We start from the raw sequence: 57,671 nt of genomic DNA, 5'->3' as shown, positions 1-57,671 counted from the left end.
TGGAACGGGACATGTTAAGGCTGGTCTGAACTACGCTATGAGCCTTCATGCAATTGTAACTGCTCACGCAGAAGGATATGATGAAAATATGTATCTGGATGCTGCTACGAGAACAAAAGTTGAGGAGACAGGCGGAGCGAACTTCCTGTTTGTGACAAAGGATAACAAAGTGGTAACTCCGAAGTCCTCTACCATTCTTCCATCCATTACAAGACGTTCACTGATGTATGTTGCGGAACACTATCTTGGACTTGAAGTGGAAGAAAGAGAAGTACACATTGATGAGTTAAAAGACTTTGCAGAATGTGGACTCTGCGGAACCGCAGCTGTTATCTCTCCGGTAGGAAAGATCGTGGATCACGGAAAAGAGATCTGTTTCCCAAGCGGAATGGAAGAGATGGGACCTGTGACAAAGAAACTGTACGATACACTGACCGGAATCCAGATGGGACGCATCGAAGCTCCGGAAGGATGGATCTGCAAGATCTGCTAATCAGGGACTGCAGTGATGGAGATTCCGCCTGCGCTGTCTGAAAACGTACAATTTAGAAGGAAGTGTCGCTCTATAACTGAAGAGTCAGCTATGGAGCGGAACTTCCTTTTTTTAATGGAAATATAACAAATATAGAATAAACAGTATAAAACAGTTGACAACAGTTACAAACTGTTATATACTGTTTATAACGAAGGAGGGGTAACATGAATGTGATTATCAATCATTCTTCCATGCAGCCGATCTACGAGCAGATCTGTGATCAGCTCAAGGAAAAGATCATGCACGGGGAATTGCAGGAAGAAACGATGCTCCCGTCAGTTCGTACATTAGCTAAGGAACTCAAAGTCAGTGCACTGACTGTAAAGAAGGCATACGATGCTCTGGAAGAAGAGGGATTCGTGGTCACGGTTCACGGCAAAGGAAGCTTCGTGGCGTGCGCAAATCAGATGACGATGCTGGAGGAGAAGAAAAGAGAAGTAGAAGCTGATTTGGAGATGGCCATCCGAAAAGGCAGAAGCTGTGGAATGAGCAATCAGGAGATTGCAGAATTATTTCAGATTGTTTTGGAGGATTAAGTGCGATGTTGAAAATGGAAAATGTCAGAAAAAACTATCGTGATTTTGAATTAAACTGTTCAATGGAAGTACAAAAAGGATGTATTACCGGTCTGATCGGACCGAACGGCGCCGGAAAAAGTACTGCATTTAAGGCTGCGCTGAACCTGATCCGCACAGATGGGGGCCGGATCATGATCATGAATAAGCCGGCGACGGAGCTGACAGCGAAGGACAGAGAAGCAATCGGTGTGGTCCTTGCAGATTCCGGTTTCAGCGGATACCTAAGCATTGAGGATCTGCTTCCGATGCTTCGGAGCATGTATTCGCAGTTTGAAGAAGTATGGTTCCTGGAGAAATGTAAGGAATTTCAGCTTCCGTTAAAGAAACAGATCAAAGAATTTTCCACCGGTATGAAACGGAAGCTCCAGGTACTTGCGGCACTTTCTCACAATGCCAGACTGCTGATTCTGGATGAGCCGACAGCGGGAATGGATGTGATCGCAAGAGATGCGATCCTGAATCTTCTGCGGGAATATATGGAACAGAACGATCGCACCATATTAATCAGTTCTCATATTTCCAGTGATCTGGAAGGTTTTTGTGATGATCTGTATATGATTGACGGAGGAAATATCGTTCTGCATGAAGAGACGGATGTTTTGCTCAGTGAATACGGAGTGCTGAAGGTAACTCAGCAACAGTTTGAAAAGCTGGATCAGTCTTATATCCTGCGTCATAAAAAAGAGGAATTCGGATATACCTGTCTGACGAATCAGAAGCAGTTTTACAGTGAAAATTATCCGGAGATTGTGATAGAAAAAGGAACTATTGATGAATTGATTATGATGATGATTCGAGGTGAAAAGTAATGAAGGGTTTATTGATTAAAGATTTTAAACTTTTGAAAAATCAGAAACAGTTTTTTCTTATAATTGGGCTGATCACTTTTATGTTTTTGGTCACGAATGACAGTCCTTATTTTACCATTACTTATGCAACTATGATGTTTTCCATGTTCACCATGAGCACGATTTCTTATGATGAGTATGATAACGGAGCGGCGTACCTTTTTTCTCTGCCGATCAGCAGGAAAGGATATGTTGCTGAAAAATATTTATTTGGTGTACTGACGTCATTTCTTGCCTGGCTGATAGTTACGGCTCTGGACTTCGTATTTGTCATGGTCCGCAAGCTGGAGATAGAACCGCAGGAACTGGGAGTAGTCAGTGTTGTCGCACTGGTAGTGGCAGGTATGATCCTTGCGATCAGTATTCCGCTTCAGTTGAAATTTGGTGCGGAAAAGAGCAGAATGGCATTTTTTGCAGTGTTTGCTCTGGCTTTTGTGGTGGCACTTGTTTTTGTTAAGATTGCGGAAGGGACATCCGTCAATTTTACCGCAATATTGGAAAAACTGGATCAGGCAAGCTTCGGTAGTATGACTGCCATATTACTGCTGGTATGGGCACTGATGCTTGGAATATCTGCACTGATTTCGCTGCGGGTTATGGAGAGAAAAGAGTTTTAATATCAGGACATCACATACCGCATGTCGGTTGCATTTTTCTTGCTTATCACTGGAAATACTGCTATAATACACACGAATATACAAATGGATTTACAGGATAAGACAGGAGAAAACAGACATGAATGATTTGGAGATGTACAGAGAACAGCTGGCATTGTGTGATGACAAGATTATTGATGCCCTGGCAGAACGCAATGCAATTGTTGAGAAGATCATGGCATATAAAGAAGAATATGGCATGGCAATTCTGCAGCCTCAGCAGGAGAAGAAGCAGAAAAACAGACTGGAAGAGAAACTGGCGGATAATAAATATAAAGAAGAAATTTTTGATGTATTTCGCTGTATTTTACGTAATAGTAAAAGAATACAGGCGAGAAAACTGTTTGATTATAATATTGTACTGATCGGATTCATGGGAGCGGGAAAGAGTACGATATCCGATTACCTGAGCACGATGTTTGATATGGAGATCGTTGAGATGGATCAGGTGATCGCAGAGCGTGAAGAGATGAGTATTCCGGATATTTTTGCGACTTACGGGGAAGAATATTTCCGGGATCTTGAAACCAGTCTCCTGATCGAGATGCAGGACAGAAAGAATACGGTGATCTCCTGTGGAGGAGGAGCAGCACTTCGGGAACGCAATGTGGAAGAGATGAAGAAAAACGGAAGAGTCGTTCTTCTTACTGCAAGTCCGGAGGTTGTATATGAGCGTGTCAAAGACAGCAATGACCGACCGGTGCTGAACGGAAGAAAGAATGTAGAGGGAATTGCCGAGCTGATGGAACAGCGCCGTGGAAAATACGAAGCGGCAGCAGATATTGTAATTAACACAGATCACAAGACCGTTCTTCAGGTATGCGAAGAACTGGTTCAGCGTTTGCAGGAGATAGAAGAGTAGGATGTTTGATTGTTTTTTCCCGGATAAGTATGTGGCATCCACGTATGTCATTGATTTTGAAAAAATGTATGAAAACGGTGTTCGCGGACTGATCTTTGATATCGACAATACGTTGGTTCCGCATGGAGCGCCGGCAGATCACAGGGCGATCGCACTGTTTGAAAGGTTAAAAGCGATCGGGTATCGCTGCTGTCTGATTTCCAATAATCAGAAGCCAAGAGTTGAGATGTTTAACAAAGATGTTCAGGTGGATTATGTGTATGATGCACACAAGCCTTCCACGAAGAATTATATCAGAGCAATGGAGATCATGGGGACGGACAGAGATACAACGGTCTTTATCGGAGATCAGCTGTTTACGGATGTCTGGGGAGCAAAACGTGCCGGAATCCCGAATATTCTGGTAAAGCCGATCCATCCCAAAGAAGAGATTCAGATTGTTTTGAAGAGATATCTGGAAAAAATTGTATTGCACTTCTATAAGAAGAGCCTGAAGCATGAAAAAAAGGTTGAAAAAAGCCGTAATCTATTATAGAATGAATAGAGCGATAGAACGTTAAGTGCTATTCGGGCACGACTAAGGAGGATTATACTAATGGCAAAGTTTGAATGGAAGACAAACATCACAGTAGAGATCGAAGGGAATGTATATCAGGTAATTGATTTCCAGCATGTTAAGCCAGGAAAAGGCGCTGCTTTCGTACGTGTAAAGATGAGAGATATCATCAAGGGCGGTGTGATTGAAAGAACTTTCAATCCGGATGAGCAGATCACGACTGCACACATCGATAGAAAGAACATGCAGTATCTGTATAATGACGGAACTCTGTACTACTTTATGGACAATGAGACCTATGATCAGATTCCGGTTGGAGAAGAGACAGTTGGCGATTCTCTGAAGTTTGTAAAAGAGAATGAGAACGTAACAGTTGCTTCTTATCAGGGGAATGTATTTGCAATTGAGCCGCCGCTCAGCGTTGAGCTTGTGATCACAGAGGCAGAGCCTGGAGTAAAGGGTAACACAGCTACAGGTGCAACCAAGCCGGCGATCGTTGAGACAGGTGCAAAGGTTAATGTTCCGCTGTTCGTAGAGCAGGGTGAGAAGATCAAGATCGACACCCGTACAGGAGCATACCTTTCCAGAGCATAATTTTGTTTATTCATTATGTGAAAAAAGCCTTGCAATTTCTGCAGGGCTTTTTTATAATTGTAGCTACCATAATATTTCATCATTGTTTCTTAAATTTTCAAAAGGCATAATCTGCCATATTTCCACAAAATCTTGAAATCGCTGCCGGGAAAGGAAGATATATGACATACGATCAGTTTATTCGGGCAGTAGAGAGCATTTTAAAAAAGGAGGTGAGAGATAATATTACAGTACATCTTCACACAAATATGAAGAATAATGGCATCAGGCGATACGGAATTATGCTGGCAGAGCGGGGAATCAATGTATCTCCGACGATTTATCTGGAGGAATATTACCAGCAGTTCCAGAGAGGTGTTTCGCTGGAAGCAATTGTGAGTAATATCCTGAAGCTGTATGAGGAGGTGCGGTTTGAGCGCCCCTGGAAAGGAAATCCAATAAAAGATTATTCTGCGATTCAAAGAAAGCTTGTATATCGCCTGATCAATCGGGAAAAAAATCAGGAGCTTTTAAAGCAGATTCCGTCGGTCGGATATCTGGATCTTGCAGTCGTATTTTACGTACTTCTGGAAACGGGGCCCTTTGGGATTGCATCCGTACTGGTCCGCAATGAGCATCTGAGATCATGGAATGTGTCAAAAGAAATGGTTTATCAGGCGGCACACAGGAATACAGAATATCTGCTTCCGGATGAGTTCTGTACGATGAAGGCTGTGATTGAAGAGTTGACCGGGCATCGGGAATATGAAGGAAGAAATGTAATGTACGTTTTCAGTAACCGGACGCGAAGCTTTGGAGCGTCTGCGATTCTCTATGATGGGCGGCTTGCGAAGATTGCAGAGCGTCTGAAAGAGAATTATTACGTACTTCCGAGCAGTGTACATGAGACGATCATCGTAGCTGAGAGTGATGCGCCGGCAAAGGACGATCTTGATGAGATCATAAGAGAAATCAATGAAACGCAGGTGGATCCGGAAGAAGTCCTTTCGAATCAGGCATATTATTATGACAGGAAAGAGGGAAAACTGCTCCTGTAATTATCTGAAATAAAAGAAAAGTAAAGGAAATGTGAGAAATGTCGAAATCATTTCCTTTACTTTATCCGCTAAATGTGTTAATATTACAAAGGTAATTTCATAAAGAATGTATATGCACCCGTAGCTCAGGGGATAGAGCACCGCCCTCCGGAGGCGGGAGCGGCGGTTCGAATCCGCCCGGGTGTGTACTTTTTTTAAGTGCTTTTCAATGGAGGTAGTCTTATGGAGGGAAAAAGAGATACTTCCGCCGGATACAGAAAGCAGAAAAGAAACAGAGTGGGAATACTGCTGATTTTGTTTTTTCTGGTGTTTCTGGTAGGAACTGTCGGATTTGGCCTTACAGAAGCGAAAGAAGAAAAAGCACAGAAGATAAGTGAAAAGAAGCCGAAAGAAGAAAATTCCGGATGTGAATATATGGAGACGAATCCGCTTCAATCAGCCTTTGCTCCGGAAGTAACCGATGCTGTAGAAGTATATTATGATTCTCTGAAAGATGAAAAGGAATTTGTAGAGTCCTATGATCACATGCAGGTCTATACAAAACTTGGAAAATACAAGGATACATATGTGGCGTTTGTCAGATATGATATGAAGATCAGAGACATCTATACGGAAGTGCCGGGACTGAGTACGGTATACGTGACGAAGGATGAGAATGGAATCTGTCAGGTCAGTGCGAAAGCTGAAGATGATGAAGTTGCATCTTACATTCAGAAGATCGCACAGCACGAGGATGTGCAGGCTCTCATAAGTGAGACGCGGCAGGCGTATCAGGAAGCGGTTCAGTCAGATGCGTTGTTGCAGGAGGCCCTCAGTGATCTGAAAGATGCTTATGAGAATTCCACCGGAAGTTGATATGAGATTCAGAGCCGATTTCTGTAATAAGAAACAGGCTCTTTTTTTGTGCGTTTTCATCCGTCATATGCGGTAGAAAACAGAATTATAAACAGTACAAAGGATGGTATGTGATGTCAGAATATAAATATGCATTTAAAAAAGCATTTCCCTATACGATACCGGTTCTGACCGGGTATCTGTTTATCGGGATTGCATTTGGGGTGATGTTTGCCGAAAAAGGATATTCCTTTCTGTGGGCGATCTTTATGAGTATCATGGTCTATGCGGGATCGGGACAATATCTTGCAGTGAACTTTTTTGCGCCGGGGGTGTCCTTTTTCCAGATGATCTTCATGACACTGATGGTAAATATCAGACATATATTTTATGGAATATCACTTCTGGATAAATTCAATCATATGGGAAAGAAGAGATGGTATATGATCTTCGGCCTTACGGATGAAACGTATTCGCTGTTATGCACGACCAGGATTCCGGAAGGGGTGGATGAGGAAAAGTTCCTTTTTGCGATCTCTCTTATGGATCAGGCTTACTGGGTCATCGGATCTGCCATCGGAGGACTTGCAGGAACATTGATTCCCTTTAATTCAGAAGGGATAGATTTTGCAATGACGGCTTTGTTCGTCGTGATATTTGTGGAGCAGTGGATGGACAAGAAAAACCGGATTCCGGAGATGATCGGTGTTGGAGCAGCATTTATCTGTCTGCAGATCTTTGGGGCAGACCAATTCGTGCTTCCGTCTATGCTCTTGATTATTCTGGTGCTATTTGTTTCCAGAACCAGACTGGATGAAGAGAAGAAAGAAAAAGAAGAAAACGATGCGAGAAAGGAGGGGGTCCGGGATGCCGATCAGTGCAGTTAGATCCTTTTTGATCATATTGGTGGTGGCTGCTGCGACATTTGCCACACGACTGGTTCCTTTTCTGATATTTCCGAAGGGAAAGGAGATTCCAAAGGTTGTACAGTATCTGGGAAAGGTACTGACTCCGGCCGTGATCGGAATGCTTGTAGTATACTGCCTGAAAACAACAACGGTAATTGCTTATCCACACGGAATCCCGGAGCTGATCGCCGTACTGGTGACAGCTGTTCTTCACGTGTGGAAACGAAACAATCTGTTGAGTATCGGAGTTGGAACCGTACTCTACATGTTCCTGATTCAGGCAGTATTCTAGAACAATAAGCGCCTACTGCTTTTGGAATTTGTCTTTGCTCTGTTTACAGATCGGACATACGTAAGTATCCGGGAGTTCTTCAAATGGAACTTCTCCTTCGTATACATATCCACAGATGCCGCATACCCATTTTTCAGATGACGAAGCCCTGGAATCCTCTTCTTCCGGCTGATAGGAAGGAGCGTTTTTCGGGCTTTTTCCTTTGATTACATTGTGGTAGTAAGCATAAGTCATAGCAGGTTCGGACTTCAGGACATCGGCATCGATGACTTCCCCGAGAAATACCGTGTGTGTACTGGTCTCCATCTTGTCGATCACTTTACAGCAGATGTAGCTGCAGGCATCGTTGACGATCGGAAGTCCGCTGTCGGTAAGGGTAAAGTCTACACCTGCAAATTTGAAGGTGTCTTTTCCGGACTGGAATCCGAATCTTCCGATCAGAGACGGGTCAGACTGTTCGGACAGAATGGATACAGAGAATAATCCACTGTCCGCGATACAGGAATTGGTAAAGTTGTCATGGTTCATACTGACCGCGATCGTGGCAGGAGAAGAAGTGATCTGCATCACACTGTTGGCGATACATCCGGTACAGCGGCCATCGTCCAGCGAGGAGATGACATACACACCATAGGATAAATTGCGAAATGCTTTTGTATTCATAGAAAACCTCCATTTATTTAATAATAGTAATTGTTACTGATAATATACCACATACTGGTATTTTTTGCAATATTTGTTTTAAGATATGGTTGTTGCTGTGGAATCCTTGTGTTAGAATAACTAAGATGAATGGAGGGAATCATATGAAGAAAATTATGGACCTGATTGCAGAAGAACTTGCAGAGGCGTTTGAAAAGGCAGGATATGACCGGAAATATGCAAAAGTAACATTATCCAACAGACCGGACCTGTGTGAATATCAGTGTAACGGTGCGATGGCCGGAGCAAAAACGTATCACAAGGCTCCGATTATGATCGCAGAGGATGTGGTTGCACTTTTGCAGGACAGCAGATGTCTGTCAGAGGCGGGTGCTGTGAAGCCGGGATTTATTAATATGAAACTGAAGGAAGAATACGTTGCGGATTATCTGAACCAGATGGAAGAGTCTTCGGATCTGGGACTGGAAAAGACAGAGAATCCGGAGATGATCGTTGTGGATTATGGCGGACCGAATGTAGCAAAGCCGCTGCATGTCGGACATCTGCGCTCTGCGATCATCGGTGAAAGTGTAAAACGCATTTCCAGAAAGATGGGACATAAGGTTCTTGGAGATATCCATCTGGGCGACTGGGGATATCAGATGGGACTGATCATTACAGAACTTAGAGAACGTAAGCCGGATCTTCCGTATTTTGACGATGCTTTTGAGGGAGAATATCCGCAGGAAGCACCATTTACCATAGGAGAGCTGGAGGAGATCTATCCGACTGCCAGCGGCAGAGCAAAAGAGGATGAGGCTTACCGGGAGAATGCATTACATGCGACCTATCTTCTGCAGAATGGACACAGAGGATATACCGCGATCTGGAATCATATCATGCATGTGTCTGTGACGGATCTGAAGAAGAATTATGCGAATCTGAATGTGGATTTTGATCTGTGGAAGGGAGAGTCTGATGCACAGGCCTATATCCCGGATATGATCGAACGCCTGAAGAAAGACGGATATGCGCATCAGGATCAGGGAGCACTGGTCATTGATGTGCAGGAAGAGACGGATACAAAAGAGATTCCGCCATGTATGATCCAGAAGTCCGACGGGGCTTCTTTGTATGGAACGACGGATCTTGCAACTCTGGTACAGAGGGTGGAAGACTATCGTCCGGATCGAATCATATATGTGGTAGACAAGCGCCAGGAACTGCACTTTGTTCAGGTATTCCGTGCTGCAAAAAAGACTGGGATCGTTCCGGAAGAAACGAGTCTTAAGTTCCTGGGATTCGGAACGATGAACGGAAAGGACGGAAAACCGTTTAAGACCAGAGAAGGCGGCGTGATGCGTCTGGAGAACCTGATTGCGGAGATCACTGAAGAGATGTATCGTAAGATCGATGAAAACCGTACGGTAGAAGAGGCGGAAGCAAAGGAAACTGCAAAGATCGTCGGCATGGCAGCAATCAAATACGGGGATCTGTCCAACCAGGCATCTAAGGATTATGTGTTTGATGTAGACCGCTTTACCTCGTTTGAAGGCAATACAGGACCGTATATTCTGTATACGATCGTCCGTATCAAGTCGATTCTGAATAAATATCAGGCATCCGGACATGAGCTGGAAGGGCTTAAGGTTGCTGGAGCAACAAGTGAGAGCGAAAAAGCGCTGATGCTGGAAGTGGTAAAATATAACGAAGTGATGGAAACGGCATTTGAAGAACTGGCACCACACAAGATCTGTGCGTATATCTATGACCTTGCCAATGCATTTAACCGGTTTTATCATGAGACACGGATCCTTGCAGAAGAGGATGAGGAAAAGCAGAAGAGTTACATCGCACTTCTGAAGGTGACAAAGAATGTTCTGGAAGCATGTATTGATGTTCTGGGATTTGAGGCGCCGGAGAGGATGTAAGAATAAGATGACAGAAAAGTTATACTATCAGGACAGTCACAGAAAAGAATTTCAGGCAACGGTTGTGTCCTGTGAACCATACAAAGAGAAGTATCGGATCGTACTTGACCAGACTGCTTTTTTCCCGGAAGGCGGAGGGCAATATGCAGATACCGGCATGTTAGATGATGTGAATATCAGCGATGTCCATGAAAAGGACGGCGTGATCTATCACACGGCAGACGCTCCTGTGGAGGCCGGAAGGAAGGTGACCGGACGGATCCGCTGGGAGGAACGGTTTGAAAAAATGCAGCAGCACACCGGAGAGCACATCGTATCCGGACTGGTGCATAAAAGGTTCGGATATCAGAATGTGGGATTTCACCTGGGAAGTGATTACTGTACCATGGATTTTAACGGTCCGATTACGAAGGAAGAATTAAGAGAGATTGAAAGAGAAGCCAATGAGGCTGTTTTTCAGAATCTGGAGATTCAGGTGCTGTATCCGTCGAAAGAAGAGCTTGCAGGTATGGAATACAGAAGCAAGATCGAGATTGAAGGACAGGTTCGCATCGTTGTCGTTCCGGGATATGATGTGTGCGCCTGCTGTGCACCGCATGTGAATAAGACCGGAGAGATCGGCATGATCAAGCTGGTGAATATGGTCAATTATAAAGGCGGAGAACGTATCACCATGCTGTGTGGAAGAAGAGCACTCCGGGATTATGAAAAGAAAGAGGAAGGTACAAAAGCAATCTCAGCGATGCTGTGTGCAAAGGAATATGAAGTTGCCGAGGCTGTGGAACATCTGAAAGAAGAGCAGGCAAGCCTTAAGAGCCAGTGTGCGACTCTCCGGCAGAAGCTGCTTTCTTATCAGGCGAAAGAGATCGTGATTGCGGAAGAGATTACGGCTGTATTCGATCCTTCCCTCAGCGGGAATCTTCCAAGAGAGATGATGAATCTTCTGCTTGACCGGGGCGCAAAGATCTGTGCGGTATTTGCCGGATCAGATGAAGTCGGATACCGTTATGTGATCGGCAGCCGGACTGAAGATGTACGTCCGTTAAGCAAGAAGCTGAATACGGCTTTTGAAGGCAGAGGCGGCGGAAAACCGGAGATGGTACAGGGATCCATGCAGGGGACAGAGCGTGCGATCCGTGAGATGATCGATTAGAATACAGGAGAAACCGCAGAAAGTGAGCAATAAAAAAGTTTCATTTTCTGCGATTTTTTTGTATCAGAAAAAAATAAATTATTTTTTAACAAATCCTTGACCTTCCTCTTTGTGGAAGGTGTAGGGTAATGTCATGGAGGTGAGGGAATGAGAATTAATGAGGTGGAACAGCTTGTGGATATCACGAAGAAAAATATTCGTTTTTATGAACAGCAGGGACTTCTGAATCCGTCCCGCAATGAGGCGAATCGATATCGTGAGTATTCGGAACAGGACATTGAATGTCTGAAGAAGATCAAGCTTCTTCGCAAACTCGCTGTTCCAATCAGTGAGATCCGGAGAATGGAAGAAGCCAATCTTCCACTGGAGGATTGCCTGAAGCGTCACCTGATCACACTGGAAAGAGAAGAAAAGAATCTGGAGAAGATGAAAGAGCTGTGCCATGATATGGTAGAACAGGGGGAGAATTACACAGATCTGAAGCCGGATGTATATCTTGAAAAAATGGAACAGCTGGAAAAAGGAGGTGTATCATTTGTGAATGCAAAACAGGCAGACATGATCACAAAAAAGAAAAAGGCATTTTTGGCAGGTGGTATCATGATCCTGCTGATGCTCGTGCTGATCGGAATCTTCGCATGGTGTACCTGGGGGATTGCCGAAGATCCCATGCCGGTACCGTTGTTTCTGCTCATGGGAGGAATTCCCGCGGTGATCATCATAGGAATCATATTATCATTAAAAGAACGAATGAAAGAAATTGAAGGAGGAGAGTTGTATGAAGCTTCTAAATATTGATTATATTCCGGGAAAAGAGATCGAAGATCTGGGAATGGTAAAAGGAACGGTTGTAATGAGTAAAAATATCGGAAAGGACTTTATGGCCGGTATGAAAACTCTTGTAGGAGGAGAACTTGTCGGATATACGGAAATGCTTAATGAAGCACGGCAGATTGCGGTTAAACGCATGGTGGACGAGGCGGAAGCGTTGAACGCAGACGCAGTTCTCAACATTCGTTATGGATCTTCTTCCCTGATGCAGGGAGCGGCGGAAGTTCTTGCATATGGAACTGCAGTGAAAATTAAGGAATAATAAATAAGAAATAAGAAAGAAGGACTGCTGCAAAAGAGAGATTGAACTCTGTTTTGCGGCAGTCCTTTTGCAAACGGATATTACTTCTGATCAGATGGGGTGACGCGGTGACTTGCAATGATCAGGCGTACAGTCCGGTACAGAAATGGCTTGTACTCCTCAATTGGAAGCGGTTCTCCGTACAGGATGGAGTTATAGCAGGTGGATCCTGCCAGTTCCACAATGGTAAACAGCATCACATTCACATCTTCGTATTCATAAGGATCCTGACGCACCATTTCCAGATATCTGTCATTAAAGGATTCGTCGGAATCTTCCTCTTCAGACCAGAAGGCCGTTTTCAATGCTCCCATGACCAGATTTTTGGAAATGAAATTCAGGAGCGGGAGGTCACTTTTCAGAAGATCGAGAATGTAGTCGATGATGAAGACCAGCTGGTCCTCCAGGCCTGTTTTCCCGGAAGCGTCCAGAGCCTTCCAGGCAGCATCGAACAATTCCTTGGTTTTGTGTGCGATCAGTTTGTTTTTGATATCATACTTGTCCTTAAAATAAAGATAGAATGTTCCTTTGGCAACACCTGCTTCATTGACGATGTCTGAAATGGCAGTTGCATGAATGCCCTTTGTGGTAAACAGTCGATAAGCCGTGTTAAAAAGAGCTTCTTTCTTTTTTTTCTTATTTTCTTCTAATTTTCCCATAATATATCGTCTCCTGTTGTGGACAGATTACCATGTTTTTCTGGATTTTACAATAGTATAACGAAAAAATGACCAATAGTCAAAAAAAGTATTGACTATTGGTCATTTTTGTAGTATATTGCTTACAGTAAAAATGACTAACGGTCATAAATGAAAGGAAGCATACAGTTATGGTGAAGTTTGGAAAGAAAATCGTAAAGTACAGAGTAACGATTCTGATACTCAGTGTCTTACTTCTGATTCCGTCTGTATGGGGATATGTACACACCAGAATCAACTATGATGTACTGACATATCTTCCGGAAGATATTGAAACCATGCAGGGACAGGAGATCATGACGGAGGACTTTGGAATCGGCGCTTTTTCCATGCTGATGGTAGACGGTATGGAGGATAAGGATGTTGCAAAATTAAAAGAACAGGTAGAGCAGGTTGACGGGGTTGCGAAAGTGATGTGGTATGACTCTGTCGCAGATGTTTCGGTTCCGCAGAGTATGCTGCCGGATACTCTCTATGATATATACAATACGGATCAGGGTACGATGATGGCGGTGTTCTTTGAAGGAGGTACCTCTTCCGATGAGACCATGGAAGCCGTTACGCAGATCCGGAAGGTGACGGGAGAACAGTGCTTCTTAAGCGGAATGTCGGCAATCGTGCAGGATACCAAGGAGCTTGCGGAAAAGGAGACTCCTCTGTATGTGCTGATCGCAGTTCTGTTGTCAGTTCTGGTGCTGGCGCTTACCATGGATTCCTTCTTTGTGCCGATTCTTTTTCTGCTCAGTATCGGAATGGCAATTATCTACAACCTGGGCAGCAATGTGTTCTTTGGAGAGATCTCTTATATTACAAAGGCGCTGGCCGCAGTCCTGCAGCTTGGGGTTACGATGGATTACTCCATTTTCCTGATGCACAGCTATGAAGAGCAGCAGGTGCGATATGACGGAGATAAAGAGCGGGCAATGGCACATGCGATCTCGCAGACATTTTCCTCTGTGATCGGCAGTTCGGTCACGACGATTGCCGGGTTCATTGCACTTTGTTTCATGAGCTTTACATTGGGTAAAGATATTGGAATCGTGATGGCAAAAGGTGTCATGTTTGGTGTAATCACCTGTGTTACGGTGTTGCCGTCCATGATCCTGTGCTGCGATAAATTGATCGAAAAGACGAAGCACAGGCCGTTACTTCCGAATATCAGTAAGATATCGGATAAAGTGACAAAAAAATATCTGGTGTATGTCGTCTTGTTCCTGGTACTTCTGTTCCCGGCAATCTACGGCAATAATCATACAAGTGTATACTATAATCTGGATGAGTCATTGCCTGAGGATCTTCCGAGTGTCATAGCCAATACGAAATTAAAGGAAGACTACAAGATGAATACCACGCATATGATTCTGGTAGACAGCTCCCTGCCGGCGCATGAGGTGAACCGGATGACCAAAGAGATTGATAAGGTGGATGGTGTGAAATGGGTTCTCGGACTGGATGAACTGGTAGGCCCCGGAATTCCGTCGGATATGATTCCGGACTCGATCAGCAGTATGCTGAAAAATGATCAGTATCAGCTACTCATGGTCAATTCGGAATACAAGGTGGCGTCAGATCAAGTCAATCGGCAGATTGAAAAGATCGATGAGATCCTGGATCGCTATGATGAGAACGCGATGCTGGTGGGAGAAGGACCTCTGACAAAGGATCTGATCACGATCACGGATACGGATTTTAAGCGGGTAAGTGCGGTATCTATCGGAATCGTCTTCCTGATCATTCTGATATTGTTCCGGTCGGTAACGTTGCCGGTTATCCTGGTCGGTATCATTGAATTTGCTATCTTTGTCAACATGGGAATTCCGTTCTATACCGGCACGAAACTTCCGTTTGTAGCGTCCATCGTCATCGGGACCATTCAGCTCGGTGCAACGGTTGATTATGCGATTCTGATGACGACGAGATATAAGAGGGAAAGAAACCACGGGGCGGGCAAATACGATGCGATCACAACGGCACATAAATTTTCCGCACAGTCGATCATCGTCAGCGCATTCAGCTTCTTTGCTGCAACGATTGGTGTCGGATTGTATTCGAATATCGATATGATCAGTTCGCTCTGCATTCTGATGGCAAGAGGAGCACTGATCAGCATGATCGTGGTAATATTCGTTCTTCCGTCGATGTTTATGGTATTTGATAGAGTCATTGTAAAAACAAGCAAAGACTTTCTGCCAAAGAAAGAAGCTTAGGAGGTATATCTATGAAAAAAATTATGAAAAAAAGAGTGTTTGCAGGATCCATGGCGGCAGTGATGACAGCCGCGATGACCGGAACCTGTATCTGTCAGAATTCCCTGAATGTGAAGGCCGAGGATAAAAAAGAAGATGTTGAGGAACTAAAAGAAACGGCAAAGAAGGTACTGGGAGACAGTACGGCAACTGATTCCGGAGAAGTATACAAGGATGAATCCGTATATGTAAAGGCGGATACTTCCGGAAACGTAAACAGCACAACGGTTACTGAGTGGCTGAAGAATCCGGGAGAAGGAACCTTTGAAGATACTTCGGAACTAAAAGATATTAAAAATATCAAGGGTGAGGAAGTCTTTCAGGAAAGCGGCAGTGGACAGCTTACTTGGGAAGCCGATGGAAAGGACATCTATTATCAGGGAACGACAGAGAAAGAGATGCCTGTGGAAGTAAAGATATCATATAAGCTGGATGGAAATGAGATCGCACCGGAAGATCTTCAGGGAAAGGATGGAAAAGTAGAGATCACCTTTGATTATGAGAATAATGCAAAACAGTTGGTGGATGTGAACGGGGAACAGGAGGAGATGTATACACCGTTTACCATGGTGACGGCTCTGATGCTTCCGACGGACGAATATCAGAATGTTACGCTAGATCACGGTAAGATCATATCCGACGCAGATAAGAACATTGTTGTCGGCATTGCATTTCCGGGACTTGAGGAAAATCTGAAGCTGGAAGGGACAGACTTTGAGATTCCTGACAGTGTTACGATCACGGCAGATGTGGAAAATGCATCTGTAGGACCGACGATTACGGTAGCATCCAGTGAGATCCTGGATCAGTTTGACTTCAGTGATGTCAAAGACTTTGACAGTCTGGAAGACTCGGTGGAGGAGCTGGAAAATGCCGCAGATCAGCTGGTAGACGGCTCCAGGGATGCATCGGATGGCGCAAGGGCCTTATCGGATGGATCCGGAACACTCGCGGATGGGACTGAAGCACTTGCGGATGGCATCCATACACTGAATGAGAAAAGTGGTTCTCTGATCGGCGGCGTCAGTGCTCTGGCGAACGGAGTATCTGCCTATACAGATGGTGTGGGAACGCTGGCGAAGGGAAGTCAGGAACTGAAAGCCGGAGCGGATGCTCTGAAGGCCGGAGCAGCGGGCGCACAGGCAGGAATCAAGGCGGCAAAAGACGGAGCAGATCAGCTGGCAGCAGGATATACCGATGAGGAAAGTGGAGCAGTTGCAGGCGCCAATGCACTGAGTGCAGGAGTACAGCAGTTAAGTGACAGCCTGGGAAGTGCATCTTCCATAAGTCTGACAGAGGAGCAGAAAGTCATGATCACAGGCATGGCCGAACAGATGGCACAGACAGCAGCAGATGCCATGCCGGAAGAGGCATTTCCAAGTATAGAGGCAAAGCAGATGTATGTCAGCAATCTGAGCGCAGGATATGCCGATGTGCTTATGCAGCAGTTTACGAATACGATGAATACCACAGCAGATGCAGTGAAACAACAGATCAAAAGTAATGTCGATGCACAACTGCTCCCGGGAGCACAGCGTCTTTCTTCGGGAATCGGAACATTGAGCGAAGGAACGCTGGCACTTCAACAGGGTCTGAATCAGCTCTATGCAGGAAGCGATGCATTGGTACAGGGAACAGACAGTCTTTGTCAGGGAACAGCCGCACTCAAGCAGGGAACAGAGCAATTGAATCAGAACAGTGAAAGCTTAAGATCCGGCTCGGCAGCATTGAAGGATGGCAGCATGCAGCTTGTCGGTGGAGTACAAAAGCTTTCATCCGGTGCTTCCCAGGTGGCATCCGGCGCAGGCAAGCTGTCAGATGGAGCAGGGGCGCTTGCAGAAGGGAATCTGGCACTTGCAGAAGGCATGGCAGAATTCAAAACTTCCGGGATCGATCAGCTGACAAGTATTTTTCATGGAGATATTCAGAATGTAACAGCCAGACTGGAAGCAATGACAAAGCTGGGGCAGGACTATCAGTCATTTGCCGGAATCAGAGACGGCATGAAGGGAAGCACCAGATTCATTATCGAGACAGAAGGTGTAGATAAATAATCTGTGATTATATTGGATAGAATTAAGAGGATTGTAAGATGTCTGAAAAGATGTTTTACAATCTTCTTTTGCTGTTTGCAGAAAGTCTTTCTTAATATATTGGATAAACGCTTCGTATCATGTTATAATGTGCAGGAGACTATGCGAAACTATCTACTAGATGTGAACGACAGACACTATGGTGTCAGGATGAAAGGAAGGATCGGCATGGAGGCCTATACAAGTTTTGCCGAGGTGTATGATACATTCATGGATAATGTGCCTTATGAAGAATGGGCGGATTACCTGATCGAGAAGCTGAAAGAATATGGGATTGAAGAGGGCCTGGTGCTGGAGCTTGGCTGTGGCACAGGAAATATGACGGAGCTTCTTGCAGGAGCAGGATATGACATGATCGGAGTGGACAATTCTGAGGATATGCTGGAGCTCGCGCTGGAAAAACGGATGGAAAGCGGACATGATATCTTGTATCTTCAGCAGAATATGCAGGAATTTGAATTATATGGTACGGTAAGAGCTGTGGTAAGCGTCTGTGATTCCGTCAATTATGTGACAGAAGAAGACGAACTTACAGAAGTGTTCCGGCTGGTCAATAATTATCTGGATCCGCAGGGAATCTTTTTGTTTGATTTTAATACGGAGTATAAGTACAGAGAGATTCTGGGAGAACAGGTGATCGCAGAGGAACGGGAAGAATGCAGCTTTATCTGGGACAATTACTATGACGGACAGGAAATGATCAACGAGTATGAGCTGACATTGTTTGTACAGAGTGAAGAGGATCCAGAATTATACAGGAAATATCAGGAAACGCATTATCAGAAAGCCTATACGCTGGAGAAGATCAAGACTATGCTGGAAGCAGCAGGACTTCAGTACCTTGCCGCGTATGATGACTATACAAAAAAGGCACCGATGTATAACAGTGAACGCATCTGTGTAATCGCACAGGAGCGCGGAAAGTAAGCAGGAAAGTAAGCAGGAAAGTAAGCAGGACAGGCAGAAAAAACAAAAGCATTGAATGCAGATCATAGAAAGAAAAGAGGAAGATCATAATGAAAGATTATATTGTCAGAGCAACTGCGGCAAATGGACAGGTGAGAGTATTTGCGGCAACAACAAGAGAGGTGGTGGAGACCGCCAGAGAACATCACAATACAAGTCCGGTAGCGACCGCTGCACTGGGGAGGCTTCTGACTGCCGGTGCGATGATGGGAAGTATGATGAAAAATGATACGGACATGCTGACCATTCAGATCCGGGGAGACGGGCCGCTTGGGGGAATCACGGTTACCGCCGACAGCCATGCGAACGTTAAGGGATATGTAAACAATCCGGACGTGGTTCTTCCGCCGAAGAACGGCAAACTGGATGTGGGCGGTGCAGTCGGAATCGGCCTGATTCAGGTGATCAAGGATCTGGGGCTGAAGGAACCTTATTCCGGTCAGACCATTCTTGTGACCAGCGAGATTGCGGAGGATCTGACGTATTATTTTGCCAATTCCGAGCAGGTTCCTTCTTCGGTAGGACTGGGAGTTCTGATGGAGAAGGACAATACAGTCAAATGTGCCGGCGGATTCATTATTCAGATGATGCCGTTTGCAACGGATGAAACGATCAGCCAGATTGAAGAAAATCTGAAAAATGTAACCTCTGTTACCAACCTTCTTGAGCAGGGATATACACCGGAACAGTTGCTGGAGACGCTGCTTGGCAATGTAGGACTTGAGATCACAGATACGATTCCGACACAGTTTTACTGTAATTGTTCCAAGGAAAGAGTAGAGCAGGCGGTTGTAAGTGTAGGGAAAAAAGATATTCAGGAAATGATTGATGAAGGAAAGCCGATAGAAGTAAAGTGCTTCTTCTGTAATACGGCTTATCAGTATACGGTGGAAGAGTTGAAACAGATCATTAAGCGCAGCAAATGATATTAGAGTAAATAAATAGGATATAAATATAAGCTGATAATACTAGAAGAATGCCAGAGCGCAGGGAGGAAGAAGGATGAACCAGGGATTTGTAAAAGTTGCGGCAGTGACTCCGGATATCCGGGTGGCAGATGTTGCATATAATACGGAAAATATCTGTCGTATGATAGATGAGACCATCAAAGAGGGGGCTAAGATCGTTGTATTTCCGGAACTTTGTGTGACCGGATATACATGCAGTGACCTGTTTACACAGGATATTCTGCTGCAGGATGCAAGAAAAGCGTTATTTCAGATCGCGGAGCATACGACAGGAAAGGATGCGCTGATCTTTGTGGGGCTTCCGCTGGCGGTAGACGGAGAACTCTACAATGTGGCAGCGGCGCTGAATCAGGGAAGGATTCTTGGACTTACGACAAAGAGCTTTCTTCCGAATTACGGAGAATTTTATGAGATGCGCCAGTTCCGCCGTGGCCCAAAGAAGGCGCGGATGATCTGCCTGAACGGACGGGAGATCCCGTTTGGACCACAGCTTTTGTTTGTGGCTGAAGGGATGGAAGAACTGATCGTATCCGCAGAGATCTGCGAAGATGTGTGGTCTCCGATCCCGCCGAGTATTCAGGCGGCGAGAGAAGGCGCGACTGTGATCGTCAATTGTTCTGCGAGTGATGAAACGATTGGAAAAGCTTCTTACAGAAGAAGTCTGATTGAGGGACAGTCGGCAAGACTGATCTGTGGATATATCTATGCCAATGCGGGAGAAGGGGAGTCTACAACGGACCTGGTGTTCGGCGGTCATAATATCATTGCAGAGAACGGAACGACCCTTGCAAAGAGCAAACGTTTTGAAAACAGCGCGATCTATACGGAGATCGATGTCCGGAGACTGCTCAGTGAGAGAAGAAAAAATACGACATTCCAGGCAGCAGAGGAAAAAACACTGATGCGTATTCCATTTGAGATCAGGAAAGAGGAGACAAAGCTTACCAGACCGTTCCCATCCAGACCGTTCGTCCCAAGTGTCATGAGTGAAAGAGCCAAACGATGTGAAGAGATTCTGACGATCCAGGCGATGGGACTGAAAAAACGTCTGGCTCATGCGCATGCAAAGAGCGCAGTGGTCGGCATCTCGGGAGGACTGGACTCCACGCTTGCTCTTCTGGTGAGTGCGAAAGCATTTGATGCCCTGGGAATGGACCGGAAGGGAATCGTGGCTGTGACGATGCCATGCTTTGGAACGACGGACAGAACATATCAGAATGCATGCAAGATGTCACAGAAGCTTGGAGCAACGCTTCGTGAGATTCCGGTCGGAGCAGCAGTAGAGCAGCATTTTAAGGATATCGGACATAATCCGGAGGATCACAGCGTCACATATGAGAATTCACAGGCGCGTGAGAGGACACAGGTACTGATGGATGTAGCCAATCAGGCAGGCGGTATCGTGATTGGAACCGGTGATATGTCAGAACTTGCGCTTGGTTGGGCGACCTATAATGGAGATCATATGTCTATGTATGGAGTCAATGCTTCTGTTCCGAAGACGCTTGTCAGACATCTGGTGCATTATTATGCAGATACCTGCGAAGATGAAGAATTGAAAAATGTACTCTATGATGTTCTGGATACTCCGGTAAGTCCGGAGCTTCTTCCACCGAAGGACGGTGAGATCGCACAGAAGACCGAAGACCTGGTGGGACCGTATGAGCTTCATGACTTTTATTTATATTATCTGCTGCGTTTCGGATATGAACCGAGCAAGATCTACCGGATCGCAAGATATGCATTTGCCGGAGAGTATGATGATGCGACTATCTATAAATGGCTGTATACATTCTGCCGCAGATTCTTTATGCAGCAGTTCAAACGTTCCTGTCTGCCGGATGGACCGAAGGTCGGTACGGTTGCGTTATCTCCAAGAGGAGACTGGAGAATGCCGAGTGATGCCTGCGCGACAGGATGGCTTCGGGATCTGGAGCAGGTGAAACCAGCGGAAATGTAGAAAGAAGGGCTGAGAGTATGAAAGCAAAGAAAGATATTGCAGTTGCAAAGTTTAAACAGGGATATAACTGCTGTCAGGCAGTCATCTGCGCTTATTGCGAAGAGTTCGGAGTGAAAGAAGAAGATGCCTTCCGGCTGGCGGAAGGATTCGGATCCGGCATGGGAGGGCTGAAGGATACCTGCGGCGCAGTAACCGGTATGTTTCTTACGATCGGGCTTGTTAACAGTGCAGGTGATATGGAGAATCCGATGAAGACAAAGGCAGATACATATCGAAAATTCCGTGAATCGGCAGCAAAATTCACAGAAGAGAACGGATCTGTCTATTGCCGGGATCTGAAGAATATGGATGGACCACAGCCGCTGGTATGCTGCATCAAATGCGTAGAGGATGCGGCGGCGATGATAGATGAGATGTTTGCGGACAGAGAAGCATAGTATCTGTAAACATAATCTGTAAATATAATATCTTAGAAAGAATATTGGAATCATAAACATTCAAAAAGGAGGAAAGAAAATGCGGTATCAGATTTTAGGGGAAACTCTGCCGGTTGTGGTATGTCAGCTGGAGGCAGGAGAGAAGATGGTCACAGAGCGCGGCTCTATGGCATGGATGTCACCGAATATGAAGATGGAGACATCGACCAACGGAGGACTCGGGAAGGCATTTGGCAGAATGTTCTCCGGAGAAGCGATGTTTCAGAACATCTATACGGCACAGGGAGGGCTTGGACAGATCGCATTTGCGTCCAGTTTTCCGGGGATGATCCGTCCGTTTGAGATCGGACCGGGACAGGAATATATCTTCCAGAAAAAAGCATTTCTTGCAGCCGAAGCAGGCGTGGAACTGTCGGTTCATTTCCAGAAAAAAGTGGCATCCGGATTGTTCGGAGGAGAGGGATTCATTCTGCAGAGAGTATCCGGACACGGGATTGCATTTGCAGAGTTCGACGGACATGTCGTAGAATACGAACTGCAGCCGGGACAGCAGATCATCATTGATTCCGGATACCTTGCAGCTATGACGGCAAGTTGCAGCATGGATATCCAGACGGTACCCGGTCTTAAGAATATGGTATTCGGCGGAGAAGGTCTGTTTAATACGGTCGTTACCGGACCGGGACATATCTGGCTTCAGACAATGCCGATCAGCAGTGTGGCAGGTGCGTTAAGACCGTATATGCCGACTGGTAATTAATCATATTGAAAAAACGATAAAAATCGGGTGTCCGAAAAGCCATGAGATGACTTGCAGGACACCCGATCTGCATCTGCTTTATAATTTCAGATTCTTAAAAAGATCTCCAAGGCTGGTTCCGATATTTTCTGCCTTTGGAATGACAACTTTCTCTTCCGGCTCTTCCGGAATCTCTTCCAGAGCCTTCATGCTCAGGCTGATCTTGCCGTCCTTGATTCCGATGATCTTAACCTGAACTTCATCTCCGGTATTCAGTACATCCTTTGGAGATTTTACACGTTTCTGGCTGATCTGAGATACGTGTACCAGACCGGACAGTCCATTCTCCAGACGAACGAAAGCACCGTAATCCTGAAGACTTTCTACTTTACCGCTTACAACACTTCCAACCTTTACATTGGCAAGCTTTTCTTCCATTGCCTTTTTCTCCTGTTCTTTCAGGATCTCACGTGCAGAAAGGATCAGGCGGTTTTCTGCTTCATCCACATCAATGACTCTGACTTCAATATCCTTTAACAGGTAGGATTCCAGGTCTTCAATGTAAGATAAAGAAAGCTTGGATGCAGGAATGAATCCACGCAATCCTTCCACCATGGCGATTGCACCGCCGTTGACAATTCCTTCGATCTTAACCGGCAGGTTGGTTCCCTTCTCCATATAGGATTCTACCAGTCTCCATGGATTAGCATCATCGAAGTGTTCTTCCAGGTCTGCCATTGTCTCAACAGCCTCTTCCAGTTTGGTTTCTTCTTGTAATAATTCTTCGCTCATTGTATGATTCCCTTTCTCGGTATTAAGAGCTATATGCCTGAAAGCACACGCTCTTGCATGCTAATTTCAGTATAGCATAAAATGTCAGTGATATCCAAAGAAATTATGCAGATCAGAAAAAATATATATTTCGGAAAATAAATATGGTTGACGAAATCAAAAAAAAATGGCAAGCTTATTTTAGTATTGGTAAAAACAATACACATAAAAGTAAAGAGTGTAATAAGAACATAATAAGTGGAGTAATTGATATGGGAAGAAAAGCAGAAAAAGTATATGTAGTCGGACATAAGAATCCAGATACAGATTCGATCTGTTCCGCGATTGCATATGCGCATTTAAAAAAAGAAGTTACCGGCAATGATTATGTGGCAAAGAGAGCCGGTCAGATAAATGAAGAGACGCATTATGTACTGCACAGGTTTGGAGTGAAGGCGCCGGGTCTGCTTACAAATGTAAAGCTGCAGGTAAAGGATATGGATATCCATAAGATCGACGGGGTGGAACCGAATGTGTCCATCCGTGATACCTGGATTAAAATGAAGGAAAATAATATCAAGACAATTCCGATTCTGAAGGATGATGAGCTGGAAGGAGTGATCTCCACCGGTGATATCGCGACCTCCTATATGGAAGTGTACGATAACTATACATTGTCTGCGGCAAAGACACAGTATCGCAACATCATCAAGACACTGGACGGGACTCTGATCACCGGCAATGAACATGGATATTTTACCAAAGGAAAAGTAGCGATCGGGGCATCTAATCCGGATCTGATGGCAGAATTCATCGCAAAAGATGATCTGGTGATCCTGGGAAACCGATATGAATCACAGATCTGTGCACTGGATATGGATGTCAGCTGTATGGTTATCTGCCAGGGAGCTTCTGTGTCAGAGGAAGTGATCCGAAGAGCAGAGGATCAGAGCATTGTTATCATCAGCACGCCACATGATACATTTACGGTGGCACGTCTGATCAATCAGAGTGTTCCGGTCAAGCGGTTTATGACGAAAGCACCGCTAACGGCGTTTGATATGAGTGACTACGTCGAAGACATCAAAGAAGTTATGGCGAAGAAAAAATACCGTGATTTCCCGATCCTGGACAGGCATGGAAGGTTCAAGGGATTTATATCAAGAAGACGTTTTCTGAGCGTAAGTAAGAAGAAAGTGATCCTGGTGGATCATAATGAGAAGAGCCAGGCAGTAGACGGAATTGAAGAGGCAGAGATCGTGGAGATCATCGATCATCACAGACTGGGCAACATCGAGACTATAGGGCCGGTATTCTTCCGTAATCAGCCGGTGGGATGTACGGCTACGATCGTATATCAGATGTATCAGGAATATGGGGTAGAGATCACGCCGACTATCGCAGGCCTTCTGTGTTCTGCGATCATCTCGGATACCCTGCTGTTCCGTTCCCCGACGTGTACATCGGTGGACGAAGCAGCTGCCAATCAGCTTGCGGCCATCGCTGAGATCAATCTGGAGGAGATGGCACAGGCAATGTTCAAGGCTGGCAGCAGTCTCTCCGGAAAAACTGCAGAAGAGATCTGTTTCCAGGATTTCAAGCAGTTTAACGTGAATGATATAAAGTTCGGTGTCGGACAGATCAATTCCATGAGCAGGGAAGAACTTCAGGAAGTCAAAGAGGTTCTGGAGCCTTATCTTCCGGAAGTACTGAAAGAACAGCAGCTTCAGATGGTATACTTCATGCTGACGGATATTCTAGGAGAATCAACAGAGCTTCTCTGTTGTGGAAGTAATGCAAAGACATACATTGCAGACGCATTTGACTTAAAAGAGGATGCCGATCCGATGATTTTAAAGGGCGTGGTGTCCAGAAAGAAACAGCTGATTCCGACACTGGTCAGTGAGATTCAGCAGTAATAATAATAGAAGATATAAGGATGGAAAATGTTATGGCGAAGCAATTGTGGAAGCCTGGAAATATGTTGTATCCGCTGCCGGCGGTCATGGTCAGTACGGCGGATAAGAACGGTGCTGACAATATTATTACGGTAGCATGGACCGGAACCGTATGTACGAATCCGGCTATGCTATATATCTCTGTGCGTCCGGAACGGTATTCCTACCATATGTTAAGGGAAAGCGGAGAATTCGTTGTAAACCTGACGACGGAGAAGCTTCGGCGTGCGACCGACTGGTGCGGTGTGCGGTCTGGGCGGGATGTGGACAAATGGAAAGAGATGAAGCTGACCCGCGGAAAGGCCAATACGCTTCAATACGCTCCGATCATAGAAGAAAGCCCGGTCAATATTGAGTGTAAGGTGACAGAGGTCAAAGAACTGGGCTCCCATCATATGTTCCTGGCAGAAGTACAGGCAGTGCAGGTTGAAGAAGATTACATGGACGAAAATGGGAAGTTCAGCCTGAACGATACCGGACTGCTGGCTTACTCACATGGAGAATATCTGGCGCTCGGGAAGTCCCTGGGGACATTCGGATGGAGTGTGCGTAAGCCGAAGAAAGGAAAAAGGAAGAAATATTAAAAAAAGGTAAGGCCTACAGCGGCTTTACCTTTTTCTGATAGATGCGTCTTAATAATATCGTCGACAGTGTCAGGGATACGATCTCTGCGATCGGGATCGCCCACCATACAGCATGTAATCCGAACACTTTTGCAAATATGTATGCCACCGGCAGGATAACCATCAGTTGTCTTGCGGCAGAGACGATCAGGCTGTAGACTCCGTTGCCGAGGGCCTGGAAGATGGAACCGGCTACGATACAGTATCCTGCGAACAGGAAGCTTAAGCTGATGATCCTGAGTGCAGGCACACCGATCGCAAGCATGGTATCGGATGCATCAAAGAGATTCCGGAGCAGGAATTCCGGGAAGATCTGGAAGATGATCAGTCCGATCAGCATGATGGAGACGGCGATCAGAATACTGATCTTTGCAGTCTGCATGATTCTCTTTTTATTTCTTGCGCCGTAGTTGTAGGCAATGATCGGTATCATGCCGTTATTCAGACCGAATACCGGCATAAAGATGAAGCTCTGGAGCTTGAAGTATACACCGAACACGGCAGCTGCGGTGGAAGAGAACATCAGAAGGATCTTGTTCATTCCAAATGTCATGACAGAGCCGATGGACTGCATGATGATGGAAGGAACACCGACCTCATAGATGGTTTTGATGATTCGGGAATCCGGACGGAATCCTTTTAAGTTGATGTTGATCTCTTTGTTCTTTCTTATATTAAAGAAAAGGGACATGGTAACTGCGATCATCTGGCCGAAGATGGTTGCGATGGCGGCTCCTGCAACCTCTAGTCTTGGAAATCCGTACAGTCCGAAGATCAGAACAGGATCCAGTATGATGTTGATGATGGCGCCGGTTCCCTGTGTGATCATGCTGTAGATGGTCTTTCCGGTGGACTGAAGCAGTCGCTCAAGGGTGACCTGAAGAAAGATTCCGCAGGAAAAAAGGGTGATGATCTGCATATATTGTGTTCCGTATGTAACGATCGCTGTATTGTCTGTCTGCATGGCAAAGAAAAAGTGTGAGCCGACGGTGCCAAGCAGTGCACATATGATGCAGCTGATAATGGCAAGAAAGATGCCGTTTCGTGCAGCTTTGTTGGCGCCTTCAAAGTTCTTTTCTCCCAGATTACGGGACAGCAGCGCATTGATACCGACACCTGTTCCGGCAGCAACCGCAATCATCAGATTTTGAACCGGAAATGCCAGTGATACGGCGGTCAGAGCATCTTCGCTCAATTTTGCAACGAACATGCTGTCTACAATATTATAAAGAGCCTGTACCAGCATGGAGATCATCATGGGCAGTGACATGGAGATCAGAAGCTTTGGAACAGGCATCGTTCCCATTTTGTTTTCTTTGGTGTGTGTTTCGGTCATTATTGATCCCTCCTGAATCATTTATTCTGAACAACACGGGGTATTATATCATTATAGTATATATAATGCAATGCGTTCATACACATTTGAATGGCTTCATAATATATAAGGTAGCGGGAATTTCCGCCGGGAGATCCGGATATCATGGATCAGCAGTATGCAGGAGGGAAAAAAGGAGTTCATGAAGCGCAGAGTCGATGGTGGAATTGGGATATTATGTATGATCTGTATTGCAGGCGGCCTGTTCTGCCTGTTTCAGATATGGGAGATATTACAGAGCCCCGGGTATATGGGAGGGAGCGCAGATGGACATACACAGGAAGAGACAATCGGAGAGGCTGTTCAATATGTAGCTTCCTCCATGGTCCGAGAGGCACCGCAGATTGCAATTACATTTGATGACGGGCCAAGTGCGGAATGTACGGGAAGGCTTCTTGATGGACTGAAGGAAAGGGGAGTCAAAGCAACATTTTTCCTGATTGGGGAAAATGCGGAACGTTATCCGGATCTGGTGAAAAGAGAATATGAAGAAGGGCATCTGATCGGCAACCACACCTATCATCATGTGGAGATCACAAAAGTATCGGATGAAAAGGCAAGAGAGGAGATCGAACTGACAGATCAGGTCATCTGCTCCATTACAGGAGAGCATGTGGAATACATGCGGCCGCCATTTGGACTGTGGCAGAGGGATCTGGAACTGGAGATAGAGGTCATGCCGGTCATGTGGACGATTGATCCGTTGGACTGGACGACTGAGAACGTCGATGAAATTGTAAATAAGGTAGTGACGGAAGCGGAGGAAAATGATATTATCTTAATGCACGATTGTTACGGATCGAGTGTGGATGCGGCACTTCGCATCATAGATATATTACAGAAAAAGGGATATGAATTTGTAACGGTAGATCAATTGATATTAGATTAGCTGACAGTAGATGAAGTAGACGAAAGGTTAAGATATGGCAAATGAATTTTCAAGAACAGAGCTGTTGATCGGAGAGGAAGGTCTTCACAGGCTGAGAAAGAGTACGGTGATGGTACTGGGAGTCGGCGGCGTCGGCTCCCATTGTATTGAGGCGCTTGCGAGAAGCGGCGTAGGACGGTTGATTCTGGTGGATAACGATACGGTGTCGCTTACGAATATTAACCGGCAGTCTATCGCGTATCACAGTACGATCGGGCAGTATAAGACGCAGGTGATGAAAGAAAGAATCCGGGATATCTGTCCGCAGACGGAAGTAGTGACGCATGAGATGTTTGTGCTTCCTGAGAATATGGATGCGCTCTTTGAGGAGCGACCGGATTATATCGTGGATGCAATCGATACGGTGACGGCAAAGCTTGCACTGGTGGAACGGGCCAAAGCAGATGAGATCCCGATCATATCCTGTATGGGGACGGGGAATAAGCTGCATGCAGAGATGTTTGAAATCACAGACATCAGTAAGACTTCTGTATGTCCTCTGTGCAAGGTCATGCGAAAGGAATTGAAGGCAAAGGGAATCTTTCATCTGAAGGTATTATATTCGAAAGAAAAGCCGGTGGATATTTCCGGAAGGGACAGTGGAGAAGAAAAGGGACAAAGGCGTTCAATTCCGGGAAGTGTGTCTTTTGTTCCTCCGGTTGCAGGCCTTTTGATTGCAGGAGAGGTCATCCGGGACATCTGTGAGTGTTAGAAGGGACAGGGGGAAGAAGATGGATTTATTTGATTATATGAGAGAACAGAATATGGAAAAGGAAGCGCCTCTGGCATCCAGACTTCGTCCGACCACGCTGGATGAAGTGGTGGGGCAGCAGCATATTATTGGAAAAGACAAGCTTCTGTATCGCGCGATCAAGGCAGATAAGTTGAGTTCGGTCATTTTTTATGGTCCTCCGGGAACCGGAAAGACAACACTCGCAAAGGTGATCGCGCATACTACCAGCGCAGAATTTACCCAGATCAATGCAACTGTGGCCGGGAAAAAGGATATGGAGGAAGTGGTCAGTAAAGCCAAGGAACTGCAGGGGATGTATCATAAGAAGACGATCCTGTTTGTGGATGAGATTCACAGATTCAATAAAAGTCAGCAGGATTATCTTCTGCCTTTTGTAGAGGACGGGACGATCATTCTGATTGGTGCGACTACGGAGAATCCTTACTTTGAGGTGAACAGTGCGCTGATCTCACGTTCCAGTATCTTTGAACTGCATCCGCTGGATAAAGAGGATATTAAGACGCTTTTACACCGTGCGGTGTATGATGTGGAAAAGGGAATGGGAAGCTATCAGGCAGTGATCGAGGATGATGCGATGGAGTTTCTGGCAGACATCTCGGGTGGGGATGCGAGAAATGCATTGAATGCGGTAGAGCTTGGAATCCTTACGACGCCGAGGAGCGAAGACGGAAAGATTCATCTGACGCTTGAGGTGGCCGGTGAATGCATTCAGAAGCGTGTGGTCCGCTATGATAAGACAGGAGACAATCATTACGATACGATATCCGCATTTATCAAGAGCATGCGGGGCTCTGACCCGGATGCAGCGGTATATTATCTTGCAAAGATGCTGTATGCAGGGGAAGATATCAAGTTTATTGCAAGGAGGATCATGATCTGTGCTTCGGAAGATGTGGGAAATGCAGATCCGATGGCACTTACGGTAGCGGTATCTGCGGCACAGGCGGTTGAACGGATCGGTATGCCGGAAGCACAGATCATTCTGTCACAGGCTGTACTGTACGTAGCGACAGCTCCGAAGAGCAACTCTGCTACAAATGCAATCTTTGACGCGATGGAAAGTGTGAAGCAGAAGAGAACCACGGTTCCGTCACATCTCCAGGATGCACATTATAAAGGATCTAAGAATCTGGGACACGGAGTCGGTTACAGGTATGCGCATGATTATCCGGATCATTATGTGAAGCAGCAGTATCTTCCTGACGAGATACAGGGTGAAACCTTTTATAAGCCGAGTGAGAACGGGCATGAGAAGGAGATCCGGGAGTGGATGGAATACCTGAAGAGACAGTCATAGATTTCAAGTGAGAAAAGACAGAACGGTTCTTGTGTTTTCCTATTATAAAGCGTATAATCGTTACAGAGCAATCAAGGGGAATGCGGAACTGATTAAATGTGAAGCAGGAACAATTTAAGGAGGAAACAAAATGAAGATTTATGACACAGTAAAAAAAGAAGAAGTAGAAGTAGCAGGAACAGATGGTCTGATTCAGATCATGAAGAATGGTCGTCAGGTGGATCTGTATCTGAAGGAAAAGAAAACCGATGAAGACGGATATCTTACATGGGATGTAGAGCACTGGTCAACCGTAGATAACAAGAGATTCATCCGCTGCTATTCATTAGAGGGAAGAGTACTGAGCGAATCTACTGGACATAATATCTATGATCTCAGAAACGATTTTAAACCGGAAGAGGCTGAAAAGATCGAACTCAGCTAAGAGAAGCAAGCTATGCATAAGGGATTGTCGCAGGACAATCTCTTATTTTTTTGTGCACCTGTCGGCGAACGTTTCTGATACATTTGTTTTCATTATATGTACTTGTCATGGGAGTTCATGATGGCAATGGCAGAGAGATATACCTATACCATCATAGTGGTATACCTATACCATCATAGATGTGATATTCGACGTCCTGATGGTATGTTTTTGCGTCCTTTTCAATCAAGAAATTGATATTGGATATTTTGATGGTAATTTTTTAAAGCTTTTTCATGCATATACTAGAAATTAGATTTCTTGATGGATTTTCCCAGAATTATTTGCATGTACAGATATGAAATTAGATTTCTTGATGGATTTTCCCAGAATTATTTACATGTACAGATTTGAAATGAGATTTCTTGATGGATTTCCCTAAAATTATTAGCATGTAGAGATTGGTTATATGCATGTATAGATTGATTTTGGAAATTTGAGATGGTATTTGAAATCGACTAGAAATGGGATGGAAAGGAGTATAGCCTGTATCACTGACAATTCCTTATTTTCTGCTCCCATTTTAGGTATAAAATTGTTTTGTAAAAAAAGTATAAACAGTGTTGACAAACGTAAAATGGAGTGCTATCTTAATATTCGAAAGATGTTAGCACTCAAAATTACAGAGTGCTAACAGAGGAAAACCGAAAGGAGGAGGAACAGATGATATTGACAGATGGGCTCAGCGACCGGAAGCTGAAGATTCTTCATGCGATCATTCAGAATTATCTGGAGACAGGAGAACCGGTTGGATCGAGAACGATTTCCAAATATACGGATCTGAATCTCAGTTCTGCTACCATTCGTAATGAGATGGCGGATCTGGAAGAGATGGGATATATCATCCAGCCTCATACGTCAGCAGGACGTATCCCTTCGGACAAAGGCTACAGACTCTATGTAGATATGCTGATGGAAGAAAAAGAGCATGAGTTGAATGAGATGCAGGAGCAGATGCTGGAAAAGGCAGACAAGATGGAACAGCTTCTGAAGCAGGCGGCAAAGGTGCTTGCCAACAGCACCAATTATGCAACGATGGTTTCCACACCAAGAAACAGTGCCAACCGGATCAAGTTCATTCAGCTGTCCATGGTCGATGATGAGCAGATCATCGCAGTTATTGTTCTTGGCGGTAACGTGATCAAGAATAAGATCATCGATATCGAGGAACCAATCAGCAACGAGAATCTGTTAAAACTGAATATGCTTTTGAACACAACATTAAATGGCATGTCCATCGAAGAGATCAATCTGGGACTGATTGCAAGGCTGAAGGAACAGGCCGGTATACACAGTCAGGTGATCGGCAATGTACTGGATGCAGTTGCAGATGCAATTCAGATTGATGAAGAGATGCAGATCTATACCAGCGGAGCAACGAACATCTTCAAATATCCGGAACTGAGTGACAAGCAGAGCGCACAGGAGATCATCAGTGCATTTGAGGAAAAGCAGCAGCTGACTGAGCTGGTGACCCGGACATTGTCGCAGGATGAGAATACCGGAATTCAGGTATACATCGGAGATGAGACGCCGGTACAGAATATGAAAGACTGCAGCGTAGTTACCGCGACCTATGAATTGGGAGACGGAATGAAGGGAACGATAGGTATTATCGGACCGAAGCGAATGGATTATGAGCATGTGTTAAAGTCTATGAAGCGTCTGCAAAATGAACTGGATCAGATGTTTCATAAGAATGAATAGAAAGGTGGAATAACCCTTGGAAAATAATCAGGAAAAAAGCCAGGAAGAGATGGTAAAGGAAGCTGTGGAGGAAGCAAAGAAAGCAGCAGGCCAGCAGGAAGAAGCGAAAGAGGAAGCAGAGACGGAAGAGAATGAAGTCGAAGCGGAAGCTGACAGCGAAGAAGAGGCGGCAGGCGAGGAAGAGACCACAGAAGAAGAAGCAGAAGACAAAGAAGAAGATTCTGAAGAAGCAACAGAAACCGGGAAATCCGGCAAAAAGCTGTTTGGTAAAAAGAAAAAAGATAAAAAGGACGAGAAGATAGAAGAGCTGACAGACAGGCTTGCTCGTTCGATGGCAGAGTTTGATAACTTCCGCAAACGTACGGAGAAGGAAAAGTCTCAGATGTACGAAGTAGGTGCGAAAGATATCATAGAAAAGATTCTTCCGGTGATTGACAATTTCGAAAGAGGATTGGGAGCAGTCAAAGAAGAAGAAAAAGAAGATCCATTTGTCCAGGGAATGGAAAAGATCTACAAACAACTGATTACCACTCTGGAAGGAATCGAGGTGAAACCTATCGAAGCGGTAGGACAGCCGTTTGACCCGAATTTCCATAATGCGGTCATGCATGTGGAGGATGAGAACCTGGGCGAGAACATCGTCGCTGAAGAGTTCCAGAAGGGATATATGTACCGTGACTCTGTAGTGAGACACAGTATGGTAAAAGTAGCAAATTAACAAAAGCAGCTTGGTAAGAATAAGCAGATGGCAAAATAAATGAAATCAGGAGGATATTTATCATGGGAAAAATTATTGGTATTGACTTAGGAACGACAAACAGTTGTGTAGCAGTTATGGAAGGTGGACAGCCGACCGTGATTGCCAATACAGAAGGCGCAAGAACAACTCCATCCGTTGTAGCATTTACAAAGACAGGAGAACGTCTCGTAGGTGAACCTGCAAAACGTCAGGCAGTTACAAATGCAGAGAGAACAATCTCTTCTATCAAGAGAGAGATGGGTTCTGATTACAGAGTAACAATTGATGACAAGAAATATTCTCCACAGGAGATTTCTGCAATGATCCTTCAGAAACTGAAAGCAGATGCAGAAGGATATCTGGGAGAAAAAGTAACAGAGGCTGTTATCACAGTTCCGGCTTACTTTAACGATGCTCAGCGTCAGGCAACAAAGGATGCAGGTAAGATTGCAGGTCTTGATGTAAAACGTATCATCAACGAGCCTACAGCTGCAGCTCTTGCTTATGGTCTTGACAATGAGAAAGAGCAGAAGATCATGGTATATGACTTAGGTGGAGGTACATTTGACGTATCTGTCATTGAGATCGGTGACGGTGTTATCGAAGTATTGTCTACCGCAGGTAACAACAGACTTGGTGGAGATGATTTTGACCAGAAGATTACAGACTACATGATCGCTGAATTCAAGAAACAGGAAGGTGTAGACTTATCTACAGATAAGATGGCACTTCAGAGATTAAAAGAAGCAGCAGAGAAGGCTAAGAAAGAGCTGTCTTCTGCAACAACAACCAACATCAACCTGCCGTTCATCACAGCTACAGCAGAAGGTCCGAAGCACTTTGATATGAACCTCACAAGAGCAAAATTCGATGAACTGACACATGATCTTGTAATGAAGACATCTGAGCCGGTGCAGAGAGCACTGTCTGATGCAGGTATCTCAGCTTCCGAACTTGGCCAGGTACTTCTGGTTGGTGGTTCCACACGTATTCCGGCTGTACAGGAAGAAGTAAAACGTCTGACTGGTAAAGAGCCAAGCAAATCTCTGAACCCGGATGAGTGTGTTGCACTTGGTGCATCCGTTCAGGGTGGTAAGCTTGCCGGCGATACAGGCGCAGGCGATATCCTTCTTCTGGATGTTACTCCGCTGTCACTGTCTATCGAGACAATGGGTGGTGTTGCAACAAGACTGATCGAGAGAAATACAACAATCCCGACAAAGAAGAGCCAGATCTTCTCTACAGCAGCTGACAATCAGACAGCCGTAGATATCAATGTTGTACAGGGTGAGAGACAGTTCGCAAGAGATAACAAGTCTCTGGGACAGTTCCGACTGGACGGAATCGCACCGGCTCCACGTGGAATCCCACAGATCGAAGTTACATTTGATATCGATGCAAATGGTATCGTAAATGTATCTGCAAAAGATCTCGGAACCGGAAAAGAGCAGCATATCACGATCACTGCAGGATCCAACATGTCTGATGAAGAGATCGATAAGGCTGTAAAAGAGGCTGCAGCATTTGAGGCTCAGGATAAGAAACGTAAAGAAGGAATCGATGCAAAGAACGAAGCAGATGCTATGGTATTCCAGACAGAAAAGGCTCTGCAGGAAGTAGGAGATAAGCTTGACGGCGCTGATAAGGCTGCTGTAGAAGCTGATTGCAAAGCATTAAAAGAATTACTTGAAAAAGTAAATATGGATAATATGTCAGATTCTGAGATCGCTGAGATTAAGGCTGGAAAAGAAAAACTGACAGAGAGCGCACAGAAACTGTTTACCAAGATGTATGAGCAGGCTGGCGCAGCATATCAGGCTGGACCGGATGCGGGTGCAGGAGCTAATGCAGGAGCAGGCCCGGCACCGGAAGGATTCCAGGGCGATGATGTTGTAGACGGAGATTTTAAAGAGGTCTAAAACACTAAGATGAGTCGGATTTCAGATTAGTGTGGAGGATGTTCCGCGGGACCATGGGGAGGTTGCCGATCCTGGTCGCGCGGAACTTCCTTGTATAAGGCTTTCTTTTGAAAGAGAGGAACAACGATGGCAGAAGCAAAAAGAGATTACTATGAAGTGCTTGGAGTCAGCAGGGATGCTGATGAAGCGACATTAAAAAAAGCATACCGGCAGGTGGCAAAAAAGTACCATCCGGATATGAATCCGGGCGATGCGGAGGCAGAAAAAAAGTTTAAAGAGGCTTCTGAAGCTTATGCAATCTTAAGTGACCCGGATAAGCGCCGCCAGTACGATCAGTATGGTCATGCGGCATTTGAAGGTGGAGCAGGCGGAGCCGGAGGATTTGGCGGCTTTGATTTTAACGGCGCTGACTTCAGTGATATTTTTGGAGATATCTTTGGCGACCTGTTTGGCGGCGGCAGAAGAAGCGGCCGTGCAAGTCAGGGACCTATGAAAGGAATGAATATCCGCAAGAGTGTCAGAATTACATTTGAAGAAGCGGTATTTGGATGTGAAAAGGAACTGGATGTTGTATTAAAGGATGAATGTCCGAAGTGTCATGGAACCGGTGCAAAACCGGGAACTTCACCGGAGACATGTCCGAAATGCGGTGGAAAGGGCCAGGTTGTATATACACAGCAGTCCTTCTTTGGAACGGTGCAGAACGTGCAGACCTGTCCGGACTGTCATGGAAGTGGTAAGATCATCCGTGATAAATGTCCGGATTGTGGCGGAACCGGATATGTGGCCAATAAAAAGAAGATCTCTGTATCGATTCCGGCAGGTATTGATAATGGTCAGAGCGTACGCATCCGTGAAAAAGGGGAACCAGGCGTCAATGGTGGACCGAGAGGTGATCTGCTGGTAGAAGTTAGTGTATCCAGACACCCGATCTTCCAGCGTCAGGATATGCATATCTTTTCTACTGTACCGATTACATTTGCACAGGCAGCTCTTGGTGCGGACATCCGGATCAAGACGGTAGACGGAGAAGTGATCTATACTGTGAAGCCCGGAACGAAGACAGACACCAAAGTACGTTTAAAAGGAAAAGGTGTTCCTTCTGTAAGGAATTCTCAGATTCGCGGGGATCATTATGTAACACTTGTGATCCAGACACCGGAGCACTTAAGTCACGAAGCGAAAGAAGCACTTCGCAGATTCGATGAATTATGCGGCAATTCTCTGGGAGAAGTCGAGAGCGATTCCAAGGGCGGAAAAAAGAAAAAAGGATTTATGGATAAGGTAAAAGAAGCCTTTGATGATTAATTCATCAGAGGCTTTTCTCTGTTATTGCTGTTTTCCTATAGAAAATGTCAATAAGTATTTCCGACAAAAGTGATAAGTAAGATGCTGGTAAATGCAGAAAGATTATGTTATTCTGATAAATAGGTTTTTATAAAGGCAGGAGGAAGAAAGATGTACACATTTGAGGAAATAAAAAATGTAGACAGTGAGATTGCAGATGCAATTCAGGCGGAGATGGCAAGACAGAATTCTCATATCGAACTGATTGCTTCTGAAAACTGGGTAAGCAAGGCGGTAATGGCAGCAATGGGAAGTCCGCTGACCAATAAATATGCAGAGGGATATCCCGGAAAACGTTACTATGGTGGCTGCCAGTGTGTTGACGTAGTTGAGAATCTGGCAAGAGAAAGAGCAAAGAAGCTGTATCAGTGTGAGTATGTGAATGTACAGCCACATTCAGGTGCGCAGGCGAATCTTGCGGTATTTTTTGCGATGCTTAAGCCCGGAGACAAGGTGATGGGAATGAATCTGGATCACGGCGGACATCTGACACACGGTTCACCGGTCAATATATCAGGAACATATTTTCAGATCGTGTCCTATGGGGTGAATGATGAGGGATTTATTGATTATGATCAGGTCAGGGAGATTGCATTAAGAGAAAAGCCGAAAATGATCATTGCCGGTGCCAGTGCTTATGCAAGAATCATTGATTTCAAGAAGTTTCGTGAGATTGCAGATGAAGCAGGGGCATATCTGATGGTCGACATGGCTCATATCGCAGGTCTTGTGGCGGCCGGACTTCATCCAAGCCCGATTCCGTATGCAGACGTAGTGACGACGACAACGCATAAGACTCTTCGTGGACCAAGAGGAGGTATGATCCTCTGCAGCCAGGAATCAGCAGATAAGTTCAACTTTAACAAAGCTGTATTCCCGGGAATCCAGGGAGGTCCGCTTGAGCACGTGATCGCAGCAAAGGCTGTATGCTTCAAAGAAGCACTCCAGCCGGCATTCCTTGAGTATCAGCAGCAGATTCTGAAGAATGCACAGGCACTGTGCAAAGGGCTGCAGAATCGTGGTGTAAAGATTGTATCCGGAGGAACGGATAATCATCTGATGCTTGTAGATCTGACGGGTGAGGAGACTACAGGAAAAGAGCTGGAGAGACGTCTGGATGAGGCACACATCACCTGTAATAAGAATACGGTGCCGAACGATCCGAGATCTCCGTTTGTAACGAGTGGAGTCAGACTGGGTACACCGGCTGTCACCTCCAGAGGTCTGAAAGAAGAAGATATGGATGTGATCGCAGAAGGAATTGCGCTTGTGATCCAGAGCGAAGACAACATTGAGAAAGTAAAAGGAATGGTTGCAGAGCTTACAGAGAAGTATCCACTGTGCCAGTAAAAGAAGAAAAGGAAGTGCTATTTTGCAGCACTTCCTTTTTATTCTGTCTGTCGGCATTTGGTGATGACCAGTGCGACACACAGGATAGCGGCAGCGAATAATATCTGAATCAGATATCCGACAAAGAGAGACCGTTGTTGTGCCGAATGGAGCACTGTATTGTGAGCCAGCAGCTGATTATTGACCTCGTACCAGTAGACCGGAAGAAAGTGTGCAAAGGTCTTGATTCCTCTGCCCATGATGTCCAGTGATACGAATACGCCACAGGTGAATGATATTCCGAGTGTTATCACATTTACGATCGCGCTTAAAAGGTCATCTTTTTTGATCAACGTTCCCACCAGAAAGGCAAGTGCCAGTGATACCAGCATATTGCAGAAGCAGTTCACGATATAGTAAGAACTGTTAGAATCCTGAAGGAAGGAATTCTTGTACAGGATGACAGACATCAGGATACAGAGACCCCATAAAGCCAGCCCAATGACGATGTATCCGAGAATAATCTGCAGATTCTGGCTGCGGATAGATACGGCAGAACAATTGATTCGTCTCTGCAGATCCGGTTTTTTGAAAGATATCATAATGTAACCAATGGCATAACACAGAATCGACATCAGGATATAAGGAAAAAACTGATACATGTATGCATGCCCCGGCATCTCGCCATTGTGATCTTTATCAACGAGAAGTGTGATATCAGAAGTTTCCGAAGTTAATGCACAGACTTCTGCTATCGCATCTTTCAGAGAATATCCGCCGGAGGTCATGATGCGGATCTCGTTCAGGAAAGTGTTGATCTGCTGGTCTACATAATATCCGTTGCTGCTTCCGGGGACTTTTGTTACCGGCAGTTTTTCTCCGTTTTCCAGGCAACTGGTCTCAAAATCTTCCGGAATGATGACAGCATAGTAGATATTGCGATAGAACATGGCATCCTGAAGTGCCGCTTTGTCATCCGGAATCGTTTTGACGGTATGATACTGATCCAGATATTGCATCAGACCTCTGGACAATTCACTCTGATTCCGATCGATCACTCCAATCTCAAGACGTTCCATCTGAAATGTGGAGGTAGATTCTCCAACGCCTGTCTTTTCAACCATGATGAAGATCGCAAGAAAGATAGCGACATACATGAATACGATATTCAGGTTCTGTCTGGTAATGGTCATAAATCCCTTAAATACTGTCATAACGTTCCCTCCTTACTCCAAGAAATGCAACAATCAGGCAGAGAAGACTCATGACTGCAAGTATGATCAGGCTGCGGGTTAATCTTGCAGAATCGTTGTATACACTCATGCAGTAATATGCATCACTCAGTACAGCAGCCGGGTTGATCCGGTTGATGACCGGGCAGTTGGCTTCGATGATGTTTTTCATGTTCCCGAACATCAGGCCTGCCAGAAATCCGGGGAACAAAGTCAGTGCGACGCAGAGCCCCATGCGGACACCTAAAGAGAGTCTACTGACACAGCCGAGAACGATGCCCATGCAGACGCCGATCAGACTGCCCATCAGATTGATCAGAATCAGAGTGCCGGTCTGGTCTCCGAGACTGAAACCGAGTATTTTTACGATATACAGATTCAGGATCAGAACATCCACAAAATGAACGGCAACAATGACCAGCATGTCGATCAGAATCAGAGTCAGCTTGTGGGTAGGAGTGATACTTCTTCGCGCGCCAAGAGCAGAGAGGTTCGCCTGACCGTCCATGGCAAACCGTACGCCGAGGAATGCCCCGCTTAGGCATGCATAAGCAATCAGTGCCAGAAAATACTGTACGGTCGAATCCAGAGTCTTTCCGCCAAGAGAAGTATCTTTGGTAAAGCTCTGATAATCATATACGGCATTCAGGGCGTCAGTGATCCGTTCCGGATGTGTGATGGCAATCTTCTGAAGCAGTCTGGAATTCTGGCGATAGGTATCAAGAAGTGCAGTCAGGATGCTTTCGTTGATCCCATTTTCAGCTACAGTAAGAGAAGGAGTATCCTTTACGTAATAGATACCCTGTATGGTTCCTGATTTTAAATCATCAATGGCCTCTTTTTCAGAAGAAATATCTTCAATCTTAAGCATGTCTCCATCAAGTTCCGCCAGAAACTGAGAAAATGCAAGTGCATAATCAGATGTATCATCTTCCGTGATGACAGCGACCGGGACAGAGTCCCAGCTGGTCTCTCCGGTTCCGGCAAGTCCGATGTTGCCAAAGGACAGATAGTAAAAGGTTCCAAGGATGATCGGAAAGGCCAGCGACCAGAACATAACGGAATATTCCCGGATAATCTGGAGGAATCGGTATTTCAGTAAATGTAACATAGATATCCCTCCCGTCTAATCGCGCAGTTCTTTTCCGGTGATTTCCAGAAAAACGTCATTCAGAGTCGGAAGCTCCGAAAATACACGGCCAAATGATACATCATGTTCCTGCAGGTAATTCAGGATTCGCACAAGATTGTGTCTTGCATCACTGCATTTAATCTTCAGTACCTGATTTTCATAGGTAAGTCCGAATACATGCGGAAGAGCACGGAGTCCGGACAAAGTCATCTCATCCAGTGCAATGGCTTCGATGGTAATGGTTTCACCGGTTTTAATCATTTTCTTTAATTCTTCGGTTGTTCCGGTTGCAAGTACCTGCCCATGATCGATGATCGCGATGCGGGTACAGATCTGCTCAACCTCTTCCATATAATGGGAAGTATAGATGATCGTGGAACCCTGTCGGTTCAGTTCTATGATACCTTCCAGTATGCGGTTGCGGCTCTGCGGGTCTACAGCGACGGTTGGTTCGTCCATAATGATCAGTTTTGGCTTGTGCACGATACCACAGGCAATATTCAGACGCCGCAGAAGACCGCCGGACAGCTTTTTCGGACGCATCTTCCGATAGTCTTCCAAACCGGTAAATGCGATGGCCTCTTCTACAAGTTCCAGGCGTTTTTTCTTATCTTTGATATACAGACCGCAGAAAAAATCGATATTTTCCCAGACGGTCATCTGATCGAATACGGCAACATTCTGCATGACGACACCGATGTCCTTTTTGATGTCATAGCTGTCAGGATGCATCTCCTTCCCAAAGATGGTGATGGTCCCTTTGTCGTATTTTAAAAGCGCCAGCAGGCAGTTGATCGCAGTTGTCTTTCCTGAGCCGTTCGGACCAAGCAGACCGAAGATTTCTCCTTCTCTGATGTCAAGATTCAGATGATCCAGTGCTACCAGACTGCCATAGCGTTTCACAAGATTTTCAATGTGAATCATAAGATATCCTCCATTCATTTTCACCTGATTTGTTACTTGTAGTATAAAGTTCTGCCGTTTATAATGAAAGTGTCGGGAGTCACAAGTAATGTGACAAATGTCATTTTATCAATGAAGATTGAGGAAGAGAATATGAAACAGATAGTTGATCAGACGATCATTCTGGTCTATTGCATGATAGCTTTGATGGAAATGCCGGTAAGTGCACAGCTGGTGGCAGCATTTCTTCTGGCTGTGATCTATGCAGGGATGAATGAATTTCTGGAAGGCAAAAGAGTGCAGCTTATGACGAGTATCGGGTGGCTGGCGGCAGTATATGTGTGTCCGCAGATGTGGCTGTTTACTCCGTTGATCCTGTATAGTATGCTTGTGTACCGGCAGTATCTGTTTGTGATCATATTGGGCCTGGGATTGATCCGGACTTATCTGCCGGATCAGATACCACTTCTGGTATATCTGGGAGTGGGGTGCATGGTCACTGCATTGATTCAGTACAGGACAAAAGAATATGAACTGCAGGATGCGAAGCTTCGGAAGATCAGAGATGACAGCACGGAACTGAATCTGTTATTAAAAGAGAAGAACAAAAATCTGCTGGAAAAGCAGGATTATGAGATCTATACAGCTACGCTGAGAGAGAGAAACCGGATCGCAAGAGAGATTCATGACAATGTAGGACATATGCTGTCTCGGTCTATATTGATGGTTGGGGCATTGAAAGCACTGAATACACAAAAAGTTACGGAGGGACCGCTGGATCAGCTGGAGGATACGCTGAATGCCGCTATGAACAGTGTGCGGGAGAGTGTACATGACCTTCATGATGAGTCTGTGAATCTGAAGGAGGTGCTGGAATCTCTGGCGGAAGAATATACCTTCTGTGAGGTGCAGCTGGAGTATGATATGGGATATGATGTGCCAAGAGAGATTAAGTACAGCTTTATCTCTATCGTGAAAGAAGCGATGAATAATATTATGAAGCACAGCAATGCAACGAGCGCACGGGTACAGGTCCGGGAACATCCGGGGCTCTATCAGCTGGTGGTGGAAGATAACGGAAGTACGATGACGCAAAAGCGGCTTAAGGAAATTCTGGATACAACGGGAGGAATCGGGATCCGGAACATGAAAGAACGGATCGGGATGCTCGGCGGAGTAGTACAGTTTCAGGCAAAAGAAGGTTTCCGCATCTTTATCACGGTGCCGAAGCAGGGAGGACATGAATGAGAATCGTAATTGTAGATGATGATATGCTGGTTTCCAGTGCATTAAAGACGATCCTGGAGGTGAATGAAGATGTTCAGGTAGAGGGAATGGGATCGGACGGAAAAGAAGCCATTGCGCTGTATGAAAGATATCGGCCGGATGTTCTTTTGATGGATATCCGCATGAAAGATATGAGCGGGCTGGATGCTTCCAGAGAGATTCTGAAAGCATATCCGCAGGCAAAGATACTGCTTCTGACGACGTTTTCAGATGATGAGTATATTGTTAAGGCTTTGAAATATGGAGTGAAGGGATATCTCCTGAAGCAGGATTATAACAGCATTCTTCCGGCACTCCAGGCGGTGCAGACCGGACAGACGGTATTCGGTACAGAAATCATATCGAAGCTTCCCGGGCTTTTGCAGGAAAAGAAAGTATATGACTGGGAGGCACATGAGATCAGTGAGAAGGAATTGCAGGTGATTTCTCTGGTCGCAGAGGGAATGAGTAACCGGGAGATCGCAGCAGAATTATATCTGAGTGAGGGAACGGTTCGAAATTATATCAGCAATATTCTGGAAAAACTGGAGTTAAGAGACAGGACGCAGCTTGCGGTATACTATCTGAATGCAGTCAGATAGTAGTCGGGAAAGGGAAGCAAATGAAAAGAGAAGAGAACAAAAAAATGGGTCCATTGGACTGGATCAATGGATTCGGGGTACGGCCCGGATATTATATGGTGGATGGAGCGACCGCAATTCCGGGAGGTGTCTGCTTTACGGTACACTCCAAGAGTGCATACAGCTGTGAGCTTCTGTTGTATCACAGAAAAGAGTCGGAGCCATATGCAGTGATACCATTTCCGAAAAATTATAAGATCGGATATGTCTATTCCATGATCGTATTCGGACTGGATGTAGAGGAATTTGAATATGCGTACCGTCTGGATGGCCCGTACTGTCCGGAGAAGGGTCTGTTATTTGACCGCAGTCACATCCTTCTGGATCCATATGCCAAGGCAGTGACCGGACAGAGCGTCTGGGGCAAACAGATCAGTAAGAATGGATATCGTGCCCGGGTGGTGCGGGATGATTTTGACTGGGGGACGGAAGCATCTCCGAAAATTCCGATGGAAGAACTTGTGATCTATGAGATGCATGTGCGCGGATTTACAAAGATGGCAGAAGATGTGACGGCACCGGGAACGTTTGAAGGTATCCGACAGAAGATTCCGTATCTGAAAGATCTCGGCATCAATGCCGTAGAACTGATGCCGATCTTTGAATTTGATGAACTGAGCGAGAACCGGGTTGTAGACGGAAAGAAAATGCTGAATTACTGGGGCTACAATACCGTAAGCTTCTTTGCCCCGAATACCAGCTATGCTTCTGCGGTGGAGTACAACAGGGAAGGAACAGAATTCAAACAGCTGGTAAAGTCTCTGCATGAGCAGGGGATAGAGGTGATCCTGGATGTGGTATTCAATCATACGGCAGAAGGGAATGAAGATGGTCTGTTTATCTCATTTAAAGGATTTGATAACAACATCTATTATATGCTCAGACCAGACGGGAGTTACTATAACTTCAGCGGTTGTGGCAATACCCTGAACTGCAATCATCCGGTAGTGCAGAGAATGATCACGGACTGTCTGCGCTACTGGGTCACAGAATACAGGGTGGACGGGTTCCGTTTTGATCTTGCGTCGATTCTCGGAAGAAATGAAGACGGATCTCCGATGGAGAATCCTCCGCTTCTGCGTGCGCTGGCACAGGATCCGATCCTGGGGGATACGAAGCTGATCGCGGAAGCGTGGGATGCCGGCGGTTTATATCAGGTTGGAAACTTTCCGGCATTTCGGCGCTGGTCGGAATGGAACGGAAGATACAGGGATGATATGCGGGAATATCTGAAAGGTGGAGTGTGGAGCGCATCAGAGGCAGCACTTCGTCTGATCGGATCCCCGGATATCTATGATCCTGCGGTTCGGGGTTACAATGCATCCGTGAATTTTCTGACCTGTCATGATGGATTCACTCTGTATGATCTGTATTCTTATAATGAAAAACATAATGAGGCAAATGGATGGGACAATACTGACGGAGCCAATGATAATCGGAGTTGGAACTGTGGAGTGGAGGGCCCGACGGAGGACCCGGAGGTTCTTCGCCTGAGATACCGCATGATCCGCAATGCATGTGCGGTATTGATGACCAGCAGGGGTACACCAATGTTTCTTGCAGGAGATGAGTTCTGTAATACGCAGTATGGCAATAATAATCCATATTGTCAGGACAACGAAGTATCATGGCTCAACTGGAAACTTCTGGAAGAGCATCAGGATATCTATCAGTTTTTCCGGCATCTGATTCATTTTCGCAAGAGACATGTTGCAGTGTATGGCAAGTGTAAAAAAGCGTTGTGCGGGTTTCCGGAAATAAGTCTGCACGGAGAGCAGGCATGGAATCCGTCGTATGACAGTGGTTCAGGAGTCGTTGCTGCAATGATGGCGGGATATGATGAAAGACGCGGGAAGGATGATATTGTATATATTGCCGTCAATGCATACTGGGAGACGGTAAATATCACACTTCCGGAACTTCCCGGCGATCTGCAGTGGGCAGTGGAGGTCAATACCGGCGTGGAAGGGCATGAGATTCATGAAGTGCCGGTCAGACTGGAGTCGGAACAGATATGTATCGGAGCAAGGTCTGTGATGATACTCGTGGCAGAGTAAAAGGACTGGAAGAAGAACAAGAAGAAATAAAGATGTGCCGTTGCAAAACAGATGATTGACTTATCTGTGGAGCAGCGGCTTTCGTTTTATGTTATGATGACAGGCAAAACAGAGGAAATTAAGATCGGCACAGGGATATCAACTTCTGGTGGGAGCATTCAGATGGGTGTTTACAATATTTTCTTCTGTTTTTATCCTCTTTTTTCACGTTCCTTTGAAATCATTCAATTTATTTTTATCATAATTGGGCATTCTCTAAATAATTTCATATCAGTGCCCGTCGATCTCCATATTTTTATTCGAAACCTCGGATTGATTGGGGAGAATTGTTCACATTTTCTTGCTACGCCCATAAAGTGTATTTGAAATCTTCCTGATTAACCGGACACAAAAAACTTCCGTTTTGATCGAGATATCTGAGAAAATGTTGAAATACATGATCATACGCGGTACACTGTAGAAGTTGGGACTTTATGCATGCGCTGTCAGCAGGATTCACAGATGTATCTGTACAGTCACAGCGGAAGAGAACTGACAGATTATATGGGAGACTGAAAAAAGCTATTGATAACCCGGCTGTAGAGGTAGTACAATGTAAAACAGTGGAAGAACTGGTAAGAAACATTATTAGAAATTGCAAAGGAGAGGTAATATTATGAAAGTAGTAGCAACAGAAAAAGCACCAAAAGCATTGGGACCATATTCTCAGGGATATGTTCATAACGGAATATTCTATTCCGCAGGTCAGATTCCAATCAATCCGGAAGTAGATGCAGTTGAGGCTGAGACGATTGAAGAGCAGACAGAGCAGGTATGCAAGAATCTGGGTGAAGTACTGAAAGCTGCAGGAACATCTTTTGACAAAGTATTGAAGACTACCTGTTTTCTGGCAGATATGGGAGACTTTGCCGCATTTAACGAAGTATATGCAAAATACTTTACATCCAAACCGGCCAGAAGCTGCGTTGCAGTAAAGACGCTTCCGAAGGGTGTGAAATGCGAAGTGGAACTGATCGCAGCAGTGGAAGAATAAGATTAAAAAGTGAGGTAGATAGTTATGGCAGAAGAGCAGAAGAATGGATGTTCTCCATCTGATTGTGCCGGTTGTGCACATGCAGATTCCTGCGGAAGCAAGCCACAGGATTTTAAAAAGCCGGCCAATCAGTATTCAAGTATTAAAAATGTAATTGCAGTTGTCAGTGGAAAGGGCGGAGTCGGTAAGTCTATGGTAACAGCTTCCCTGGCAAGAATGATGAAAGAGCAGGGATTCTCTGTCGGAATCCTGGATGCTGATATTACAGGACCTTCCATTCCAAAGATGTATGGAATTCATGAAAAGGCGGGAGGAAACGAGGAAGTGATCTTTCCTTGTATTGCAAAGGATGGAACGGAGATCATGTCTGTAAATCTTCTTCTTCCGAATGAATCTGATCCGGTGATCTGGAGAGGGCCGGTGATCTCAGGAGTTGTGACACAGTTCTGGACTGACGTGGCATGGGGAGAACTAGATTATCTGTTTGTAGACATGCCTCCCGGAACCGGAGACGTTCCACTTACCGTATTCCAGTCACTTCCGGTGAACGGAGTTGTCATCGTTACATCACCACAGGATCTGGTGCAGATGATCGTGAAAAAGGCGTACAATATGGCAGAACAGATGAACATTCCTGTACTTGGAATCGTAGAAAACTACAGTTACCTGGTATGTCCGGACTGCGGAAAGAAGATTGCCGTATTTGGAGAAAGCCATATTGATGAAGTGGCTGCAGAGCTGGGAATTCCGGTGCTTGGAAAGATGCCGATTGATGCGGGACTTGCAGAAGCCGTTGAAAATGAAAATTTCTCGGAGGTCAGCAATGAGTATCTGGCAGCAGCGGTAAACAAGATATAATGGAATCCATGTTACAGAATGGGGCTGTTTTACAGTCCCATTACTTTTGATATCATAACGTAGGAAAAATCGTAAAAGTATGCTTGAGAGCAAAAAGGGGATACAGAAATGATAGGGAATTGGGCTTCCGAAAGGGAAAAAGAAGATCAGTTAAATATCAACTGGAAAGGTTTTTATATGCATGTTTTCAGTCTGATCATACCGATGGCACTGCAGAACCTGATCAATGTGGGGGTTACGGCAACGGATGTACTGATGCTCGGGCGTGTGGGAGAAAAAGTACTGTCAGGCTCCTCTCTGGCAGGCCAGATTCAGTTTGTGATGACATTATTCCTGTTCGGGATTAATTCCGGAGCAACGGTTCTGAATGCACAGTACTGGGGAAAGAAAGATACCCGTTCGATTGAGAAGATCATGGGAATGGCAATGAGTGCGGCAGTGACTGCCGGAATCATTTTTACGATTGCAGCAGAAGTGTGTCCGGTACAACTTTTAAGAATCTTCACCAATGATAAAGTGGTGATTGCAGAAGGCGCGAAATATCTGAGAATCGTTGCGTTATCCTATATTCTGATGTGTATCACACAGATTTATCTAAACACCATGAGAAGTATCGAGAGAGTACTGATCGCTACGGTGGTATACGCAATCTCCCTTCTTACCAACATTGTGTTAAATGCCGTGTTGATCTTTGGTCTGTTTGGATTTCCGGAACTTGGAATCAAAGGAGCGGCAATTGCAACGTTGGTATCCAGAATACTGGAGCTTTTGATCGTCATCTGGTATGCAAAAAACAGGAATAAAGTCGTACATTTCCATGTGCGTGACATGGTAAAGGTCGATAAAATTCTCTTTAAAGATTTCCTGACGTATGCAGTACCGGTAATTATCAATGAACTTTTGTGGGGGTTAGGAACATCGACAAATGCAGCAATTATCGGTCATCTGGGCAGTGCGGCAGTAGCTGCGAACTCGGTTGCACAGGTGGCAAGACAGCTGGCGTTGGTTGTGTGCTTTGGTGTATCGAACGCGACAGCAATCTATCTTGGGAAAACCATCGGGGAAAAACAGTATGAGCTTGCAAAAGCATATGGAAGAAAGTTCTTAAAACTCAGCATTCTGACCGGACTGGCAGGTGGATGTATGATACTGATTGCTTCTCCGATTGCAGTCAGATTTATGACACTATCGGCAGAAGCACAGGGATATATGAAATTCATGTTTTTTGTCATGTCTTATTTTTCACTCTGCATGTCGATCAATACAACGTTGATCGTGGGAGTTCTCAGGTCCGGGGGAGATACAAAATACGGGCTTGTCGTGGACCTTGGAGGAATGTGGTGCTTTTCGATTATCTTTGGAGCAATTGCGGCATTTAAGTTCCATGCGAGTGTACAGATCGTGTATGTTATATTGATGAGTGATGAAGTGATCAAGATACCGATGTCCGTCAGCCGGTTCTTCAGTTACAAATGGATCAAGAATCTGACCCGGGATAATTCTGGAACGATCAATTGATGATAGCTATAAACAGTGCGTATTATTGACAATACCGATTGGACATGGTTTTTTGCGTTGAATATAATGAAAAGTAGTATGCAGATATTGCAAAAAACGGGGTCATGTGCACATGAAGAAAAAGTTTGATATCAATATATGTTATAGAAAAGTGTTTGAAACGGTAAGTTCAGAATGTAACATTCAGAAGATTATTGATATGATTGCGGATTATACAGGAGTATCCTTTGTGATTGTCGATATCGGAGGAAAGGTGCTCGCTGTTTCAGCCGGATTATCTGATAATAATCCGGTTTCGAAGGAAGAAGCGGACAGACATGATACCATCATCAGTCTGATATCTCAATGTGTGGAAGTGAAAGAAACCGGAGAGAAGGCGTCATCCCTGCATTTGAAAGCAGAAGAAAAATACTGTGAGGTCAATACGATTGAAGTAAAAGGAAATACAGAGGGTTTCTGCATTCTGATTCCGGAGGATGATGACCTAGAAGATGCGCCTGTTTTGGGTCAGGTGAATGACATCGTTTGCCAGGCGCTTGGGATGATTTTTGAAAGGCAGGGTGTCAGGGTACATTATCATTCATCTACCATCCGACGGATGATTGCAAGAAGTCTGTTTGAAGGCGAGGAAAGAGACGGGCTTCGGGGAAAAGAGATACAGAAGATGTATGATGCCTATGTGATGAAGCCGTTTATGATTGCTGTTTTGAAGTTAAAGAAAGATCATGTGCTTCGGCTTCAGAAAGCAGGAAACAGTCTGATTGATACTTACCCGAATTCTTTTGTATATATTAAGGACAATCTCATATTTGCTTTATTTTCGGATATTTATATGGAAGACCAGAAGGCAAAGTTAATCTACATGCTGAATGACATGTGTGATAATTACGAGATGGTATGTGCGGTCAGTGAAATATTTGATGATATTGATCTGATAGAAAAAAAGAAGTTTCTGGTTACACAGGCGCTCCGGATCGGAGAAAAGACACATGCGGAACAGAATCTTCATCAGGAATATGATTATTACATCCAGATTGTCTGTTCCTGTGCAGCGCCTTTTATAGGAAATGCGCGTTATCTGGAACAGCCTTTGAATCGTCTGAAACAGGAAGATCAGGTGAAAGGAACGGAATTCTACAATACACTGAAAGAGTATTTATTGCATGGCAATAATGTCAGTATGACATCAAAGCATCTGTATATTCATCGTAATACTATGATATACCGGCTATCCAAGATCAATGAGATACTGGGAGTAGATATCAATGACCCGAAGATTGCAAGGCAGCTGATGATCAGTATCGTGCTGCAGGAACAGGAAAATATGGAATAATTGTGCATTGTGCCTAATCGAAGAGTGATGGTTTGTACATAGAATAAATTGGATTTGAGGAATGCGTATGCTAGAATAGAGGTGATAGTATTAGAGGAGAGACAGAATGGAAGTAATAAAAGAATTACCTGAAATATTTGAAGAGTTTGCAGAACAGAAAAAGAAGTCGTTTTTGACGATTAAAGAATTCAAGGAACGACAGATTCCCGTAATCGGAGCATACTGTTCCTATTTTCCGAGGGAAATAGCAGTTGCAATGGGAGCAGTTCCGGTTGGATTGTGTTCTTCGTCGGAAGAAACGGTTCAGATTGCAGAAACGGTTCTGCCCAAGAACATCTGTCCGCTTGTCAAGTCAAGTTATGGATTTGCGATTTCGGATAAGTGTCCTTACTTTTATTTCTCAGATCTGGTTGTTGGAGAGACGACCTGTGATGGGAAAAAGAAAATGTATGAGATGCTTTCGGAGTTTAAAGATGTATATGTAATGGAACTGCCGAACACACAATCAAAAAACGGACTGGGACTCTGGAAACAGGAGATCATTCGTCTGCAGCATTATCTGGAAGAAAAATTTCAGGTTGTCATTACAGAAGAAGATATCAGACGGGCAATTCGTATGGAGAATGCCAGAAGAAGTGCTTTAAAGCGGCTGTATGAAGTGATGAAGCTGGATCCTGTACCGATCATGGGGATGGAGCTTCTGGATGTGTTATATGGCAGTAAATATAAGCTGGAGATAGAAAAAGTTCCGGGAGAGCTTGATGCTTTGACGAAGCAGATACTGGAAGAGTACGAGAATAAACCAAAGCGGGAAAAGAGACCCCGTATTCTGGTCACAGGATGCCCGATCGGAGGAGACTCCAAAAAAGTGGTGAAAGCAATCGAGGATAACGGTGGTGTAGTAGTAGCTTTTGAAAACTGTACAGGTGCAAAAGTGATTGATAAGCAGGTGGATGAGAACAATCCGGATGTTTATGAGGCGATTGCAGAAAAATACTTCACCATTGGCTGTGCAATTATGACACCGAATGATCATCGTATTGAACTTCTGGGAAGAATGATTGATGAATTTAAAGTCGATGGTGTCGTGGAGATGATCCTGACCGGCTGCCATTCTGTACATATGGAATCTATCAGTGTACGTAATTTTGTCAATGAAGAAAAGCACATTCCTTATCTGGATGTGGTTACCGATTACTCGCAGGGAGATGTCGCACAACTGAATACAAGAATGGCCGCATTTATTGAAATGCTTGAATAGAAAATGAAAACACTCATCGCAAAGATGGGTGTTTTTTTCTGCAGGAGCGGATTTTACCGGTTATTGTGAATGTAATATGGAGTCAAGTACTATAGATAATGCAAATATACACAGTGTATTTATTAATAATATAAATAAGTGCACAAAAATCAAAAGTACAGATTGTGCATTGTGCACAATCACGCTGGAGAATATTGGAAGAGTAAATGATGAAATGAAGGGAGATTATCAATAAAATAGTTAGAGTGTTGAATAAGGAGGAAGAACATTGATTGAAATAAAGAATTTAAAAAAAGTATGGGAAGATGGAACCAGTGTTTTGGAAGATATTAATCTTACCATAGAAGATGGAGATATCTATGCACTGGTAGGACGCAGCGGTGCCGGAAAATCAACGTTATTGCGTTGTATCAATGGATTAACATCATACCAGGAGGGAAGCCTTATGGTGGATGGCTGTGAAATTAAAAATATGAAAGAAAAAGAATTAAGAGAATTCAGACGTCATGTTGGCATGATATTTCAACAGTTTTCCCTTCTTGAACGTGAGACCGTATATCAGAATATTGCTCTTCCGATGCAATGCTGGAAATATTCAAAGGAAGAGATCGATAAAAAGGTAAAAAGCCTGCTGGAACTGGTTGGACTGACGGATAAGATGAATGTCAGACCAAGAAATCTCAGTGGTGGACAGAAACAAAGAGTTGCTGTTGCAAGGGCGTTGACTATGGATCCTAAAATTTTACTTTGTGATGAGGCAACATCGGCTCTGGATCCTAAGACTACAAATTCTATTCTCGACCTTCTGATGGAGATTAATCAGAAAATCGGCATAACGATCGTCATCGTGACGCATCAGATGGAAGTTGTAAGAAAAGCCTGCAATAAAGCCTGTATCCTGGAGCATGGAAAAATTGCAGATGAGGGTACGGTAAAGGAGATCTTTATCAGACAACCGGAATCTCTGCAAAGACTTCTCGGCGAGGAGAGACTGCAGCTTCCGCAGACAGGTCATAATATTCAGATTGCACATCTGGTAAACGGAATTCAGGATGGGGAGTTTTTTGGAAAGATGTCAAAAGATCTTCATTATGTATTTCCAATTTTGAACGGACAGATCCAGGAGTATCAGGGAGACAAGATGGGAATCTTTGTAATTAATGTTGATGATGAACATCTGGAGCAGGTTGAACAGTATCTGGATAAGAAAAATATGAACTGGCATGAACTTCATGCAAATATGGCAGAAAAAGATGAGGAAGGAGAAGAATAATAATGGCTCTGAAAAATTACACATTTCTTCAAATATGTCAGATGTTAATAGCACCGGCAATCGTAGCAACACTTAAAATGCTGGTGATTTCCAGTGTTCTTTCCACCTTTTTTGGGTTTTTTATCGGAGTGGCTCTGATTGTAACTGAAAAAGGCGGACTGTGTGAGAACATTGTTGTAAACAGAGTTTTGGACTTTATTGTAAATATGATTCGATCATTTCCGTTTATTATCCTGATGATTTCAATTATTCCTTTTACAAGACTGGTTGTTGGTACTTCTATTGGTGAAACGGCTGCACTGGTGCCATTGACCGTTGCCTGTACACCATTTATGGGACGAATATTTCAGAACAGTTTCAAAGAGATAGATCCGGCTTTAATTGAAGCAGCACAGTCTTTTGGTGCTTCAAAGACACAGATTGTAGTAAAAGTAATGCTGAAAGAAGCAGTACCGTCAATTATATCAGGTCTTTGCCTTGGCGTTATTAATCTTCTCAGTGCGACTGCGATGGCAGGTGCAATCGGTGCAGGTGGATTAGGTGCAGTAGCTCTTACATATGGATATCAGAATTTTAATCAGAAGATTATGTATTCTATTGTTGTAGTTCTGATTGTTCTGGTGGCATTTATCCAGTATTTCGGAGACTGGATCTACAAAAAACTTAAATAACCATGATAGAAGTAAGCATCTGCTTATTTTTATATACAATTATTCAGGAGGTAAGTATGAAAAAAAGATTAATCAGCGTATTATTATGCGCAGCAATGGCGGTAACAATGCTTATGGGATGTGGAAGCTCATCTTCAGAAGAGGAGACAACAGAAGAGACGACAGAGGAAAGTTCTGATGAAAAGCAGGTAATCAAGCTTGGTGTCAGAGCAGACTTCATTGACATGGTAGAGGCAATTCGTGCAAGTGTAGAAGAAGCAGGATATGAACTGGATGTTACAACTTTTGATGACAGTATTCAGCCAAATGTGGCTCTTGGCGAGGGAAGTATTGATGTAAACTGGTTCCAGCATCAGCCGTATCTTGACAGCTATAATGCAGAGAACGGTACAGACTTTGTTATGGCTCAGCCTTATACACACTATCCGTTATTTGCAATGTATTCTGAGAATCTGGAATCTGTGGAGGATCTTCCGGATGGCGCAACAATCGGATTATGTAATGATGCTACCAATCAGGCAAGAGGTCTTAAGATGCTTCAGGATCTGGGACTGATTACATACGATGAAACAGTAGAAAGTCCGACAATTTATGATATCAAAGACAATCCGAAGAACCTTCAGTTTGTAGAAGCTGAGATGAGCGTACTTCCACAGTCCCTTCCGGATGTAGATGCGATTATACTTGCTGCTCAGCATATGTATAATGCAGGACTGGATGCTACAAAATATATTGCAGAATCTCAGGATGGACCAGATTACAGTCTTGGATTTGTTACAAGAAAAGAAGATGCAGATGCACAGTGGCTGGCAGATCTTGTAGAAGCAGCACGTTGTGACGCATTGAAAGAGTACTTTGAGAGTAATGGTGGAATTCAGATTCCTGCATTCTAGTTCAGATGAAAGTGTTCATAAGTAAAAAGGGCAGACAGGTAATGACTGTCCTTTTTACTTTTTGAAAATAAAACATCGTCTGTGAGAGGAAAAGGAGAACAACATGGAACTGGCTTCAATTACATTGTACAAAACACTGGTAATGGTAATCCTTGCACTTGCAGGAGTCATGAGTTACAAAACAGGGATTGTGGATGAGGAAATCAATAAGAAACTGTCGGATCTGGTATTGACATTGTTTACACCGATTCTGCTATTTACTTCATTTCAAAAGGAGTTTACCCCCAGCCTGCTTTCGGGATTGGGAGTGTCGGTCGTATTGTCAGTTTTATCATTTATGGTGATATGGTGTATCTGTAAGATTGTGGTGCGGAAACAGAATCAGGATTATGCAGCAGTTGAGCATGTGGCGATCATGTATTCGAACTGCGGATTTATTGGAATCCCGATGGCACAGGGAATATTTGGAGCAGATGGTGTATTTTATATGACGGCATATGTTGCCCTGGCCAATTTTCTGTTATGGTCACATGGAATTATCGTGATGTCCGGAAAAATGGATGTCAAATCTTTAAAAAAGGTATTTACATCACCAACAATCATTGCCATTATTTTCGGTGTATTATGTTTTTTTCTGCAGATCCGGATGCCTGCGATTATTGAAGAACCATTGGAAATGATTGCAAATATGAATACACCGATGGCCATGATGGTGGCGGGTATTAATATTGCACAGGCAGATCTGAAACATACATTTAAAAAGGCCAGATTGTACTGGCTGAGCTTTGTAAAGCTGATTGTTATGCCAATGGTGCTGATCGGGTTGTTTTACTTTTTACCGGTAGACAATGTCATTAAAACGGTAATGATATTGGCTTCTTCCTGTCCGGTAGGGGTAACGGGAAGTTTATTTGCACTCAGATACGGGAAGGATGCAGTCTATGCGTCTGAACTTTTTGCGATGTCGACGCTGCTTTCTATCATTACTGTACCATTTATGATGTTGTTTTGTTGAGTTTAGGGGGAATAAAGATGGAATTGATCAAACCGGAAATGACGCCGAAAGAAAGAGTGACGGCATATGCCAGAGGGGAAGAAGTTGACAGGATTCCGACTTCTCTGAGTGCCGGAGAAACAGCTCCTCCATTGTATGGAATCAATATCTGTGATTACTATTTTTCGGCTGATGCAATGGTTGAAGTGGAGACAAGGCTTGCAGAAGATTTCCATGCGGATAACATGGGAGTGGGATTGGGGCTTAGAACGCTGGTAGAAGCGCTTGGAACAAAACTGGAGTATCCAAAGAAGAATGTGTCCTATATTGCAGAGCCGGCTTTGACCTCTTTTGCGGATATTGATAATATGGAACTTGTGAATATAGAAAAAGACGGAAGATTTCCAATTATTGTGGAATCATTTGAACGGCTTCAGGAACGATTTGGAGAAGAAAGAATTCTTGGAAGTGGTCTTGCGGGTCCGTTGACAACGGCCGCCAGTCTGATCGGAACGGAAAAATTTTTAAAAGCAACCGTGAAAAATAAAGAAGGAGCTCATCGTCTGCTTCAGTTCAGTACGGATTGTATTGTAAAATGTTGTAAAGACATGAATCAGAAGCTGGGAATAAAATTCATGCTGTCAGAGCCGATGGCATCCAGGAATCTTCTGAGCAAGAAGCAGTTTCAGGAGTTTTTCCTGCCTTATCTGAAACAGGCTGTACAGAGAATGAATGAATTTCAGCAGGGAACATCCATTCATATCTGTGGCAATACCAAAGATCGCTGGCAGGAGGTGGTTGATGCCGGAGTCAGTGGTTTCTGGGTGGATAATTGTGAAAGCCTGCAGGAGTTAAAAGATGCGCATGGAGATAAGATTGCAATCAGTGGCAATCTGTCACCGGTAGATGTGCTGAAAGATGGAACGATCGAAGATATTGAAGAACATGTAAAACGGTGTATTGCGCAAGCCGGAGATAATCCATGCGGATATAATCTCTGTCCGGGATGTACGACACCGGTAGGAACTTCCAAAGAGCATATGATCGCATTTATGAATGCGGCGGCTGTTTACGGTAAAGGGGCCAGAAAAGGATACATGCCAAAAGGAATGCTATAGATGAAAGCTATAATCATATATGAATTACTAATTAGTGATGGGTGTTTTCCTATGCTATTATATACATAGTAATCTATATAGTGATGCACGTGCATTGAAAAGGGAATCCGGTGAGAATCCGGGACAGCCCGCTCTACTGTGAAACGGACGATAATCCCAGTTGCCACCGGTATACAGGGAAGGCGGGATTAGAGAGAGAAGTTAAGTCAGGAGACCTGCTATATATGAACGGACTTTTCGGTGGGGAAAAGGCAGCAATTACGCTGCTTTTTCTGTGCCGATTTTTATTATTTATACGAAAGAGGTGGAAAGACTATGACTTATGAGGAACTCCTTCGGGAAATGAAAGAGCAAAAGGATGAAATGACAGTCATGGAGCGTATGATCGGGTACGCCAAGGGAGAGGAAGTGGATCATATACCGTATCGTCTGGTGGGATCGGATACCACTGCGGATCTTTACGGATATACGCTTCAGCAGTACCGGGACTCACTGGAGATTCGTTTTGATATCATGGAGAAGATGCACGAGGAATTCGGAAATGCAGCAATCGGGATTGGTGTGGGACTTCAGTCGATCGGAGAGGCTGTGGGATCCAAAATGCGCTATCCGGAAAATGGTCTGGGATTTGTGTCTGAGCATGTATTGAAGGATTATGCACGGTTAGATGGCATGGAGGTGATCGATCCTCATAAGTGTCCGAATCTGGAAGCAATTATCGATACTTTCCGGAAGTCAAAGGAAAGATTTCCCGGATGGGGTGCGGGAAATGGAGTTGCAGGGCCGATGACGACTGCAACGTCTATCAGGAGACTGGATGAGATCCTGCGGGATACGGTAAAGCATAAGGAGGAACTGCACAGGCTGCTGGATTATTGTGTACAGTGTAACTTAAGCTGGATCCGTACGGTGACAGAGGAATTCGGTCCGCTTCCTGTCAATATCGCAGAACCATCCGCTTCTCTCAGTGTACTGAGTAAAAAGCAGTTTCTGGAATTTGAAAAACCACATCTGCAGGATCTGGTAAATGGAATTAAGGAAATTACGGGAAGGATGCCGACGACTCATATCTGTGGGAAGACGAAAGGAATCTGGGAAGATCTGATCGAGATGGGATTCACGATGCTGAGTGTGGATAACAGTGAGGATCTGGAAGAAGTAAAACGCTGTGTTGGAAACAGGATGAGTATATCCGGTAATGTTCCGCCGGTTGAAGTTTTAAAATATGGTTCTATTGACGATGTGATAGAGTCAGTAATTACCTGCCTGAAGAAAGGCAGTGACAGTCCAATGGGATATTCACTGGCAGCAGGCTGTCAGGTGCCGCCGGGAGTTCCGAGAGAGAACCTGTATGCATTTATCTATGCTGCCAGAAAGTATGGCAGAGGAGCCAGAAAGGGATGCCTGCCGAAGGGACTGAAAGAAGCAGGAATCTAGATCAGGTATGCAATGCCGTAATGAGAAGGATAAAAAGGATGGAAATGGAATGGAGATACAGATCGTGTCCGGATTCCTTGGAGCCGGAAAGACTACATTTTTAAATCAATATCTACCGCTTCTCGAAGGGAGAACCGTCGTGATCGAGAATGAGTTTGGAGATATCGGGCTGGACG

General features: G+C 44.6%; 55 protein-coding genes, 1 tRNA gene and 1 riboswitch (2 of these 57 running past the window's edge). Of the genes, 49 read left to right on the top strand and 7 right to left on the bottom strand.

The features are described 5' to 3' along the window. From ABE547_RS06570 to ABE547_RS06515, 12 genes are all read left to right on the top strand, one after another. Nucleotides 1-493: the end of a branched-chain amino acid aminotransferase gene (locus tag ABE547_RS06570; protein WP_347378014.1), read on the top strand. It extends 533 nt beyond the left edge of the window; only the last 493 of its 1,026 coding nucleotides appear in the window; its start codon lies beyond the left edge, outside the window; it ends in the stop codon at nucleotides 491-493. Nucleotides 494-699: 206 nt separating this feature from the next. Further along, a complete protein-coding gene (locus ABE547_RS06565; protein WP_347378013.1) occupies nucleotides 700-1,071 on the top strand; it encodes a GntR family transcriptional regulator in 372 nt (123 codons plus the stop codon). Nucleotides 1,072-1,076: 5 nt separating this feature from the next. After that, nucleotides 1,077-1,922: an ABC transporter ATP-binding protein gene (locus ABE547_RS06560; protein WP_347378012.1), complete on the top strand. Its 846-nt coding sequence runs from the start codon at nucleotides 1,077-1,079 to the stop codon at nucleotides 1,920-1,922. Next, nucleotides 1,922-2,578 carry an ABC-2 transporter permease gene (locus ABE547_RS06555; protein ID WP_347378011.1) on the top strand — a complete coding sequence of 219 codons (657 nt, stop codon included), beginning with the start codon at nucleotides 1,922-1,924 and terminating at the stop codon, nucleotides 2,576-2,578. Before ABE547_RS06560 ends, ABE547_RS06555 begins: the two co-directional genes overlap by 1 nt. 118 nt (nucleotides 2,579-2,696) lie before the next feature. Then, nucleotides 2,697-3,479, top strand: coding sequence for a shikimate kinase (locus tag ABE547_RS06550; protein WP_347378010.1), 783 nt, complete (start codon nucleotides 2,697-2,699; stop codon nucleotides 3,477-3,479). A 1-nt stretch (nucleotide 3,480) separates the two neighbouring features. After that, a complete protein-coding gene (locus tag ABE547_RS06545) occupies nucleotides 3,481-4,014 on the top strand; it encodes a YqeG family HAD IIIA-type phosphatase (protein ID WP_347378009.1) in 534 nt (177 codons plus the stop codon). 60 nt (nucleotides 4,015-4,074) lie between these two features. Then, a complete protein-coding gene (gene efp, locus ABE547_RS06540; RefSeq protein ID WP_347378008.1) occupies nucleotides 4,075-4,629 on the top strand; it encodes an elongation factor P in 555 nt (184 codons plus the stop codon). 161 nt (nucleotides 4,630-4,790) lie between these two features. After that, nucleotides 4,791-5,666, top strand: a complete 876-nt coding sequence (locus ABE547_RS06535) for a DUF5688 family protein (protein WP_347378007.1) — start codon at nucleotides 4,791-4,793, stop codon at nucleotides 5,664-5,666. A 114-nt stretch (nucleotides 5,667-5,780) separates the two neighbouring features. Beyond that, nucleotides 5,781-5,852 (top strand) — tRNA-Arg (locus ABE547_RS06530). A gap of 36 nt (nucleotides 5,853-5,888) precedes the next feature. Next, the gene (locus tag ABE547_RS06525; protein WP_347378006.1) at nucleotides 5,889-6,521 is read left to right on the top strand and encodes a hypothetical protein; all 633 of its coding nucleotides are present in this window, start codon (nucleotides 5,889-5,891) and stop codon (nucleotides 6,519-6,521) included. Between the two features lie 113 nt (nucleotides 6,522-6,634). Further along, nucleotides 6,635-7,387: an AzlC family ABC transporter permease gene (locus tag ABE547_RS06520; protein WP_347378005.1), complete on the top strand. Its 753-nt coding sequence runs from the start codon at nucleotides 6,635-6,637 to the stop codon at nucleotides 7,385-7,387. Next, complete coding sequence (locus tag ABE547_RS06515; protein WP_347378004.1) at nucleotides 7,368-7,700, top strand: branched-chain amino acid transporter permease; 333 nt, start codon at nucleotides 7,368-7,370, stop codon at nucleotides 7,698-7,700. Before ABE547_RS06520 ends, ABE547_RS06515 begins: the two co-directional genes overlap by 20 nt. A 12-nt stretch (nucleotides 7,701-7,712) precedes the next feature. Here the strand turns inward: ABE547_RS06515 and ABE547_RS06510 are convergent, their stop codons facing one another. Continuing rightward, a complete protein-coding gene (locus ABE547_RS06510) occupies nucleotides 7,713-8,363 on the bottom strand; it encodes a flavin reductase (protein WP_347378003.1) in 651 nt (216 codons plus the stop codon). Nucleotides 8,364-8,506: 143 nt separating this feature from the next. On the opposite strand from ABE547_RS06510, the gene argS reads away from it, so the two are divergent. The 4 genes from argS (at nucleotide 8,507) to ABE547_RS06490 (ending at nucleotide 12,519) form a co-directional block, all read left to right on the top strand. Next, a complete protein-coding gene (argS, locus tag ABE547_RS06505; protein ID WP_347378002.1) occupies nucleotides 8,507-10,273 on the top strand; it encodes an arginine--tRNA ligase in 1,767 nt (588 codons plus the stop codon). 7 nt (nucleotides 10,274-10,280) lie between these two features. Then, nucleotides 10,281-11,426, top strand: coding sequence for an alanine--tRNA ligase-related protein (locus tag ABE547_RS06500; RefSeq protein ID WP_347378001.1), 1,146 nt, complete (start codon nucleotides 10,281-10,283; stop codon nucleotides 11,424-11,426). 147 nt (nucleotides 11,427-11,573) lie between these two features. Continuing rightward, nucleotides 11,574-12,224 (top strand): MerR family transcriptional regulator, encoded by a 651-nt coding sequence (locus ABE547_RS06495; protein WP_347378000.1) that lies wholly within the window; start codon nucleotides 11,574-11,576, stop codon nucleotides 12,222-12,224. After that, nucleotides 12,205-12,519: a YbjQ family protein gene (locus ABE547_RS06490; RefSeq protein WP_347377999.1), complete on the top strand. Its 315-nt coding sequence runs from the start codon at nucleotides 12,205-12,207 to the stop codon at nucleotides 12,517-12,519. The genes ABE547_RS06495 and ABE547_RS06490 overlap by 20 nt, the downstream gene beginning before the upstream one ends. An 80-nt stretch (nucleotides 12,520-12,599) precedes the next feature. Here the strand turns inward: ABE547_RS06490 and ABE547_RS06485 are convergent, their stop codons facing one another. Then, entirely contained in the window at nucleotides 12,600-13,217 is a 618-nt protein-coding gene (locus ABE547_RS06485) for a TetR/AcrR family transcriptional regulator (RefSeq protein ID WP_347377998.1), read from the bottom strand. 170 nt (nucleotides 13,218-13,387) lie between these two features. Here ABE547_RS06485 and ABE547_RS06480 point away from each other — a divergent pair, with 170 nt between their 5' ends. The 7 genes from ABE547_RS06480 (at nucleotide 13,388) to ABE547_RS06450 (ending at nucleotide 22,686) form a co-directional block, all read left to right on the top strand. Further along, complete coding sequence (locus ABE547_RS06480) at nucleotides 13,388-15,463, top strand: MMPL family transporter (protein WP_347377997.1); 2,076 nt, start codon at nucleotides 13,388-13,390, stop codon at nucleotides 15,461-15,463. 11 nt (nucleotides 15,464-15,474) lie between these two features. Then, complete coding sequence (locus tag ABE547_RS06475) at nucleotides 15,475-17,556, top strand: hypothetical protein (protein ID WP_347377996.1); 2,082 nt, start codon at nucleotides 15,475-15,477, stop codon at nucleotides 17,554-17,556. A gap of 207 nt (nucleotides 17,557-17,763) precedes the next feature. Continuing rightward, nucleotides 17,764-18,522 carry a methyltransferase domain-containing protein gene (locus ABE547_RS06470; RefSeq protein WP_347378028.1) on the top strand — a complete coding sequence of 253 codons (759 nt, stop codon included), beginning with the start codon at nucleotides 17,764-17,766 and terminating at the stop codon, nucleotides 18,520-18,522. An 89-nt stretch (nucleotides 18,523-18,611) separates the two neighbouring features. Next, the gene (hslO, locus tag ABE547_RS06465) at nucleotides 18,612-19,487 is read left to right on the top strand and encodes an Hsp33 family molecular chaperone HslO (RefSeq protein ID WP_347377995.1); all 876 of its coding nucleotides are present in this window, start codon (nucleotides 18,612-18,614) and stop codon (nucleotides 19,485-19,487) included. 76 nt (nucleotides 19,488-19,563) lie between these two features. Next, nucleotides 19,564-21,489 carry an NAD(+) synthase gene (locus tag ABE547_RS06460; RefSeq protein WP_347377994.1) on the top strand — a complete coding sequence of 642 codons (1,926 nt, stop codon included), beginning with the start codon at nucleotides 19,564-19,566 and terminating at the stop codon, nucleotides 21,487-21,489. Nucleotides 21,490-21,506: 17 nt separating this feature from the next. Then, complete coding sequence (locus ABE547_RS06455) at nucleotides 21,507-21,926, top strand: C-GCAxxG-C-C family protein (RefSeq protein ID WP_347377993.1); 420 nt, start codon at nucleotides 21,507-21,509, stop codon at nucleotides 21,924-21,926. Between the two features lie 79 nt (nucleotides 21,927-22,005). Next, a complete protein-coding gene (locus tag ABE547_RS06450; RefSeq protein WP_347377992.1) occupies nucleotides 22,006-22,686 on the top strand; it encodes a TIGR00266 family protein in 681 nt (226 codons plus the stop codon). A 78-nt stretch (nucleotides 22,687-22,764) separates the two neighbouring features. Here the strand turns inward: ABE547_RS06450 and ABE547_RS06445 are convergent, their stop codons facing one another. Beyond that, nucleotides 22,765-23,457, bottom strand: coding sequence for a S1 RNA-binding domain-containing protein (locus tag ABE547_RS06445; protein WP_347377991.1), 693 nt, complete (start codon nucleotides 23,455-23,457; stop codon nucleotides 22,765-22,767). Nucleotides 23,458-23,708: 251 nt separating this feature from the next. On the opposite strand from ABE547_RS06445, the gene ABE547_RS06440 reads away from it, so the two are divergent. Both ABE547_RS06440 and ABE547_RS06435 read left to right on the top strand, forming a co-directional pair. After that, nucleotides 23,709-25,355 carry a putative manganese-dependent inorganic diphosphatase gene (locus ABE547_RS06440; RefSeq protein WP_347377990.1) on the top strand — a complete coding sequence of 549 codons (1,647 nt, stop codon included), beginning with the start codon at nucleotides 23,709-23,711 and terminating at the stop codon, nucleotides 25,353-25,355. 32 nt (nucleotides 25,356-25,387) lie between these two features. After that, on the top strand, nucleotides 25,388-25,978 hold the full coding sequence (locus ABE547_RS06435) for a flavin reductase family protein (protein ID WP_347377989.1): 591 nt from the start codon (nucleotides 25,388-25,390) through the stop codon (nucleotides 25,976-25,978). Nucleotides 25,979-25,991: 13 nt separating this feature from the next. Here the strand turns inward: ABE547_RS06435 and ABE547_RS06430 are convergent, their stop codons facing one another. Then, nucleotides 25,992-27,353: an MATE family efflux transporter gene (locus ABE547_RS06430; protein ID WP_347377988.1), complete on the bottom strand. Its 1,362-nt coding sequence runs from the start codon at nucleotides 27,351-27,353 to the stop codon at nucleotides 25,992-25,994. Between the two features lie 289 nt (nucleotides 27,354-27,642). On the opposite strand from ABE547_RS06430, the gene ABE547_RS06425 reads away from it, so the two are divergent. The 9 genes from ABE547_RS06425 to glyA all read left to right on the top strand — a co-directional run bounded on the left by ABE547_RS06425 (nucleotide 27,643) and on the right by glyA (nucleotide 37,896). Further along, nucleotides 27,643-28,281, top strand: a complete 639-nt coding sequence (locus ABE547_RS06425; RefSeq protein ID WP_347378027.1) for a polysaccharide deacetylase family protein — start codon at nucleotides 27,643-27,645, stop codon at nucleotides 28,279-28,281. A gap of 34 nt (nucleotides 28,282-28,315) precedes the next feature. Then, complete coding sequence (locus tag ABE547_RS06420) at nucleotides 28,316-29,032, top strand: tRNA threonylcarbamoyladenosine dehydratase (RefSeq protein WP_347377987.1); 717 nt, start codon at nucleotides 28,316-28,318, stop codon at nucleotides 29,030-29,032. Between the two features lie 19 nt (nucleotides 29,033-29,051). After that, complete coding sequence (locus ABE547_RS06415; protein ID WP_347377986.1) at nucleotides 29,052-30,371, top strand: replication-associated recombination protein A; 1,320 nt, start codon at nucleotides 29,052-29,054, stop codon at nucleotides 30,369-30,371. 130 nt (nucleotides 30,372-30,501) lie between these two features. Beyond that, nucleotides 30,502-30,795, top strand: a complete 294-nt coding sequence (locus ABE547_RS06410) for a hypothetical protein (RefSeq protein ID WP_347377985.1) — start codon at nucleotides 30,502-30,504, stop codon at nucleotides 30,793-30,795. 702 nt (nucleotides 30,796-31,497) lie between these two features. Beyond that, nucleotides 31,498-32,541, top strand: coding sequence for a heat-inducible transcriptional repressor HrcA (hrcA, locus tag ABE547_RS06405; protein ID WP_347377984.1), 1,044 nt, complete (start codon nucleotides 31,498-31,500; stop codon nucleotides 32,539-32,541). Between the two features lie 16 nt (nucleotides 32,542-32,557). Further along, complete coding sequence (gene grpE, locus ABE547_RS06400; protein ID WP_347377983.1) at nucleotides 32,558-33,259, top strand: nucleotide exchange factor GrpE; 702 nt, start codon at nucleotides 32,558-32,560, stop codon at nucleotides 33,257-33,259. 62 nt (nucleotides 33,260-33,321) lie between these two features. Continuing rightward, nucleotides 33,322-35,199: a molecular chaperone DnaK gene (gene dnaK, locus ABE547_RS06395; protein WP_347377982.1), complete on the top strand. Its 1,878-nt coding sequence runs from the start codon at nucleotides 33,322-33,324 to the stop codon at nucleotides 35,197-35,199. A 126-nt stretch (nucleotides 35,200-35,325) separates the two neighbouring features. Continuing rightward, entirely contained in the window at nucleotides 35,326-36,507 is a 1,182-nt protein-coding gene (gene dnaJ / locus ABE547_RS06390) for a molecular chaperone DnaJ (RefSeq protein ID WP_347377981.1), read from the top strand. Nucleotides 36,508-36,657: 150 nt separating this feature from the next. Continuing rightward, nucleotides 36,658-37,896 (top strand): serine hydroxymethyltransferase, encoded by a 1,239-nt coding sequence (gene glyA, locus ABE547_RS06385; RefSeq protein WP_347377980.1) that lies wholly within the window; start codon nucleotides 36,658-36,660, stop codon nucleotides 37,894-37,896. 38 nt (nucleotides 37,897-37,934) lie between these two features. Here the strand turns inward: glyA and ABE547_RS06380 are convergent, their stop codons facing one another. Genes ABE547_RS06380 through ABE547_RS06370 form a run of 3 tightly spaced genes read right to left on the bottom strand, consistent with a single transcriptional unit; the run spans nucleotide 37,935 to nucleotide 41,163 of the window. Further along, nucleotides 37,935-39,089 carry an ABC transporter permease gene (locus ABE547_RS06380; protein ID WP_347377979.1) on the bottom strand — a complete coding sequence of 385 codons (1,155 nt, stop codon included), beginning with the start codon at nucleotides 39,087-39,089 and terminating at the stop codon, nucleotides 37,935-37,937. Continuing rightward, the gene (locus ABE547_RS06375; RefSeq protein WP_347377978.1) at nucleotides 39,076-40,218 is read right to left on the bottom strand and encodes an ABC transporter permease; all 1,143 of its coding nucleotides are present in this window, start codon (nucleotides 40,216-40,218) and stop codon (nucleotides 39,076-39,078) included. The genes ABE547_RS06380 and ABE547_RS06375 overlap by 14 nt, the downstream gene beginning before the upstream one ends. 15 nt (nucleotides 40,219-40,233) lie before the next feature. Further along, nucleotides 40,234-41,163, bottom strand: coding sequence for an ABC transporter ATP-binding protein (locus ABE547_RS06370; protein WP_347377977.1), 930 nt, complete (start codon nucleotides 41,161-41,163; stop codon nucleotides 40,234-40,236). Between the two features lie 132 nt (nucleotides 41,164-41,295). On the opposite strand from ABE547_RS06370, the gene ABE547_RS06365 reads away from it, so the two are divergent. From ABE547_RS06365 to ABE547_RS06295, 15 genes are all read left to right on the top strand, one after another. Beyond that, nucleotides 41,296-42,390 (top strand): histidine kinase, encoded by a 1,095-nt coding sequence (locus ABE547_RS06365; protein ID WP_347377976.1) that lies wholly within the window; start codon nucleotides 41,296-41,298, stop codon nucleotides 42,388-42,390. Then, nucleotides 42,387-43,010: a response regulator transcription factor gene (locus ABE547_RS06360; protein WP_347377975.1), complete on the top strand. Its 624-nt coding sequence runs from the start codon at nucleotides 42,387-42,389 to the stop codon at nucleotides 43,008-43,010. Before ABE547_RS06365 ends, ABE547_RS06360 begins: the two co-directional genes overlap by 4 nt. A gap of 20 nt (nucleotides 43,011-43,030) precedes the next feature. Further along, nucleotides 43,031-45,106, top strand: coding sequence for a glycogen debranching protein GlgX (glgX, locus tag ABE547_RS06355; protein WP_347377974.1), 2,076 nt, complete (start codon nucleotides 43,031-43,033; stop codon nucleotides 45,104-45,106). Nucleotides 45,107-45,761: 655 nt separating this feature from the next. Next, nucleotides 45,762-46,139 carry a RidA family protein gene (locus tag ABE547_RS06350; RefSeq protein WP_347377973.1) on the top strand — a complete coding sequence of 126 codons (378 nt, stop codon included), beginning with the start codon at nucleotides 45,762-45,764 and terminating at the stop codon, nucleotides 46,137-46,139. 24 nt (nucleotides 46,140-46,163) lie between these two features. Continuing rightward, the gene (locus tag ABE547_RS06345) at nucleotides 46,164-46,997 is read left to right on the top strand and encodes an Mrp/NBP35 family ATP-binding protein (protein WP_347377972.1); all 834 of its coding nucleotides are present in this window, start codon (nucleotides 46,164-46,166) and stop codon (nucleotides 46,995-46,997) included. A 108-nt stretch (nucleotides 46,998-47,105) separates the two neighbouring features. Continuing rightward, on the top strand, nucleotides 47,106-48,515 hold the full coding sequence (locus ABE547_RS06340) for an MATE family efflux transporter (RefSeq protein WP_347377971.1): 1,410 nt from the start codon (nucleotides 47,106-47,108) through the stop codon (nucleotides 48,513-48,515). A gap of 112 nt (nucleotides 48,516-48,627) precedes the next feature. Continuing rightward, the gene (locus ABE547_RS06335) at nucleotides 48,628-49,848 is read left to right on the top strand and encodes a helix-turn-helix domain-containing protein (RefSeq protein WP_347377970.1); all 1,221 of its coding nucleotides are present in this window, start codon (nucleotides 48,628-48,630) and stop codon (nucleotides 49,846-49,848) included. 106 nt (nucleotides 49,849-49,954) lie between these two features. Continuing rightward, nucleotides 49,955-51,109, top strand: a complete 1,155-nt coding sequence (locus ABE547_RS06330; RefSeq protein WP_235250353.1) for a double-cubane-cluster-containing anaerobic reductase — start codon at nucleotides 49,955-49,957, stop codon at nucleotides 51,107-51,109. 268 nt (nucleotides 51,110-51,377) lie between these two features. Beyond that, the gene (locus ABE547_RS06325) at nucleotides 51,378-52,382 is read left to right on the top strand and encodes a methionine ABC transporter ATP-binding protein (protein WP_347377969.1); all 1,005 of its coding nucleotides are present in this window, start codon (nucleotides 51,378-51,380) and stop codon (nucleotides 52,380-52,382) included. Nucleotides 52,383-52,384: 2 nt separating this feature from the next. After that, a complete protein-coding gene (locus ABE547_RS06320; protein WP_347377968.1) occupies nucleotides 52,385-53,053 on the top strand; it encodes a methionine ABC transporter permease in 669 nt (222 codons plus the stop codon). A gap of 56 nt (nucleotides 53,054-53,109) precedes the next feature. Next, complete coding sequence (locus tag ABE547_RS06315) at nucleotides 53,110-53,946, top strand: MetQ/NlpA family ABC transporter substrate-binding protein (protein WP_347377967.1); 837 nt, start codon at nucleotides 53,110-53,112, stop codon at nucleotides 53,944-53,946. Between the two features lie 103 nt (nucleotides 53,947-54,049). After that, nucleotides 54,050-54,961 carry an AEC family transporter gene (locus tag ABE547_RS06310; protein WP_347377966.1) on the top strand — a complete coding sequence of 304 codons (912 nt, stop codon included), beginning with the start codon at nucleotides 54,050-54,052 and terminating at the stop codon, nucleotides 54,959-54,961. 17 nt (nucleotides 54,962-54,978) lie between these two features. Then, entirely contained in the window at nucleotides 54,979-56,058 is a 1,080-nt protein-coding gene (locus tag ABE547_RS06305) for a uroporphyrinogen decarboxylase family protein (protein ID WP_347377965.1), read from the top strand. 61 nt (nucleotides 56,059-56,119) lie between these two features. Then, a riboswitch (cobalamin riboswitch) is annotated at nucleotides 56,120-56,296 on the top strand. A gap of 77 nt (nucleotides 56,297-56,373) precedes the next feature. Further along, nucleotides 56,374-57,495, top strand: a complete 1,122-nt coding sequence (locus ABE547_RS06300; protein ID WP_347377964.1) for a uroporphyrinogen decarboxylase family protein — start codon at nucleotides 56,374-56,376, stop codon at nucleotides 57,493-57,495. Between the two features lie 7 nt (nucleotides 57,496-57,502). Continuing rightward, nucleotides 57,503-57,671, top strand: the 5' portion of a protein-coding gene (locus tag ABE547_RS06295; RefSeq protein WP_347377963.1) for a GTP-binding protein. The gene runs 794 nt beyond the window's last position; the window shows 169 of its 963 coding nt (coding positions 1-169); it begins with the start codon at nucleotides 57,503-57,505; its stop codon lies off the right edge, out of view.

Source organism: Dorea sp. YH-dor226 (assembly GCF_039832105.1).
Taxonomy (GTDB): domain Bacteria; phylum Bacillota; class Clostridia; order Lachnospirales; family Lachnospiraceae; genus Dorea_A.
This window is presented reverse-complemented; position numbering and strand designations above follow the sequence as displayed.

Bases quoted from the DNA above. Each gene is read 5' to 3' on its own strand.
- ABE547_RS06345 (WP_347377972.1), top strand. From the start codon at position 46,164: ATGGCAGAAGAGCAGAAGAATGGATGTTCTCCATCTGATTGTGCCGGT.
- ABE547_RS06550 (WP_347378010.1), top strand. From the start codon at position 2,697: ATGAATGATTTGGAGATGTACAGAGAACAGCTGGCATTGTGTGATGAC.
- ABE547_RS06430 (WP_347377988.1), bottom strand. From the start codon at position 27,353: ATGACCGAAACACACACCAAAGAAAACAAAATGGGAACGATGCCTGTT.
- ABE547_RS06560 (WP_347378012.1), top strand. From the start codon at position 1,077: ATGTTGAAAATGGAAAATGTCAGAAAAAACTATCGTGATTTTGAATTA.
- ABE547_RS06315 (WP_347377967.1), top strand. From the start codon at position 53,110: ATGAAAAAAAGATTAATCAGCGTATTATTATGCGCAGCAATGGCGGTA.
- ABE547_RS06555 (WP_347378011.1), top strand. From the start codon at position 1,922: ATGAAGGGTTTATTGATTAAAGATTTTAAACTTTTGAAAAATCAGAAA.
- dnaJ (WP_347377981.1), top strand. From the start codon at position 35,326: ATGGCAGAAGCAAAAAGAGATTACTATGAAGTGCTTGGAGTCAGCAGG.
- ABE547_RS06495 (WP_347378000.1), top strand. From the start codon at position 11,574: ATGAGAATTAATGAGGTGGAACAGCTTGTGGATATCACGAAGAAAAAT.
- efp (WP_347378008.1), top strand. From the start codon at position 4,075: ATGGCAAAGTTTGAATGGAAGACAAACATCACAGTAGAGATCGAAGGG.
- ABE547_RS06350 (WP_347377973.1), top strand. From the start codon at position 45,762: ATGAAAGTAGTAGCAACAGAAAAAGCACCAAAAGCATTGGGACCATAT.
- ABE547_RS06365 (WP_347377976.1), top strand. From the start codon at position 41,296: ATGAAACAGATAGTTGATCAGACGATCATTCTGGTCTATTGCATGATA.
- ABE547_RS06460 (WP_347377994.1), top strand. From the start codon at position 19,564: ATGAACCAGGGATTTGTAAAAGTTGCGGCAGTGACTCCGGATATCCGG.
- ABE547_RS06445 (WP_347377991.1), bottom strand. From the start codon at position 23,457: ATGAGCGAAGAATTATTACAAGAAGAAACCAAACTGGAAGAGGCTGTT.
- ABE547_RS06425 (WP_347378027.1), top strand. From the start codon at position 27,643: ATGGGAGGGAGCGCAGATGGACATACACAGGAAGAGACAATCGGAGAG.
- hrcA (WP_347377984.1), top strand. From the start codon at position 31,498: ATGATATTGACAGATGGGCTCAGCGACCGGAAGCTGAAGATTCTTCAT.
- ABE547_RS06545 (WP_347378009.1), top strand. From the start codon at position 3,481: ATGTTTGATTGTTTTTTCCCGGATAAGTATGTGGCATCCACGTATGTC.
- glyA (WP_347377980.1), top strand. From the start codon at position 36,658: ATGTACACATTTGAGGAAATAAAAAATGTAGACAGTGAGATTGCAGAT.
- ABE547_RS06565 (WP_347378013.1), top strand. From the start codon at position 700: ATGAATGTGATTATCAATCATTCTTCCATGCAGCCGATCTACGAGCAG.
- ABE547_RS06410 (WP_347377985.1), top strand. From the start codon at position 30,502: ATGAAGATTTATGACACAGTAAAAAAAGAAGAAGTAGAAGTAGCAGGA.
- ABE547_RS06305 (WP_347377965.1), top strand. From the start codon at position 54,979: ATGGAATTGATCAAACCGGAAATGACGCCGAAAGAAAGAGTGACGGCA.
- ABE547_RS06330 (WP_235250353.1), top strand. From the start codon at position 49,955: ATGGAAGTAATAAAAGAATTACCTGAAATATTTGAAGAGTTTGCAGAA.
- ABE547_RS06525 (WP_347378006.1), top strand. From the start codon at position 5,889: ATGGAGGGAAAAAGAGATACTTCCGCCGGATACAGAAAGCAGAAAAGA.
- argS (WP_347378002.1), top strand. From the start codon at position 8,507: ATGAAGAAAATTATGGACCTGATTGCAGAAGAACTTGCAGAGGCGTTT.
- ABE547_RS06535 (WP_347378007.1), top strand. From the start codon at position 4,791: ATGACATACGATCAGTTTATTCGGGCAGTAGAGAGCATTTTAAAAAAG.
- hslO (WP_347377995.1), top strand. From the start codon at position 18,612: ATGAAAGATTATATTGTCAGAGCAACTGCGGCAAATGGACAGGTGAGA.
- ABE547_RS06370 (WP_347377977.1), bottom strand. From the start codon at position 41,163: ATGATTCACATTGAAAATCTTGTGAAACGCTATGGCAGTCTGGTAGCA.
- ABE547_RS06415 (WP_347377986.1), top strand. From the start codon at position 29,052: ATGGATTTATTTGATTATATGAGAGAACAGAATATGGAAAAGGAAGCG.
- ABE547_RS06335 (WP_347377970.1), top strand. From the start codon at position 48,628: ATGAAGAAAAAGTTTGATATCAATATATGTTATAGAAAAGTGTTTGAA.
- ABE547_RS06480 (WP_347377997.1), top strand. From the start codon at position 13,388: ATGGTGAAGTTTGGAAAGAAAATCGTAAAGTACAGAGTAACGATTCTG.
- ABE547_RS06485 (WP_347377998.1), bottom strand. From the start codon at position 13,217: ATGGGAAAATTAGAAGAAAATAAGAAAAAAAAGAAAGAAGCTCTTTTT.
- ABE547_RS06380 (WP_347377979.1), bottom strand. From the start codon at position 39,089: ATGACAGTATTTAAGGGATTTATGACCATTACCAGACAGAACCTGAAT.
- ABE547_RS06360 (WP_347377975.1), top strand. From the start codon at position 42,387: ATGAGAATCGTAATTGTAGATGATGATATGCTGGTTTCCAGTGCATTA.
- ABE547_RS06470 (WP_347378028.1), top strand. From the start codon at position 17,764: ATGGAGGCCTATACAAGTTTTGCCGAGGTGTATGATACATTCATGGAT.
- ABE547_RS06435 (WP_347377989.1), top strand. From the start codon at position 25,388: ATGGCGAAGCAATTGTGGAAGCCTGGAAATATGTTGTATCCGCTGCCG.
- ABE547_RS06510 (WP_347378003.1), bottom strand. From the start codon at position 8,363: ATGAATACAAAAGCATTTCGCAATTTATCCTATGGTGTGTATGTCATC.
- ABE547_RS06500 (WP_347378001.1), top strand. From the start codon at position 10,281: ATGACAGAAAAGTTATACTATCAGGACAGTCACAGAAAAGAATTTCAG.
- ABE547_RS06515 (WP_347378004.1), top strand. From the start codon at position 7,368: ATGCCGATCAGTGCAGTTAGATCCTTTTTGATCATATTGGTGGTGGCT.
- ABE547_RS06310 (WP_347377966.1), top strand. From the start codon at position 54,050: ATGGAACTGGCTTCAATTACATTGTACAAAACACTGGTAATGGTAATC.
- ABE547_RS06420 (WP_347377987.1), top strand. From the start codon at position 28,316: ATGGCAAATGAATTTTCAAGAACAGAGCTGTTGATCGGAGAGGAAGGT.
- ABE547_RS06450 (WP_347377992.1), top strand. From the start codon at position 22,006: ATGCGGTATCAGATTTTAGGGGAAACTCTGCCGGTTGTGGTATGTCAG.
- ABE547_RS06520 (WP_347378005.1), top strand. From the start codon at position 6,635: ATGTCAGAATATAAATATGCATTTAAAAAAGCATTTCCCTATACGATA.
- ABE547_RS06375 (WP_347377978.1), bottom strand. From the start codon at position 40,218: ATGTTACATTTACTGAAATACCGATTCCTCCAGATTATCCGGGAATAT.
- ABE547_RS06455 (WP_347377993.1), top strand. From the start codon at position 21,507: ATGAAAGCAAAGAAAGATATTGCAGTTGCAAAGTTTAAACAGGGATAT.
- ABE547_RS06320 (WP_347377968.1), top strand. From the start codon at position 52,385: ATGGCTCTGAAAAATTACACATTTCTTCAAATATGTCAGATGTTAATA.
- ABE547_RS06490 (WP_347377999.1), top strand. From the start codon at position 12,205: ATGAAGCTTCTAAATATTGATTATATTCCGGGAAAAGAGATCGAAGAT.
- ABE547_RS06440 (WP_347377990.1), top strand. From the start codon at position 23,709: ATGGGAAGAAAAGCAGAAAAAGTATATGTAGTCGGACATAAGAATCCA.
- ABE547_RS06340 (WP_347377971.1), top strand. From the start codon at position 47,106: ATGATAGGGAATTGGGCTTCCGAAAGGGAAAAAGAAGATCAGTTAAAT.
- ABE547_RS06475 (WP_347377996.1), top strand. From the start codon at position 15,475: ATGAAAAAAATTATGAAAAAAAGAGTGTTTGCAGGATCCATGGCGGCA.
- dnaK (WP_347377982.1), top strand. From the start codon at position 33,322: ATGGGAAAAATTATTGGTATTGACTTAGGAACGACAAACAGTTGTGTA.
- glgX (WP_347377974.1), top strand. From the start codon at position 43,031: ATGAAAAGAGAAGAGAACAAAAAAATGGGTCCATTGGACTGGATCAAT.
- ABE547_RS06300 (WP_347377964.1), top strand. From the start codon at position 56,374: ATGACTTATGAGGAACTCCTTCGGGAAATGAAAGAGCAAAAGGATGAA.